59 protein-coding genes (1 of these 59 only partly in view) are annotated in these 55,482 nt (G+C 71.9%); 29 read left to right on the plus strand and 30 right to left on the minus strand.

The genetic code is table 11. From position 1 onward, the window contains the following. Positions 1-134: 134 nt before the first annotated feature. From ACIGW4_RS35835 to ACIGW4_RS35850, 4 genes are read right to left on the minus strand one after another with little or no spacing between them, the layout of a single operon-like run. Positions 135-803, minus strand: a complete 669-nt coding sequence (locus ACIGW4_RS35835) for a response regulator (RefSeq protein WP_399585736.1) — start codon at positions 801-803, stop codon at positions 135-137. Continuing rightward, entirely contained in the window at positions 800-2,050 is a 1,251-nt protein-coding gene (locus ACIGW4_RS35840) for a sensor histidine kinase (RefSeq protein ID WP_399585739.1), read from the minus strand. Before ACIGW4_RS35840 ends, ACIGW4_RS35835 begins: the two co-directional genes overlap by 4 nt. 13 nt (positions 2,051-2,063) lie before the next feature. Beyond that, positions 2,064-2,855 (minus strand): ABC transporter permease, encoded by a 792-nt coding sequence (locus ACIGW4_RS35845; RefSeq protein ID WP_398713122.1) that lies wholly within the window; start codon positions 2,853-2,855, stop codon positions 2,064-2,066. Continuing rightward, positions 2,852-3,754: an ATP-binding cassette domain-containing protein gene (locus tag ACIGW4_RS35850; RefSeq protein WP_123453919.1), complete on the minus strand. Its 903-nt coding sequence runs from the start codon at positions 3,752-3,754 to the stop codon at positions 2,852-2,854. The genes ACIGW4_RS35845 and ACIGW4_RS35850 overlap by 4 nt, the downstream gene beginning before the upstream one ends. Positions 3,755-3,906: 152 nt before the next feature. Here ACIGW4_RS35850 and ACIGW4_RS35855 point away from each other — a divergent pair, with 152 nt between their 5' ends. Beyond that, positions 3,907-4,494 carry a GNAT family N-acetyltransferase gene (locus ACIGW4_RS35855; RefSeq protein ID WP_123457401.1) on the plus strand — a complete coding sequence of 196 codons (588 nt, stop codon included), beginning with the start codon at positions 3,907-3,909 and terminating at the stop codon, positions 4,492-4,494. Between the two features lie 178 nt (positions 4,495-4,672). Here the strand turns inward: ACIGW4_RS35855 and ACIGW4_RS35860 are convergent, their stop codons facing one another. From ACIGW4_RS35860 to ACIGW4_RS35885, 6 genes are all read right to left on the minus strand, one after another. Continuing rightward, positions 4,673-6,202, minus strand: a complete 1,530-nt coding sequence (locus ACIGW4_RS35860) for a type VI secretion protein (RefSeq protein ID WP_399585742.1) — start codon at positions 6,200-6,202, stop codon at positions 4,673-4,675. Continuing rightward, positions 6,203-7,597, minus strand: a complete 1,395-nt coding sequence (locus ACIGW4_RS35865; protein WP_093874932.1) for an ATP-binding protein — start codon at positions 7,595-7,597, stop codon at positions 6,203-6,205. A 20-nt stretch (positions 7,598-7,617) separates the two neighbouring features. Continuing rightward, positions 7,618-9,171, minus strand: a complete 1,554-nt coding sequence (locus ACIGW4_RS35870; protein WP_123453921.1) for an SCO6880 family protein — start codon at positions 9,169-9,171, stop codon at positions 7,618-7,620. Continuing rightward, positions 9,168-10,508: a hypothetical protein gene (locus tag ACIGW4_RS35875; RefSeq protein WP_399585746.1), complete on the minus strand. Its 1,341-nt coding sequence runs from the start codon at positions 10,506-10,508 to the stop codon at positions 9,168-9,170. The genes ACIGW4_RS35870 and ACIGW4_RS35875 overlap by 4 nt, the downstream gene beginning before the upstream one ends. Further along, complete coding sequence (locus ACIGW4_RS35880; protein WP_359591765.1) at positions 10,498-11,334, minus strand: hypothetical protein; 837 nt, start codon at positions 11,332-11,334, stop codon at positions 10,498-10,500. The genes ACIGW4_RS35875 and ACIGW4_RS35880 overlap by 11 nt, the downstream gene beginning before the upstream one ends. Positions 11,335-11,432: 98 nt before the next feature. Then, on the minus strand, positions 11,433-11,741 hold the full coding sequence (locus ACIGW4_RS35885; protein WP_093874928.1) for a hypothetical protein: 309 nt from the start codon (positions 11,739-11,741) through the stop codon (positions 11,433-11,435). A gap of 339 nt (positions 11,742-12,080) precedes the next feature. Here ACIGW4_RS35885 and ACIGW4_RS35890 point away from each other — a divergent pair, with 339 nt between their 5' ends. Both ACIGW4_RS35890 and ACIGW4_RS35895 read left to right on the plus strand, forming a co-directional pair. Beyond that, positions 12,081-13,106: a bifunctional lytic transglycosylase/C40 family peptidase gene (locus tag ACIGW4_RS35890; protein WP_185094585.1), complete on the plus strand. Its 1,026-nt coding sequence runs from the start codon at positions 12,081-12,083 to the stop codon at positions 13,104-13,106. Between the two features lie 222 nt (positions 13,107-13,328). Further along, positions 13,329-14,051: a phosphatase PAP2 family protein gene (locus ACIGW4_RS35895; protein WP_123453929.1), complete on the plus strand. Its 723-nt coding sequence runs from the start codon at positions 13,329-13,331 to the stop codon at positions 14,049-14,051. An 8-nt stretch (positions 14,052-14,059) separates the two neighbouring features. Here the strand turns inward: ACIGW4_RS35895 and ACIGW4_RS35900 are convergent, their stop codons facing one another. Beyond that, on the minus strand, positions 14,060-14,215 hold the full coding sequence (locus tag ACIGW4_RS35900; protein ID WP_185094586.1) for a hypothetical protein: 156 nt from the start codon (positions 14,213-14,215) through the stop codon (positions 14,060-14,062). A gap of 129 nt (positions 14,216-14,344) precedes the next feature. Here ACIGW4_RS35900 and ACIGW4_RS35905 point away from each other — a divergent pair, with 129 nt between their 5' ends. After that, positions 14,345-15,187, plus strand: coding sequence for a hypothetical protein (locus ACIGW4_RS35905; RefSeq protein ID WP_123453931.1), 843 nt, complete (start codon positions 14,345-14,347; stop codon positions 15,185-15,187). 150 nt (positions 15,188-15,337) lie between these two features. Further along, positions 15,338-15,508, plus strand: coding sequence for a hypothetical protein (locus ACIGW4_RS35910; protein WP_359591769.1), 171 nt, complete (start codon positions 15,338-15,340; stop codon positions 15,506-15,508). A 53-nt stretch (positions 15,509-15,561) separates the two neighbouring features. On the opposite strand, the gene ACIGW4_RS35915 is transcribed toward ACIGW4_RS35910, so the two are convergent. Continuing rightward, the gene (locus ACIGW4_RS35915; protein ID WP_123453933.1) at positions 15,562-15,927 is read right to left on the minus strand and encodes a metal-sensitive transcriptional regulator; all 366 of its coding nucleotides are present in this window, start codon (positions 15,925-15,927) and stop codon (positions 15,562-15,564) included. 194 nt (positions 15,928-16,121) lie between these two features. Here ACIGW4_RS35915 and ACIGW4_RS35920 point away from each other — a divergent pair, with 194 nt between their 5' ends. Then, entirely contained in the window at positions 16,122-16,742 is a 621-nt protein-coding gene (locus tag ACIGW4_RS35920) for a DUF47 domain-containing protein (protein WP_041130381.1), read from the plus strand. A 5-nt stretch (positions 16,743-16,747) separates the two neighbouring features. Beyond that, positions 16,748-17,746 carry an inorganic phosphate transporter gene (locus tag ACIGW4_RS35925; protein ID WP_123453935.1) on the plus strand — a complete coding sequence of 333 codons (999 nt, stop codon included), beginning with the start codon at positions 16,748-16,750 and terminating at the stop codon, positions 17,744-17,746. Between the two features lie 92 nt (positions 17,747-17,838). Here the strand turns inward: ACIGW4_RS35925 and pstB are convergent, their stop codons facing one another. From pstB to mshD, 11 genes are all read right to left on the minus strand, one after another. Beyond that, on the minus strand, positions 17,839-18,615 hold the full coding sequence (gene pstB, locus ACIGW4_RS35930; protein WP_123453937.1) for a phosphate ABC transporter ATP-binding protein PstB: 777 nt from the start codon (positions 18,613-18,615) through the stop codon (positions 17,839-17,841). Between the two features lie 26 nt (positions 18,616-18,641). Then, complete coding sequence (gene pstA, locus ACIGW4_RS35935) at positions 18,642-19,718, minus strand: phosphate ABC transporter permease PstA (RefSeq protein WP_123453939.1); 1,077 nt, start codon at positions 19,716-19,718, stop codon at positions 18,642-18,644. Next, positions 19,715-20,689, minus strand: coding sequence for a phosphate ABC transporter permease subunit PstC (gene pstC / locus ACIGW4_RS35940; RefSeq protein WP_398713134.1), 975 nt, complete (start codon positions 20,687-20,689; stop codon positions 19,715-19,717). Before pstC ends, pstA begins: the two co-directional genes overlap by 4 nt. Positions 20,690-20,811: 122 nt before the next feature. Further along, positions 20,812-21,954: a phosphate ABC transporter substrate-binding protein PstS gene (pstS, locus tag ACIGW4_RS35945; RefSeq protein WP_398713136.1), complete on the minus strand. Its 1,143-nt coding sequence runs from the start codon at positions 21,952-21,954 to the stop codon at positions 20,812-20,814. A gap of 875 nt (positions 21,955-22,829) precedes the next feature. Then, positions 22,830-23,246: an NUDIX hydrolase gene (locus tag ACIGW4_RS35950; protein WP_123453945.1), complete on the minus strand. Its 417-nt coding sequence runs from the start codon at positions 23,244-23,246 to the stop codon at positions 22,830-22,832. Beyond that, positions 23,243-24,229 (minus strand): CHAD domain-containing protein, encoded by a 987-nt coding sequence (locus ACIGW4_RS35955; protein ID WP_123453947.1) that lies wholly within the window; start codon positions 24,227-24,229, stop codon positions 23,243-23,245. The genes ACIGW4_RS35950 and ACIGW4_RS35955 overlap by 4 nt, the downstream gene beginning before the upstream one ends. After that, positions 24,216-26,483 carry an RNA degradosome polyphosphate kinase gene (locus tag ACIGW4_RS35960; RefSeq protein ID WP_123453949.1) on the minus strand — a complete coding sequence of 756 codons (2,268 nt, stop codon included), beginning with the start codon at positions 26,481-26,483 and terminating at the stop codon, positions 24,216-24,218. The genes ACIGW4_RS35955 and ACIGW4_RS35960 overlap by 14 nt, the downstream gene beginning before the upstream one ends. A gap of 248 nt (positions 26,484-26,731) precedes the next feature. After that, a complete protein-coding gene (locus tag ACIGW4_RS35965) occupies positions 26,732-27,712 on the minus strand; it encodes an ABC transporter permease (RefSeq protein ID WP_399585753.1) in 981 nt (326 codons plus the stop codon). Beyond that, the gene (locus ACIGW4_RS35970; RefSeq protein WP_123453953.1) at positions 27,709-28,563 is read right to left on the minus strand and encodes an ABC transporter ATP-binding protein; all 855 of its coding nucleotides are present in this window, start codon (positions 28,561-28,563) and stop codon (positions 27,709-27,711) included. The genes ACIGW4_RS35965 and ACIGW4_RS35970 overlap by 4 nt, the downstream gene beginning before the upstream one ends. Next, positions 28,560-28,949, minus strand: coding sequence for a GntR family transcriptional regulator (locus ACIGW4_RS35975; protein WP_123453955.1), 390 nt, complete (start codon positions 28,947-28,949; stop codon positions 28,560-28,562). Before ACIGW4_RS35975 ends, ACIGW4_RS35970 begins: the two co-directional genes overlap by 4 nt. Before the next feature lie 115 nt (positions 28,950-29,064). After that, complete coding sequence (gene mshD / locus ACIGW4_RS35980) at positions 29,065-29,991, minus strand: mycothiol synthase (protein WP_123453957.1); 927 nt, start codon at positions 29,989-29,991, stop codon at positions 29,065-29,067. Between the two features lie 153 nt (positions 29,992-30,144). Between mshD and ACIGW4_RS35985 the strand changes: the two genes are divergently transcribed. From ACIGW4_RS35985 to ACIGW4_RS36000, 4 genes are all read left to right on the plus strand, one after another. Beyond that, positions 30,145-31,989 (plus strand): bifunctional metallophosphatase/5'-nucleotidase, encoded by a 1,845-nt coding sequence (locus ACIGW4_RS35985; protein WP_359591774.1) that lies wholly within the window; start codon positions 30,145-30,147, stop codon positions 31,987-31,989. A 211-nt stretch (positions 31,990-32,200) separates the two neighbouring features. Further along, the gene (locus ACIGW4_RS35990) at positions 32,201-33,826 is read left to right on the plus strand and encodes a vanadium-dependent haloperoxidase (RefSeq protein WP_399585758.1); all 1,626 of its coding nucleotides are present in this window, start codon (positions 32,201-32,203) and stop codon (positions 33,824-33,826) included. A gap of 22 nt (positions 33,827-33,848) precedes the next feature. Beyond that, complete coding sequence (locus tag ACIGW4_RS35995; protein ID WP_399585761.1) at positions 33,849-34,328, plus strand: hypothetical protein; 480 nt, start codon at positions 33,849-33,851, stop codon at positions 34,326-34,328. A gap of 103 nt (positions 34,329-34,431) precedes the next feature. Continuing rightward, positions 34,432-35,286: a phosphatidylinositol-specific phospholipase C gene (locus ACIGW4_RS36000; RefSeq protein ID WP_359591777.1), complete on the plus strand. Its 855-nt coding sequence runs from the start codon at positions 34,432-34,434 to the stop codon at positions 35,284-35,286. 8 nt (positions 35,287-35,294) lie between these two features. On the opposite strand, the gene ACIGW4_RS36005 is transcribed toward ACIGW4_RS36000, so the two are convergent. The 5 genes from ACIGW4_RS36005 to ACIGW4_RS36025 all read right to left on the minus strand — a co-directional run bounded on the left by ACIGW4_RS36005 (position 35,295) and on the right by ACIGW4_RS36025 (position 40,529). Then, positions 35,295-36,710: a sensor histidine kinase gene (locus tag ACIGW4_RS36005; RefSeq protein ID WP_399585763.1), complete on the minus strand. Its 1,416-nt coding sequence runs from the start codon at positions 36,708-36,710 to the stop codon at positions 35,295-35,297. Further along, positions 36,707-37,450, minus strand: coding sequence for a response regulator transcription factor (locus ACIGW4_RS36010; RefSeq protein WP_123453967.1), 744 nt, complete (start codon positions 37,448-37,450; stop codon positions 36,707-36,709). The genes ACIGW4_RS36005 and ACIGW4_RS36010 overlap by 4 nt, the downstream gene beginning before the upstream one ends. 20 nt (positions 37,451-37,470) lie before the next feature. Continuing rightward, a complete protein-coding gene (locus ACIGW4_RS36015) occupies positions 37,471-38,571 on the minus strand; it encodes a S1C family serine protease (RefSeq protein WP_399585766.1) in 1,101 nt (366 codons plus the stop codon). A gap of 98 nt (positions 38,572-38,669) precedes the next feature. After that, the gene (locus ACIGW4_RS36020; RefSeq protein WP_123453969.1) at positions 38,670-39,695 is read right to left on the minus strand and encodes a LacI family DNA-binding transcriptional regulator; all 1,026 of its coding nucleotides are present in this window, start codon (positions 39,693-39,695) and stop codon (positions 38,670-38,672) included. Positions 39,696-39,719: 24 nt separating this feature from the next. Next, complete coding sequence (locus tag ACIGW4_RS36025) at positions 39,720-40,529, minus strand: response regulator transcription factor (protein ID WP_123453970.1); 810 nt, start codon at positions 40,527-40,529, stop codon at positions 39,720-39,722. Positions 40,530-40,747: 218 nt separating this feature from the next. Between ACIGW4_RS36025 and ACIGW4_RS36030 the strand changes: the two genes are divergently transcribed. From ACIGW4_RS36030 to ACIGW4_RS36065, 8 genes are all read left to right on the plus strand, one after another. Beyond that, positions 40,748-41,566, plus strand: a complete 819-nt coding sequence (locus tag ACIGW4_RS36030; protein WP_123453971.1) for an alpha/beta hydrolase — start codon at positions 40,748-40,750, stop codon at positions 41,564-41,566. 80 nt (positions 41,567-41,646) lie between these two features. Next, positions 41,647-41,901 (plus strand): MoaD/ThiS family protein, encoded by a 255-nt coding sequence (locus ACIGW4_RS36035; protein ID WP_398713157.1) that lies wholly within the window; start codon positions 41,647-41,649, stop codon positions 41,899-41,901. 11 nt (positions 41,902-41,912) lie between these two features. Continuing rightward, positions 41,913-43,172, plus strand: coding sequence for a hypothetical protein (locus ACIGW4_RS36040; protein WP_399585770.1), 1,260 nt, complete (start codon positions 41,913-41,915; stop codon positions 43,170-43,172). Between the two features lie 106 nt (positions 43,173-43,278). Beyond that, the gene (locus tag ACIGW4_RS36045) at positions 43,279-43,965 is read left to right on the plus strand and encodes a DUF2993 domain-containing protein (protein WP_123453977.1); all 687 of its coding nucleotides are present in this window, start codon (positions 43,279-43,281) and stop codon (positions 43,963-43,965) included. Between the two features lie 196 nt (positions 43,966-44,161). Beyond that, a complete protein-coding gene (locus ACIGW4_RS36050; protein ID WP_352021666.1) occupies positions 44,162-44,242 on the plus strand; it encodes an Ms5788A family Cys-rich leader peptide in 81 nt (26 codons plus the stop codon). Positions 44,243-44,425: 183 nt separating this feature from the next. Beyond that, entirely contained in the window at positions 44,426-45,265 is an 840-nt protein-coding gene (locus tag ACIGW4_RS36055) for a sulfurtransferase (protein WP_123453978.1), read from the plus strand. 29 nt (positions 45,266-45,294) lie between these two features. After that, positions 45,295-45,585: a DUF1416 domain-containing protein gene (locus tag ACIGW4_RS36060; RefSeq protein ID WP_030693674.1), complete on the plus strand. Its 291-nt coding sequence runs from the start codon at positions 45,295-45,297 to the stop codon at positions 45,583-45,585. Between the two features lie 239 nt (positions 45,586-45,824). Then, entirely contained in the window at positions 45,825-46,088 is a 264-nt protein-coding gene (locus ACIGW4_RS36065; RefSeq protein ID WP_359591782.1) for a DUF3099 domain-containing protein, read from the plus strand. 97 nt (positions 46,089-46,185) lie between these two features. Here the strand turns inward: ACIGW4_RS36065 and ACIGW4_RS36070 are convergent, their stop codons facing one another. Next, positions 46,186-46,548 carry a DsrE family protein gene (locus ACIGW4_RS36070; protein ID WP_123453982.1) on the minus strand — a complete coding sequence of 121 codons (363 nt, stop codon included), beginning with the start codon at positions 46,546-46,548 and terminating at the stop codon, positions 46,186-46,188. 103 nt (positions 46,549-46,651) lie between these two features. On the opposite strand from ACIGW4_RS36070, the gene ACIGW4_RS36075 reads away from it, so the two are divergent. The 6 genes from ACIGW4_RS36075 to ACIGW4_RS36100 all read left to right on the plus strand — a co-directional run bounded on the left by ACIGW4_RS36075 (position 46,652) and on the right by ACIGW4_RS36100 (position 51,477). Then, on the plus strand, positions 46,652-47,473 hold the full coding sequence (locus ACIGW4_RS36075; protein WP_399585773.1) for a hypothetical protein: 822 nt from the start codon (positions 46,652-46,654) through the stop codon (positions 47,471-47,473). A 17-nt stretch (positions 47,474-47,490) separates the two neighbouring features. Further along, positions 47,491-48,291 (plus strand): hypothetical protein, encoded by an 801-nt coding sequence (locus ACIGW4_RS36080; protein WP_399585774.1) that lies wholly within the window; start codon positions 47,491-47,493, stop codon positions 48,289-48,291. Further along, complete coding sequence (locus tag ACIGW4_RS36085) at positions 48,288-49,199, plus strand: hypothetical protein (RefSeq protein ID WP_399585776.1); 912 nt, start codon at positions 48,288-48,290, stop codon at positions 49,197-49,199. The genes ACIGW4_RS36080 and ACIGW4_RS36085 overlap by 4 nt, the downstream gene beginning before the upstream one ends. Positions 49,200-49,424: 225 nt before the next feature. Then, positions 49,425-49,997, plus strand: coding sequence for an FABP family protein (locus ACIGW4_RS36090; protein ID WP_123453986.1), 573 nt, complete (start codon positions 49,425-49,427; stop codon positions 49,995-49,997). A gap of 42 nt (positions 49,998-50,039) precedes the next feature. After that, the gene (locus tag ACIGW4_RS36095; protein WP_398713169.1) at positions 50,040-50,501 is read left to right on the plus strand and encodes a Fur family transcriptional regulator; all 462 of its coding nucleotides are present in this window, start codon (positions 50,040-50,042) and stop codon (positions 50,499-50,501) included. Positions 50,502-50,511: 10 nt separating this feature from the next. After that, entirely contained in the window at positions 50,512-51,477 is a 966-nt protein-coding gene (locus ACIGW4_RS36100) for a folate-binding protein (RefSeq protein WP_359591789.1), read from the plus strand. On the opposite strand, the gene dtd is transcribed toward ACIGW4_RS36100, so the two are convergent. Then, complete coding sequence (gene dtd / locus ACIGW4_RS36105) at positions 51,478-51,903, minus strand: D-aminoacyl-tRNA deacylase (protein WP_123453990.1); 426 nt, start codon at positions 51,901-51,903, stop codon at positions 51,478-51,480. Positions 51,904-52,043: 140 nt separating this feature from the next. Between dtd and ACIGW4_RS36110 the strand changes: the two genes are divergently transcribed. The 4 genes from ACIGW4_RS36110 to ACIGW4_RS36125 all read left to right on the plus strand — a co-directional run. Beyond that, complete coding sequence (locus ACIGW4_RS36110; protein WP_399585780.1) at positions 52,044-52,658, plus strand: ABC transporter substrate-binding protein; 615 nt, start codon at positions 52,044-52,046, stop codon at positions 52,656-52,658. 145 nt (positions 52,659-52,803) lie between these two features. Then, entirely contained in the window at positions 52,804-54,051 is a 1,248-nt protein-coding gene (locus ACIGW4_RS36115; protein WP_399585784.1) for a GNAT family N-acetyltransferase, read from the plus strand. Positions 54,052-54,130: 79 nt separating this feature from the next. Beyond that, positions 54,131-54,763, plus strand: a complete 633-nt coding sequence (locus ACIGW4_RS36120; protein ID WP_398713174.1) for a TetR/AcrR family transcriptional regulator — start codon at positions 54,131-54,133, stop codon at positions 54,761-54,763. A 60-nt stretch (positions 54,764-54,823) separates the two neighbouring features. Continuing rightward, positions 54,824-55,482 carry the start of a HelD family protein gene (locus ACIGW4_RS36125; RefSeq protein WP_399585785.1) on the plus strand. 1,321 nt of this gene lie beyond the right edge of the window, so 659 of the gene's 1,980 nt are visible here — the first part of the coding sequence; its start codon is at positions 54,824-54,826; its stop codon lies beyond the right edge, outside the window.

Below are 55,482 nucleotides of genomic sequence, written 5' to 3' on the forward strand. Positions count from 1 at the left end.
GGAAGCTAAGCCTTTCAGCGCCGATGGTACTGCAGGGGGGACCCTGTGGGAGAGTAGGACGCCGCCGAACAATTTTTAGCCTCAACCCCCGGACCATGTCCGGGGGTTGAGGCATTTTTGCGTTCGGATCCTTTTCAGGCCGACGTGACGAGGTGGGTGTCGTAGGCCAGGATGACCGCCTGGACGCGGTCCCGGGCGCCGGTCTTGGCGAGGATGCGGCCCACGTGGGTTTTCACCGTCGACTCGGCCAGGTGGAGGCGTTCGGCGATTTCCGTGTTGCTCCAGCCCTTTCCGATGACCGTGAGGATTTCTCGTTCCCGGTCCGTGAGGGAGGAGAGGCGGGGGTCTTCGGGCTGCGGGGGCGCCGTGGGGGACGTCGGCAGGTGGTGGATGTAGGCGTCCAGGAGGCGGCGGGTGAGGCTCGGGGCGACGACCGCGTCGCCGGCGGCCACCGCGCGGATGCCCGCGAGGAGTTCCTCCGGCTGGGCGTCCTTCACCAGGAAGCCGCTCGCGCCGGCGCGGAGGCCGTCGTACGCGTACTCGTCGAGGTCGAAGGTCGTGACGATCAGGACGCGGCTCCGGGCGCCCGTGGCGATGACGCGGCGCGTGGCCTCGATGCCGTCCAGGCCGGGCATCCGGATGTCCATCAGGACGACGTCGGGGTGGTGCCGGTCGACCAGACGGATCGCCTCGGTGCCGTTCGAGGCTTCGCCGACGACTGTCATGTCGTCCTGGCTCTCCAGCAGCATGCGGAAGCCGAAGCGCTGCATCGGCTGGTCGTCCGCGATGAGAACGGTCGTCACGAGGGGGAGTCCTCCCGGGGGAGTCGGAGTCGGACGGTCCAGCCGCCGGTCGGCAGCGGGCCGCATTCGAGTGTGCCGTCGTAGAGGGCCGCGCGCTCGCGCATTCCGGTGAGTCCCTGGCCCTGGCCCGGCGTGGGGGGCGGGGCCGTCTCGCCGGTGTTCGTGATGTCCGCCCGTACGTCGTCCGGCGTGTAGGTGAGGGTCACCCGTGCCTCCGCTCCCGGGCCCGCGTGCTTCAGGGTGTTCGTCAGGGCTTCCTGGACGACGCGGTAGACCGTCAGTTGGGCGCCCGGGGGGAGGGGGCGGGCGGGCGGTTCGTCGCGGGTTTCGAAACGTACGGGCAGGCCTGCCTTCCGTACGCCGGTGATCAGGGTGTCGAGGTCGGCCAGGGTGGGCTGGGGGTCGCGGGCCGCGTCCTCCTCGTCGTCGCGCAGGACGCCGAGGAGGCGGCGGAGCTCGGCGAGGGCCTGACGGCTCGTCGTGCCGATGGCTTCGAGGGCCTGGGCGGCGCGCTCCGGGTTCCGGGCCGCCGCGTAGCGGCCGCCGTCCGCCAGGCCGGTGATGACGGACAGGTTGTGGCCGATGATGTCGTGCATCTCCCGGGCGATGCGGGTGCGTTCGGCGGCGGCCGCGAGCCGGACCTCCTGGTCGCGTTCGATCTCCAGGCGGCGGGCCCGGTCGACGAGGCCGGCGGTGTGGTCCTTGCGGGAGCGGACCGCGATGCCGAGGAGGGCGACCAGGGCGTACGCCCACAGGGTGGGGACGACGCGCTGGTCCCAGGACTCCGAGGGGAAGCGGACCGCGCCCGTGACCAGGGGTGGTGCGATCAGGGCCAGGGACCACAGGAGTGCGCGGGGCGGGCGGCTGAGCGCGATGTGGAAGAGCGGGAGCATCTGGAGGTACGCGGCCTGGAGGAAGGCTCCCGAGCCGTCGCTGACCAGGGTCGCGCCGGCCATCACCGCCAGGACGGCCGTGGGATGGCGCCGGCGCCAGTACAGCGGTACGGCGAGGGCCAGGGACAGGGTGACCACGAGCCAGGCCGGGACGGACGGGTCGCGGGCGGTGTTCCGCCAACCGCCTGCCGCGTCCACGAGGGCGGCGACCGTCCAGAGGAGGGTCACCGCGGTGTCCCACACCCAGGGGCGGCGCGTGTCGAAGGCCCGTGTGTGGTCGAGGAGGCGTTGGACGTGTCTGCTCGGGCCCGTCGTCCCGGGCGGCCGCGGTGTCTCCTCGGTGTCCGTGGTCACCCCGTCATCTTCCTCATACGTCCCGGCGCCCCAGCAAGAGGGCGGGGACGGCGAGTGCCGCGGCCGCCCACAGGAGCAGGGCCAGGAGGGCCGCGCCGGGCGAGGCCGCGTCCGGGAGGGGGGTCGCGGAGCCGAGGACGCCGGCCGCCTGCGTGGGGAAGTACCGGACGACGGTGTCCATCACCTCGTACGGGAGCATCCTGATGATCTCCGGGACGATCAGGACCCCGCCGACGAAGGCGCCGATCGCGCCGGGCACCGAGCGGAGGGCGGCGCCGAGGCCGAGGGCGATCAGGCCGAGGAGGGTGACGCCGGCGGCGTTGCCGGTGATGGCGGCGAGGACGCCGTCGTCGGTGAGGGAGGCGGCTTGGTCGGTGTCGGAGAGGAAGACCTGGGCGGTGAGGAAGGTCAGCAGGGCGGTGAGGAGGGAGACCGTGAAGACCGTGGCCGTGTAGACCGTGGCCTTCGCCCACAGGACCGGGGTTCGGCTCGGGACGGCGGTGAGGGTCGCGCGGATCATGCCCGTCGCGTACTCGCCGGCGGTGACGAGGATGCCGAGGACGGCGAGGGCGATGCCGCCGAGCTGGGAGCCGTACAGGGTGAGGACGACGGTGTCGACGTCGGAGTCGCCGCCGTCGGAGGTGTAGGTGGCGCCCATGAGGATGCCGACGCCGAGGACGAGCGCGGCGGCGGTGAGGAGGGTGATCCAGGTGGAGCGGACCGTCCGGAGTTTGTGCCACTCCGAGTGGAGGACCCGGGTGGGGGTGATCCGGTAGGGGGCGGTCGTGGTGGTCGTGGTGGTCATGCGGGGGCTCCCTGGTACTCGACGGAGTCGCGGGTGAGGTCCATGAACGCCTGCTCCAGCGAGGGGGCCTGCGGGGTGAGTTCATGGAGGGGGACGGCGTGGGCGGCGGCCGCGTGGCCGATCTCCGGTGCCTCCAGGCCGGTGACGAGGAGGGTGTCCGGTCCCTCAGCGGTGATCCGGGCGGCCGGGAGGAGCGCGCGCAGCCGGTCCGCCTCCGGGGTGACGACCTTGACGCTCGTGCCGCCCGAGGCGCGGACGAGCTCGTCGACGGTGGTGTCGGCGAGGAGACGGCCCTTGCCGATGACGATCAGGTGGTCGGCGGTGAGCGCCATCTCGCTCATGAGGTGGGAGGAGACGAGGACGGTACGGCCCTCGGCCGCCAGGTTCTTGAGGAGCGTACGGATCCAGAGGACGCCCTCCGGGTCGAGGCCGTTGACCGGTTCGTCGAGGACGACGGTGGCCGGGTCGCCGAGGAGCGCGGCGGCGATGCCGAGGCGCTGGCCCATGCCGAGCGAGAAGCCCTTGACGCGTTTGTGGGCGACGTGGGTGAGGCCGGCGAGGGCGAGGACCCGCTCCACGCGGGCGCGTGGGATGCCGTGCGTGTGGGCGAGTGCCATGAGGTGGTGGTGGGCGGAGCGGCCGGGGTGCACGGAGCGGGCTTCCAGGAGGGCACCGACGTGGGTGAGCGGGGCGCGGTGGGCGGCGTAGGGGCGGCCGTCGACGGTGGCGTGGCCGCGGGTGGGGGCGTCGAGGCCGAGGATCATGCGGAGGGTGGTGGACTTGCCGGCGCCGTTGGGGCCGAGGAAGCCGGTGACGGAGCCCGGGCGGACGGTGAAGCCGAGGTCCTGGACGACGGTGGTGTCCCCGTACCGCTTGGTGAGGTTCTCTGCTCGGATCATGCCTTCGACGCTAGGGAGCGGGTGGCGGTCGGGCGTCGGACCCGGGGCGGGTGTGGTGGGGAGGGCGTAGTACCGGGGTACGACGGGCGGTGTGCGTGCTTCCGAGGAAAAGGCCTTGTCAGGGGGGTGTGGGGCTCGTCAGGATCGACGGCATGGACTATTCGATACGCACCATCCGCGCCGACGAGTGGGAGAAGACCCGCGAGATCCGGCTGGCGGCCCTTCAGGACCCGATCGCCCACCTGGCGTTCCTCGACACGTACGAGGACGCCGTGGAGCGGTCCGACGACTTCTGGAAGGAGCGGGCGGAGGGCGCGTCCGAGAGCGGCGACGGGAAGGTGCGGCAGTTCGTGGCCGAGGCGCCGGACGGCAGCTGGGCGGGCACGATCGCGCTGCTCGTGGAGCGGCCTTCGGACGAGGTGCGGTTCGGTGAGGCGGCGAAGGTCGACCAGACGCACATCGTGGGTGTGTACGTGCGTCCCGAGGCGCGGGGGACCGGGGTGATCGACGCGCTGTTCCAGGCGGGGGTGGAGTGGTCCTGGGGGCTGCCGGAGCCGGCGATCGAGCGGGTGCGGCTGTACGTGCACGAGGAGAACGCGCGGGCCGCGGCGTTCTACCGGCGGTTCGGGTTCGTGGCGACGGGGGACACGGTGGCGGTGCCGGGGTCCGAGTCGGCGCTGGAGCTGGAGTACGAGTTGGTGCGGCCTTCGGCGGGTGTGGGGGCAGGCGCGGGGGCCTAGGCCGTCTTTTCCGGATCTTGCCTCGCCCGCGCCGCCCGGCACCGCACCTCGCTGCGTTGTCGGAAAGCCCAAGGACGTCCAGTAATCGGGCATTCCTCCGCCTTGCGATGCACGGCACCGGACGACGCGGGCTTAACCGGCAAGATCCGAAAGAGACGGCCTAGGCGTGCCTTGTCGATCAGGCCCGGCCCGGGGCGCCGTCCGTTGTGCCCACTCGTTCCGTCCCGGCGGGACGACTGCCCACAACGGAGTTCGGCCAGCGGCTCTTCGCCTGTTCCTCGGAGCGCATCAGGGCCAGGGCCGGGAGGCCCTGGGTGGGGCCCGTGGCCAGGAGGTCCGGGAGCTGGGGGAGGGGGGCCACCGCGGCCACGTCGTCGAGGACGAGGGTCAGTGGTGGGTCGAGCCGACCGTCGGATGACCGTGCGGCCATGCGGCGGCCGTGCTCGACCACGCTTGCGGCGAGGGCCGTGAGGAGCGGCATCGCGCCGGGGTGGGTGCGGGGATCCTCGATCGCCTCGCCCACCACATAGAGGGTGCCCCCTTCGGCGAGGAAAGATGCCAGGGCCAGCGAATCAGTTCGATTCGGTACGCACGCCTCCCTGATGTGGATCGAGGAGAGGGCTCCCAGCGCACGTGCCGTCAGTTCCTGGGCCAGGCGGCGGCTTTCCGGGTGTGCCGTCAGCGCCGACTCCAGGAGGCCCGCCAGGCCCGAGGCGGCCTTCGGGTGGCTGCGGAGGATGCGTACGGGCTCGTGGGCGCCCGCGCCCTGTGCCCAGCGGTGGACCTGCCGGAAGGGGCGGCCGTCGACGGCGGCGGCGTGCAGCCAGCAGCGCAGGAGCGTCTCCGCGGTGTCGGCGGTGGCCGCGTCGAGGCGGGAGTGCGGGCGTACGGGGGCGAGCAGGGCGGTCGCGCGTTCCTGCGCCACCGCCGGGTCCTCGCAGCCCTCGGACGGTGACCAGTGGAGCCGGGCGGGGGTGTCGCAGAGGTGGCCGGGGTCGTGCACCAGGACCGGGCCGAGCTTGCCGCGCGCGTCCTTGGTGGAGGACCAGACGGCGGGGTCGGAGGTGACGGCCAGGACCGGGCCCTCGGCGTCCAGGATCGCCTGCACGGCGGCCGGGCGGCGGGTCTCCGGGGGGCCGTAGAGGGTGCGGGGGGTGGCTATGGGGGCGGGTGGGGCGGGGGTGGGGGCGAGCACTGGTGCCGGTGCCGGTGCCGGTGCTGGTGTCGGTCTTGACGGCGGGACCGTGGTCGGGGTCGGTTCCGGGGGGAGTTCCTCCGTCGGGCGGCGCGGGGCCGGGGGTGCCGTGGGCTCCTTCCGTACCCGTGCGGGAGTCGTCTCGTACGCCCCCGTCTTCCGGTGCGCGCGGACCGCGCGCCAGCGGGTCAGGGTGCCGAGGACGAAGACGGCGAGGACCATCAGGATCATCGCCTCGCCGATCACCAGGCCCCAGAAGAGGCCGTAGCCCGACAGCTGCTCCGGCGGGGTCGCCGGCCAGGCGGCCGGGAGGTCCGTCGGGGCCGTCGCCAGGGCGCGCAGGGCCGTCGGGGTGCCCGTGAAGGCGACTCCCCGCGGCCAGGCGCCGTGGGTGAAGAGGCCGGCGAGGCCGGTGGCCGTCCACACCAGGACCGTGAGGCCGAGGAGGAGGCCGATCAGGCTGAGGAGCAGCCCGTCGGAGATCCCTCCGCCTCCCTTCCGTGCCTGTTCCATCTACGCCACCGTCGACTGCGAAGTGCCGTTCATCTGCTGCTCGATGAGGATCGCCCGCTGCTCCGTCTCCCACTCCAGTTCCGGGTCCGTGACGGAGGACTCGGTCATGGCGCGGTCGGTGTAGACGAGGGGGCGTTCCTTCTCGGTGATGAGGTGTTTGACCACCTGGACGTTGCCGTTGACGTCCCAGACCGCGATGCCGGGGGTGAGGGTCGGGATGATCTCGACCGCCCAGCGGGGCAGGCCGAGGACGCGGCCCGTGTTGCGTGCCTCGTCGGCCTTCTGGGCGTAGATGGTCCGGGTGGAGGCCATCTTGAGGATGGCCGCCGCTTCCTTGGCCGCCGCGCCGTCGACGACGTCGGAGAGGTGGTGGACGACGGCGACGAAGGACAGGCCGAGGCGGCGGCCGAACTTCAGGAGCCGCTGGAACAGCTGGGCCACGAAGGGGCTGTTGATGATGTGCCAGGCCTCCTCGACCAGGAAGATGCGCTTCTTCCGGTCGGGGCGGATCCAGGTGTGTTCCAGCCAGACGCCGACGATCGCCATGAGGATCGGCATGGCGATGGAGTTGCGGTCGATGTGGGACAGGTCGAAGACGATGAGCGGGGCGTCGAGGTCGATGCCGACCGTGGTGGGGCCGTCGAACATGCCGCGCAGGTCGCCGTCGACGAGGCGGTCGAGGACGAGGGCGACGTCCAGGCCCCAGGCCCGTACGTCGTCTATGTCGACGTTCATCGCCTCGGCCGATTCGGCCTCCGGGTGGCGGAGGCGTTCGACGATGTCGGTGAGGATCGGCTGGCGGTCGGTGGTGTGCTCGGTGACGTAGGCGTGGGCGACCTTGAGCGCGAAGCCGGAGCGCTCGTCGAGGCCGTGGCCCATCGCCACCTCGATGATGGTGCGCAGGAGGGCCAGCTGGCCCGTCGTGGTGATCGACGGGTCGAGGGGGTTGAGGCGGATCCCGGAGTCGTTGGCGACCATCGGGTCCAGGCGGATGGGGGTTATCCCCAGCTCCTGGGCGATGAGGTTCCATTCGCCGACGCCGTCCTCGCCCTGGGCGTCGAGGACGACGACCTGCCGGTCGCGGAAGCGGAGCTGGCGGAGCACGTACGTCTTCTCGAGCGCCGACTTGCCGTTGCCGGATTCGCCCAGGACCAGCCAGTGCGGGGCGGGGAGCTGCTGACCGTACAGCTGGAAGGGGTCGTAGATGTAGCCCTTTCCGCTGTAGACCTCGCGGCCGATGATGACGCCGGAGTCGCCGAGGCCGGGTGCGGCGGTCGGCAGGTAGACGGCCTGGGCCTGCCCGGTGGAGGTGCGGACGGGCAGGCGGGTCGTCTCCACCTTCCCGAAGAGGAAGGAGGTGAAGGCTTCGGTGAGGACGGACAGCGGATCTCGCATGGGTCTGTGCCCCTTCGGCCCTAGCGGCGGATGCCGGTCGCGAACGGCAAGGTGTTCACAAAGGCCCGGTGGTGCTCGCGGTCGCACCACTCCAGCTTCAGGTACGACTTGCCGGCGGAGGCCCTGATCGTGCGCTTGTCCCGGGCGAGGGCCTCGGGCGAACGCGACGACACCGTGATGTACCCGACGAGGTTCACCCCTGCCGCGCCGCTGGCGAGATCTTCACCCCGCTGGTCGAGTCGGCCGTGGGCGGCGATGTCGCGCGGGTCGACCGTGCGGTTCATCTTGGCGGCGCGGCTGGCGTCGGCCTCGTCGTTGGTCTTCTCGGTGAGCATGCGCTCGATGGCGACCTCGGTGGGCTCCAGGTCCATGGTGACGGCGACCGTGCGGATGACGTCGGGGGTGTGGACGAGGAGGGGGGCGAGGAAGTTGACGCCGACGGGGGTCATCGGCCACTCCTTGATCCAGGCCGTGGCGTGGCACCAGGGGGCGCGGGTGGAGGACTCGCGGGTCTTGGCCTGGAGGTACGTGGGTTCCATCGCGTCGAGTTCGGCGGGCCAAGCGTTTCGTTTCGTCATGGCCTGGATGTGGTCGATGGGGTGGTCCGGGTCGTACATGGAGTGCACGAGGGACGCGAGGCGGGACTGGCCGAGGGGCTGGCGGACGCGGATGTCGGCCTCGGCGAGGCGGGCGCAGATGTCGGTGAGCTCGCGGGCCATGACGACGGCGAGGCCGGCGTCGCGGTCGAGCTTGCGGGCGCCGGAGGTGTGGCGGGCGGCGCGGGCCATGGCGTTGGCCTCGGCGGCGAGCTCGCGGGTGTAGTGCATGCAGGCGACGAGGTAGGCGCGGTGCTGCTCGCTGGAGGTGGAGACCATCGACTGGAGCTGGTCGTACGACTCCTGGAGCCACGCGGGCGCGTGCGGGTCGCCGCGCTGGCCGACGTCCTTGGCGTGGGCGTCGGGGTCGGCGGGGAGGGTGCGGGCGAGCATCTGGAGGCGGGTGACGAAGCCGTCGCCGTTGGCCACGTGCTTGAGGAGGGTGCCGAAGCGGTCGACCAGGGCCTCCTGGTCCTCGCTGTCGCGCAGGCCGACGCCGGGGCCCTCGATCTCGATGGCGGCGGTGACGGTGCGGCGGTCGGCGTGGAGGAGGACGGCGATCTCGTCGGGGCCGAAGGGGGCGGCGAGCCAGCCGACGTTGCCGATGCCGGGGGGCGGGCCGATCTCGACCTCGCGGCCGTCGAGGCGGGTGCCGGCCTCGTGGGCGACGGAGCGGTAGGTCGTGCCGCGCTTGAGCATCCGCTTGTAGCTGCGGTTGATCTCGAACCACTTGTAGAACGTGCGGTGCTTGTACGGGAGGTACACGGCGGCGATCGCGAGCATGGGCAGGCCCGCGAGGAGCGCGATGCGCAGGGGGAGGGCGGGGACGAGGAGTCCGCTCATCATGCCGAGGAAGGCGCCGACGATGATCAGGGCGATCTCGCCGGTCTCACGGTTCTTGCCGACGATCGCGTTCGGCCGGGCGCGGCCGATGAGATACGTGCGGCGGGGCGCGACCGGCTGGGACTGGGTCGTCAACGCCCTGCACCTCCAGAGTTCTTGCGGTTGCTGTGCGGGGTACCCGCGGTGGGACTGCTGCTACGGGGCGGGGGCGTCGAGCCGCCGCCTCCGGTGGCTCCGCCTCCGCCGCCTGCGCCGCGGCTGCTGTGCGCGGCCATGCCGCCGGAGAGGGGGTTGGCGGGGCGGGGCGCGGAGCCCTGGGACTGGCCTCCGCCGCCGTCGCGGGTGCTGTGGGTCTTGATGCCCTGGGAGACGAGGGACGCGGGGGAGGAGATGACGGCCGCGGCCGTGTTCTCGCCGGCGCGGTGGAGGCGGCTGTTGCGGGAGGCGGCGATCTCGTCGCCGAAGCCGGGGACGAAGCGGTAGATCATCGCGGAGGCGAAGATGGCGAGCAGGATGATCGCGAGGCCGGAGACGACGGCGGAGAAGGAGTTCGGTCCGGTGCCGGAGGAGAGGGCGCCGGCGAGGCCGAGGACGATGACGATGATCGGCTTGACCAGGATGATCGCGATCATGATGCCGGCCCAGCGGCGGACGTGGCCCCACATGTTCTTGTCGACGAGACCGGAGTAGACGACGACGCCGAGGAGTGCGCCGACGTACAGCATGACGGCGCGGAGGAACAGCTCCAGGTAGAGCACGCCGGCGGCGAGGACGGTCACCAGGGACACGATGATCAGCATGATGGGGCCGCCACCGATGCTGTCGCCCTTCTGGAGGGCCTCCTTGAAGCTGCCGAAGAAGATGTCGGTCTGTTTGCCGGTGCCGGAGGCGATGACCTCGGTGATGGCGTCGGTGGCGTTGACGACGGTGTAGAGGATCAGGGGGGTGAACGCGGAGGCGAGGACCGTCAGCCAGAGGAAGCCGATGGCTTCCGAGAGGGCCGTGGTGAGGGGGACGCCGCGGACGGCCCGCTTGGCGACGGCGAGGAGCCAGAGGAGGAGGGTGAGGACGGTCGAGGCGGCGAAGACGATCGCGTAGCGGCCGAGGAAGGCGGTGTTGGTGAAGTCGACGTCGGCGGTCGCCTTGACGGCCTTGGAGAGGTAGTCGATGGTCGCGACGGCGGCGTCGGCGAAGCCGCGGGAGAGGGAGGTGAGGGGGTCGAGGGCGGTGGTGGGGTCGGTGACGGCGGTCTTGTCGGCGCCGCCTCCCGTCTGGCCCTTCTCGCAGAGGTCCCGTGCCTGCCCCACGATGAGGCGGCAGGGGTTGTCGCCGGTGCTCGGGGTCGGCGTCGGGCCCGGCGGGGTGGGCGTGGGCGCCGCCTGGGCGTCGGAGGCGAGCAGGAGCGGTGCGCTGAGGAAGGCGACGGCGAGTGCGGCCGTCGCACGACCCGCCAGGCTTCGGCTAGCGGGCATAGGTGAACCCTCCGTATCCCTGGACGGCCTCGGCGATCTCGTCGGCCGTGGAGGCGCGGTTGTCGCCGTTGACCGGCGTGGGGCCCTCGCTCTGGGTGGAGGACTCCACGCGCCAGTCGCCCCCGACCCACGTGAGCTTCTCCGTGAGGGTGAACCAGGTGGACGTGACGGGCTTGGTCGAGCCCGTGCCGGCGAGGCCGACCAGGCCGGTGCACCAGACCTCGACGGTGGCGGAGGTGTCGGTGTAGGCACGGACCTTGGCGCCGACCGGGATGGTGCGGGACACGAAGGTCAGTCCGGCGGGGGCGGCGCCGTTCGCGTCGAGTCCGATGCCTGCCAGGAAGTCGGCCGTGTAGGCGGCGTTCAGCTGCCGCACGAGGTCGTCCGCGATCTTGGGGTCGTGGATGGCGCGTACGAGGTCCTCGCGGGGACCGGCCTGGAACATGTCCGCCGACCCCAGCGCCACCGCGTAGTTCGTCGCCGCGCTCTGGGCGCCCTGGTCGTCGTGGCTGTAGCCCGTGGGGATCGCGCCGTTCTTGCCGGTGACCGGGCGGACGCCCGTCGCGGCGGTGGGGGCGGTCCTGCCCGGTGTGCCGGAGCGGGCGCCGGCCGCGTCCGCCGGTTCGTCGCCGCCGCGGTTGGCGAAGGCGATCGCGGCGACGAGGAGGACCACCACGCCCACGACCGTGATGAGGGATCGGGAGCTGCGGACGGGGCGGCGGGCGCCGCCGTAGACGTCGCCGCCGTTGCCCTCGGGCAGGCGGGTCCGGGTCTGGCCCGAGCCGCCCACGCCGCCGAAGCTGTCGTGCTCGTCGCCGGGACTCATGCCGGGTACGCCCCCTCACTCGTTCGCGGGTACGGCCGTGCTTCAACATGACTGGGCATCAGGGAACGCATTCTCAGGAGGGTCGGTCCGACGGGAGATCAGACGGCCATCCCGTACACGATGGTGAACAGCGTCCCCAGCGATCCGATGATGAAGACGCCGGTCAGACCGGCGACGATCAGGCCCTTGCCCTGTTCCGCGCTGAACGTGTCCCGGAGGGCGGTCGCGCCGATGCGCTGCTTGGCCGCTCCCCAGATGGCGATGCCGAGGCAGAGCAGGATGGCCACGGCCATCACGACCTCGATCATCACCTTGGCTTCGGCGCCCAGGCTCCCGAAAGGTCCCCAGTTGGGGGCGATTCCACCGATGATGGTGTTGATGTCGCCCTTTTCGGCCGCCAGGTACATATAACTCACCGCCCCTGTTGGGTACTTGTGCGCCCCTGCCGAACGGCATGGGTCATCGCCCTATCTTCGCTGATGAAACCGCCCACGTGTGACGGCTTGGCGGCTCTCTTTACCCGATCCCCGCACACTTGACCGGTCTGACCGTCTTGACCTGCGGTGGTGTGGCCGGTTTCCATGCGAAGAAGCGTATGGTCACTCTGTGTATCACGGAGGGTGACTCCGGGCAATGATTGTCGTTGTTGCACTCTTGGGGCCGCGTCAGACGCCATCCCCTCGCGGTGCCCCGGCGCCTAGACTGACCCTCCGGACGTACTGCCATGAACCGAGGGGTGGTTGACGGTGCGTAGGGCTGGCAAGGCGTGGTGGTGGGCCGGTGGGGGACTGGGGGTCTGTCTCGGCTTCGTCGCGCTGCTCGTCGTCGGCACGTACTCCGCGGCAGCCGGGATCGCCGGTGGCGCGGGGGTCAAGGGCGGGGCCGTCGCCCTCGCCAAGGGGGCCGTTCCCGCTCTCTACCAGGGCCTCGTGCAGCGGTGGGGGAACCTGTGCCCCGCCATCAACCCGGCGCTGCTCGCCGCGCAGCTGTACCAGGAGAGCGGCTGGAACCCGCGGGCCGTCTCCCCGGCCGACGCGCGGGGCATCGCCCAATTCATCCCCGGCACCTGGGCCGGGCACGGCATCGACGGGGACGGGGACGGGGACCGGGACATCTGGGACCCGCAGGACGCCATTCCGTCCGCCGCCTCGTACGACTGCGAAATCGCCGGCTACGTGAAGGACGTCCCCGGGGACCCGGCGGACAACATGCTGGCCGCGTACAACGCGGGCGCGTACCGGGTCATCCGGCACGGCGGGGTGCCGCCCATCAGCGAGACGCAGAACTACGTCCGCATCATCCGGTCCCTGGAGAAGAGCTTCGCCCGGCCGGTGGGCCGGGTCGCGCCCTCGCAGCAGGCCGCGGCCGCCATCCACTACGCGCAGCAGAAGCTGGGCACCCCGTACCTCTGGGGCGGTACGGGCACGGCCGCGGAGGGTGGGCGGTTCGACTGCTCCGGGCTCACCCAGGCCGCGTACGACAGCGTCGGCGTGCGGCTGCCGCGCGTCGCCAACGACCAGTACAACGCCGGTCCGCACCCGAGCCGGGAGGAGCTGCTCCCGGGCGACCTCGTGTTCTTCTCGGACGACCTGACGAACTCCCGGGCCATCCGCCACGTCGGCATCTACGTCGGCGGCGGCTACATGATCGACGCCCCGCGCACGGGGGCCGTGATCCGCTTCGACCGGATCGACACGCCGGACTACTTCGGCGCCACCCGGGTCACCCAGGAGGGCGCGGCGGCGCTGCCCACCCATCTTCCGCGGACCTGAGGGAGGCAGACGGCCCGTCGGGCGGTCTCGGGGCGTATCGGGCATGGCTGGAACTCTCCGTCATGCGCAGGCCCTGGGCTGCGGCGGGCCGTCACTCTTCGATAACGTCGGCATGATCCACCGGAGAGAGCGGAACGTACGCCTCAGGCGGTTCGTTCCCTGATCCGACCGCTCTGACCACGGGGGTTGGAAACCAGACACGAGAGCAAGGGGCCGCAGCAGATGGCTGGACTCGCATCGGACGGCTCGAACCCCGATGTCGGCCTGCTCTACGACATCAACGGACTGGCCAAGGCCGCTCCGCCGTGGTTCGACCGCGTCATGGAGTTCGTCGGCGAGTACGGGATCCTGCTCGCGATGGTCCTCGTCGTGCTCTGGTGCTGGTGGAGCGTCCGCCGGCGCGGCACCCCCGCCGACTCCGTCTCGGCCGTCGCCGGGCTCGTGTGGGCCCCGCTGGCGGCCGGCATCGCCCTGCTGGTCAACATCCCCATCCGCGGTTTCGTCGAGCGTCCCAGACCCTTCAAGGACCATCAGGGGCTCGAGGTCCTCGTCGACGGGAAGACCGACTTCTCGTTCGTGAGTGACCACGCCACCCTCGCCATGGCCCTCGGCGTCGGCCTCTTCGTCGCCCACCGCCGCTTCGGCCTCGCCGCCATCGGCCTCGCCCTCGCCGAGGGCTTCGCCCGCGTCTACATGGGCGTCCACTACCCGACCGACGTCATCGGCGGCTTCGCCCTCGGCACCGCCGTGGCGCTGCTCCTCGCCCCGGTCGCGCTCGCCTTGCTGACGCCCGTCGTCTCCGCCGTCGCCCGCTCCGGCCGCGGCGCCCGGCTCGTCCGCTCCCGCCGGAGCGACGCGGCGCGCCGCCCCGAGGCCGTCGGCATCCCCGAGCCCCGGCTCGGCGGCCCCGCCGGCGGTACGGGGCAGAAGGACCTCGCCGCGTAAGGGCGGTCCTAGGAGTTGTTCGCGCGCAGGTGTTCCGCCGCGTCCGTGCGGGCCTTGTCGCGGGATCTGCGGGCCGGGCCCGTCCAGCCGCAGCTGCACCGTGCCAGCGCGAACGAACCGCGCTCCGTCGTGGTGGTCGTGTGGGAGGAAGCCTGCGCGTGCACCCCACCACCGTACTGCGCGTGACGGCTCGCCCCGACCGTCGTTATGCGGATCGGGTGTCCCCGGGCCCGCGGGCCCCGGGGAAGGGCGGTGCCGGGCAAACAGCGGTGAGGCGTTGGGGGTTGGCGGCGATGGTGGTGCAGCGGTACGGGCGTCCGCAGGGCTTCGGGAGCGGGGCGTTCGCCGCCGCCCTCCTGGTCGGCTCCCTCGTCGGGACCGCGGCGGTCACGGGCTGCGCCGCCCCCGAGGACCCGAAGGCGGCGGCCGCCGACCCCGCCCTCGCCGTGCGGAACGCCGCCGACGCCCTGGCGAGGGCCGGCACCTCCAAGGCGAGCACCTCCATGGAGATGGCCGCCGGCGGTACCCGGGTCACCATCCGGGGCGAGGGCGGCTACGACTTCCGGCGCCGCACCGGGCGGCTCCAGGTGCTGCTGCCGAAGGACCCCGCGGGGGCGAGCGAGCACCGGCCGATCACCGAGCTCCTCACCCCCGGCGCGCTCTACATGAAGAACCGGGGCGCCGGAGTGCCCGCCGACAAGTGGGTCCGCGTCGACACCGCTTCCCTCGACGACGGGAACCTCGTCACCAACGGCGCCACCGACCCGGCCGCCGCGGCGGAGCTGCTGCGGGGCGCCCGTGAGGTCACGTACCTCGGCGAGGTCGATCTGGCAGGGGTGAAAGTCGGCCACTACCGGGGCGTCGCCGACATCGCGCACGCCGCCCGGGTCGCCTCGCCGCAGCTGCGCGGGGCGCTCGCCGCGGCGGCGAAAGGGTTCGCCAAGGACACGGTGCCCTTCGACGCGTACCTCGACGGCGAGGGGCGGCTGCGGAAGGTGCGCCACCAGTTCAGCTTCAGCAACCAGGGCCGGACGGTCGCGGTCGCCTCGACGACCCTGCTGTACGGCTTCGGGGTTCCCGTCGAGGTGACGCTGCCGGACCGCCGGGACATCTACGCCGGGAAGATCGAGGCCTGAGCCGGTGCCCGGCCCGGCGCGGTGGTGGCGCGGGCCGGCCGGGGGCGGTACGGACCATCGGCAAATGGTCCAGACGTGTCATGCGCCGTACGCGTCGCCGTACCTACGCTGGGGGACCGCTGGGAGACCGACGCCGGCAGGAAGAGGTGGATGCGCGTGGCCCCGCCCGGTACAGCAGCCGTGCCCGCAGACCCGGACTGTGTCGCCCTCGCGGAGATCGAGCTCTGCGGCGAGCTGATCATCGCGGCGTCGGCCGCGGACGGGGAGCGGCTCAGCGCCGACCGGATCGACGAGGTGCTGCGGGTGGCGGCGGACCTCTGAGGACGGGCCCCCGGCAGGGGACCCCGGAGGGTGAGGTCCGGGCCGCTTCCCCCTCAGGTGCGCATCATGCGGGCGATGGCCTTCGTGGCCTCCTCGACCTTCTCGTCGATGCCCGTGCCGGTGGCCGCCGCGTCCGCGACGCAGTGCCGGAGGTGCTCCTCCAGGAGCTGGAGTGCGAAGGACTGGAGCGCCTTCGTCGAGGCCGAGACCTGCGTGAGTATGTCGATGCAGTAGACGTCCTCGTCGACCATCCGCTGGAGACCGCGGATCTGGCCCTCGATCCGGCGCAGCCGCTTGAGGTGCTCGTCCTTCTGCTTGTGGTAGCCGTGCACGCCGTGGTCGTGCCCGTGCGCGTGGTCGGCCGGCTCGACGGCCCCGACGGCCTCGGGGGTGACCTGGTCCGCCTCGGTGGTCGTCATCGCGTCCTCCCGTTGTCCAGAAAAGGGGGTGTATACCCCTCGTGGGTATATGGTACCGATCCCCGCCGATCCGGGCGGGGGCCCGTGCAGTTCACTGTGCCTGATGGGCGACACTGAGAGACGCCGGTTAGCCGTGGCCGGATGATGCGCCTAGCATCAGCCTGACCGAAACCCAGCACACCCGAGGACCTCACGTGCGATTTCGTCTGACCCCCAGGGAGACGAGCTTCTACGACATGTTCGCCGCGTCCGCGGACAACATCGTCACGGGCTCCAAGCTCCTGATGGAACTGCTCGGAGCGGAGCCTTCCGCCCGGGCCGAGATCGCGGAGCGGATGCGGGCAGCGGAGCACGCCGGTGACGACGCCACCCACGCGATCTTCCACCAGCTGAACTCCTCCTTCATCACGCCGTTCGACCGCGAGGACATCTACTCCCTCGCGTCGTCCCTCGACGACATCATGGACTTCATGGAAGAGGCCGTCGACCTGGTCGTCCTCTACAACATCGAAGAGCTTCCCAAGGGTGTCGAGCAGCAGATCGAGGTCCTGGCCCGGGCGGCGGAGCTGACCGCCGAGGCCATGCCGAACCTGCGGACGATGTCCAACCTCACCGAGTACTGGATCGAGGTCAACCGCCTCGAGAACCAGGCGGACCAGATCCACCGCAAGCTGCTCGCCCACCTCTTCAACGGCAAGTACGACGCCATCGAGGTGCTGAAGCTCAAGCAGGTCGTGGATGTGCTGGAGGAGGCGGCCGACGCCTTCGAGCACGTGGCCAACACGGTGGAGACCATCGCGGTCAAGGAGTCCTGAGCTTCGTGGACACCTTCGCTCTGATCGTGACCATCGGGGTCGCGCTCGGCTTCACGTATACGAACGGCTTCCACGATTCCGCCAACGCCATCGCCACCTCGGTGTCGACCCGGGCGCTGACCCCCCGGGCGGCGCTGGCGATGGCGGCGGTCATGAACCTCGCGGGTGCCTTCCTCGGCAGTGGCGTCGCGCACACCGTCAGCAAGGGTCTGATCGAGACCCCGACGGGCAATTCGGGGATGGGGATCCTCTTCGCCGCGCTGCTCGGGGCGATCGTCTGGAACCTGGTCACCTGGTACTTCGGTCTTCCCTCGTCCTCCTCGCACGCGCTGTTCGGCGGCATGGTGGGCGCGGCGCTCGCCGGCGGCACGCAGGTCATCTGGTCGGGCGTCCTGGAGAAGGTCGTCATCCCGATGTTCCTCTCGCCGGTCGTCGGCCTGATCGCCGGTTACCTGGTGATGACCGCGATCCTGTGGATGTTCCGCAAGGCCAATCCGCACAAGGCCAAGCGGGGCTTCCGCATCGCGCAGACCGTCTCGGCGGCCGGCATGGCGCTGGGCCACGGCCTCCAGGACGCGCAGAAGACCATGGGCATCGTGGTGATGGCCCTGGTCATCGGCGACGTGCAGAGCGCGGACGCGCCGATCCCGGTGTGGGTGAAGTTCGCCTGCGCGCTGATGCTCTCGCTCGGTACGTACGCGGGCGGCTGGCGCATCATGCGGACCCTCGGCCGCAAGATCATCGAGCTGGACCCGCCGCAGGGCTTCGCGGCGGAGACGACCGGCGCGTCGATCATGTTCCTGACGGCGTTCGTCTTCAAGGCGCCGATCTCGACGACGCACGTCATCACCTCCGCGATCATGGGCGTCGGCGCGACGAAGCGGGTCAACGCGGTCCGCTGGGGCGTCGCCAAGAACATCGTCCTGGGCTGGTTCATCACGATGCCGGCGGCGGGACTGGTCGCCGCGGCGAGCTACTACGTCGTGCAGCTGGTCTTCGGGTAGAACCCCGGAAAGTGGTCGGGCCCGGCTCCCCGTGGGGGAGCCGGGCCCTTCGTCTTGCGGTGGCACCGCCATGCAGCACCACAAGACGGGTCTTAACCGAAGCGGCCGGAGATGTAGTCCTCGGTCGCCTGGACGCTCGGGTTGGAGAAGATGCGCTCGGTGTCGTCCAGCTCGATCAGCTTGCCGGGCTGGCCGACGGCCGCCAGGTTGAAGAAGGCGGTGCGGTCCGAGACGCGGGCGGCCTGCTGCATGTTGTGCGTCACGATGACGATCGTGAAGCGCTCCTTCAGCTCGCCGATCAGGTCCTCGATGGCGAGGGTGGAGATCGGGTCGAGGGCCGAGCAGGGCTCGTCCATCAGCAGGACGTCCGGCTCGACCGCGATCGCGCGGGCGATGCACAGGCGCTGCTGCTGGCCGCCGGAGAGGCCGGAGCCCGGCTTGTTGAGGCGGTCCTTGACCTCGTTCCAGAGGTTGGCGCCCTTGAGGGACCGCTCGACGATGTCGCCCAGCTGGGACTTCTTGTAGTTGCCGTTGAGGCGCAGGCCCGCCGCCACGTTGTCGAAGATCGACATGGTGGGGAAGGGGTTCGGGCGCTGGAAGACCATGCCGACCGTGCGGCGCACGGCGACGGGGTCGACGTTCGTCCCGTACAGGTTCTCGTCGTCCAGCATCACCTTGCCCTCGACGCGACCGCCGGGGGTGACCTCGTGCATGCGGTTCAGGGTGCGCAGGAAGGTGGACTTGCCGCAGCCGGAGGGGCCGATGAAGGCCGTCACGGAGCGGGGCTCGACGGTCATCGAGATGTCGTCGATCGCCTTGTGGGCACCGTAGTAGGCGGAGAGGCCGCTGACGTCGATTCGCTTGGCCATATCAATTCACTTCCAGTGTGCCGCGGTCAGCGGCCGGTCTTGGGGGCCTTCCAGCGGGCGATGCCGCGGGCCACCAGGTTGAGGATCATGACGAAGGCGATCAGGACGAGCGCGGCGGCCCAGGCGCGGGCCACGGCGGCGTCGGTGCCGACCGCGTACTGCTCGTACACGTAGAGCGGCAGGGAGGACTGGGCGCCTTCGAAGGGGTTCGGGTTGATGAGCTTCGTACCGAACACGAGGAGCAGGACCGGGGCCGTCTCACCGGTGATGCGGGCGACCGCGAGCATGACGCCCGTGGTGATGCCGCCGATCGCGGTGGGCAGGACCACCTTCAGGATGGTGCGCCACTTGGGGATGCCGAGGGCGAGGGAGGCCTCGCGGAGCTCGTTCGGGACGAGCTTGAGCATCTCCTCGGTGGAGCGGACCACGACCGGCATCATCAGGATGGCGAGGGCCATCGCGCCGGCGAAACCGGAGGGGCCGAAGCCCAGGATCAGGTTCCAGGTGGCGAGGACGAAGAGGCCGGCGACGATCGACGGGATGCCCGTCATGACGTCGACGAAGAAGGTGACGGCCTTGGCGAGCCTGCTGCCGCCGCCGTACTCGACGAGGTAGACGGCGGTGAGGAGGCCGATGGGCGCGGCGATCAGGGTCGCGATGCCGACCTGCTCGATGGTGCCGAGCAGCGCGTGGTAGACGCCGCCGCCCTCCTCGGCGTCGAGGACGCCGTTCATCGAGTGGGTCAGGAAGTACGGGCTGAGGGCCTCCAGGCCCTTGCTGATCGTGACCCAGGCGAGGGAGAGCAGCGGGACGACGGCGAGGACGAAGCAGACCCAGACGAGGCTGGTGGCGACGCGGTCCTTGGCCTGGCGGCGGCCCTCGACCTTGGTGGTCACGGCGAAGGTGACGAGGACGAAGAGCAGCGCGGCGATCAGGCCCCACTGGACCTTGCTGTGCCAGCCGGCGGCCAGGCCGATGCCGATGCCTCCGGCGATCGAGCCGGCGGCGACGGCGGCCGGGGTCCAGCGGGGGAGGCGGGCGTGGGAGAGGGACCCGCGGCGCGGGGCCACCGAGACCGGACGTTCCTGTATGGCGTGGCTCATGCCGCGGCCCCCGAGTACTCCTTGCGGCGGCCGATGATCCAGCGGGCGGCGCCGTTGACCAGCAGGGTGATGACGAAGAGGACGAGGCCGGAGGCGATCAGCGCGTCCCGGCCGAACTCGTTGGCCTCGTTGAACTTCGCGGCGATGTTCTGGGCGAAGGTGCCGCCGCCCGGGTCGAGGAGGTGGCCCGAGAGGACGAAGCTGGGGGAGAGGACGACGGCGACGGCCATCGTCTCGCCGAGTGCGCGGCCGAGGCCCAGCATGGAGGCGGAGATGATGCCGGAGCGGCCGAAGGGCAGCACCGACATGCGGATGACCTCCCAGCGCGTGGCGCCGAGGGCGAGGGCGGCCTCCTCGTGCATCCTCGGGACCTGGAGGAAGACCTCGCGGGTCACGTTGGTGATGATCGGGAGGATCATGATCGCCAGCAGGATGCCCACGGTGAAGAGGTTGCGGGCGACGCCGTCGCTGGACTTGTCGAAGACGTACGTCCAGCCCAGGTACTGGTCGAGCCACTTGTTGAGGCCGTCCAGGTACGGGACGAGGAAGATCGCGCCCCAGAGGCCGTAGATGATGCTGGGCACGGCGGCGAGCAGGTCGACGACGTACGCGAGCGGCTTGGCCAGCTTGCGCGGGGCGTAGTGCGAGATGAAGAGGGCGATCCCGATCGCGACGGGCACGGCGATGAGCATCGCGATGACCGAGGAGACGAGGGTGCCGAAGGCGAGGACGGCGATGCCGAAGACCGGCGGGCTGCCCGCCGGGTTCCACTCGAAGGTGGTGAAGAAGTTCGTGCTGTCGTCCGAGATGGCGAGGACGGCACGGTAGGTCAGGAAGACCGCGATCGCGGCCATGATCACGAGGAGGGTGATGCCGGAGCCTCGGGACAGGCCGCTGAAGATGCGGTCCCCGGGGCGGGTCGCGCCCTGGGCGCCCCGGCTCCTGTGTATGTCGGGTGTGCTGGTAGCCATCGGTTTTCTCCGGTCTGCGGGTCCCGTACGTTCCTTGCGGGGGTACGGGGGCCCTGGCGGCGGTGCACCGGATGCCGGGGCCGGCCCCTCCACGGGAGGTGGGGGCCGGCCCCGGCCGGGGGTCAGGACAGGGTCGGGACGATCGCGCGGACCTTGGCCGCGATCTCGGCCGGGAGCGGGGCGTAGCCGGCGTCGGAGAGGACCTTCTGGCCCTCCTCGCCGGCGGTGTAGGTGAGGAACGCCTTCAGGGTCGGCAGGGTCTCCGCCTTGTTGCCCTTGTCGCAGGCGATCTCGTACGTGACGAGGGTCAGCGGGTAGGCGCCCTCGGCCTTGGTCGTGTAGTCGAGGGAGAGGGCCAGGTCGCTGCCGGTGCCCTTGACCTTGGCGGCGGCGATGGCCTTGGAGGCGTTCTCCGTGGAGGCGGCGACCGGGGCGGAGGCACCGGTGTTGATGCTGACCGTGGAGATCTTGTTGGCCGTGGCGTAGGAGAGCTCGAAGTAGCCGATGGAGCCCTCGGCGTCCTTGACCGCGGTGGCGACGCCGGAGGAGCCGTTGGCGGCCTGGCCGCCCGGGGCGGGCCACGACTTCGTCTTCGGGTCGTACTTCCAGTCGGCCTTCGCGGTGGCCGAGAGGTACTTGCCCAGGTTCTGGGTGGTGCCCGACTCGTCCGAGCGGTGGAAGGCCTGGATGGTGGTGTCGGGGAGCTTCGCGCCCGGGTTCAGCTTGGCGATCGCCGGGTCGTTCCACTTGGTGATCTTCGTGTCGAAGATCTTGGCCAGGGTGGGGGCGTCCAGGACCAGGTTGTCCACGCCCTCCAGCTTGTAGCCGATGGCGATGGGGCCGCCGACCATCGGCAGGTTGACGCCCTTGCCGCCCTTGCAGATCTTCTGCGACTCGGCGACCTCTTCGTCCTTGAGGGCGGAGTCGGAGCCGGCGAAGGTGACCTGGCCCTGGTTGAACTTGGTGATGCCGCCGCCGGAGCCGATGGCCTGGTAGTTGACCTCGACGCCGGAGCACGCGGCCTGGAAGTTCTTGACCCACAGGTCCATCGCGTTCTTCTGCGCGCTGGAGCCGGCGGCGAGGAGCTGGCCCTTGGCGCCGTCGCACGCGATGTTCGACGCGGCGGCGGAGGACTTGGTGCCGCCGTCCTTCGTCGGGGTCTCCGTGTTGTTGTCCGAGCCACACGCCGAGAGGACGAGCGCACCGGAGACGACGAGGGCACCGATCGCGGAGGCGCGAAGCCCGTTCTTGCGCGAAAGCTTCACTTTCGGGTGTTCCTTCCAGAAGCCGCCCGGGGCGGAGTCGCGGACCGTGTGTCCCGACCGTTTCTACGGCGGCGTGTGTCGGTTGGTCGGTGCGTCGTTGTGCTCCTTGCACCGTGTACGGCCGAAATTAGGCAGAACAGGTGAAGCGGTCGGCGGGGGAGGGTGAACGGGAAGTGAACCGTGCCGGAAGGGCGGGTGCGGGGCCCTGGGGCGGGCGGCGGCGGCTCGGGGTTCCGGGGCGGGCGGGTTTTGCCGGGGCCCGGGGTGGGCGGGCGCCCGCCGGGGCCCGTTGCGGGCTGCGCCTGCCGGGGCGGTGCCCGCCGTGGTGGGCTGCGCCCGCGGGGCGGTGCCTGCCCCTCGCGCCCCCCGTTGTGGGCAGTCGTTCCGCTGGGGCGGAACGGGTGGGCACAACGGACCCGCGCCCTGCCGGCGCCCGAGGCTCATGTGCCTGGACCCGCACTGGGTTGTGCACCCGGCTCGTGGTGCGGGTCAGGGCGCGGGACGCGGAGGCGCCGCTGAGGGCGCCGTCCCGTGTGCCCACCCGTCCCGCCCCAGCGGGACGATTGCCCACACGGCGGGTGGGCGGGGGCACCGCCCCGCAGGGCGCGGGTCCCACACGCGGGGGCACCGCCCCGCCGGGCGCGGGCCCCACACGCGGGGGCGCCGCCCCGGCGGGCGCGGGTCCCACATGGCGGGAGGGAGTCGCCCAGCCGGGCGCGGCCCGCACAGGCAGGGGGAGCCCGCCCAGCCGGGCGCGGGCCCCGTGTGGGTGGAGGGGCGCCGCCCGGCAGGGGTGCGCCCCGGGCGGGTGGGGGCGCCGGCCTGGCGGGTGTGGGGCGCGTGGGGAGGGCGGCGGGTTCGGGTGCGCGGGGCGGTCAGGGGTGGGGGGTGGGGAGGGCCGTGTCCAGGAGGGTGCGGTCTCTGGGGTGGGTGAGGCGGTGGCGGGCCGCCGCCGGGGGGAGCCAGACCAGCGCGTCGATCTCCTTCGTCGGGACGAAGCCGCCGTCCAGGGCCCGGGCCCACCAGTACGCGACCTCCTTGGGCCGCCCGTCCACCGTGTAGCGGGCCGTCGGCAGGCGCGGGCCGAGCTCGCAGCGCCGCCCCGTCTCCTCCAGGACCTCGCGCACCGCGCACGCCTCCGCCGTCTCGCCGCGTTTCCGCTTGCCCTTCGGGTGCGACCAGTCGTCCCACTTGGGCCGGTGGACGAGGGCGATCTCGATGCCGTGGCCGGAAACCGCCGGTCGCCACAGGACGCAGCCCGCCGCCAGGATCGGGCTCCGGTCCTCGCTCACGGGACCGGGGCCGTCGTCGTGCGCCAGGCCTGCTGGAAGGCGAAGCGCGCGGCCTCGACCTCGTGGCGCTGGTCCGCGTGGAGGACGCCCAGGGCGTAGGCCGTCGCCGGGGCGATGCGGGGCGTGCGGGCCGCCGCGGCCGCCGCCGATGCGGCCTCCGCCGCGTCGCGGTGCCGGTCCAGGGCCCTGGCCGCCTCGTACAGGTGGGCGTCGGGTTCGCCGCCGGTGTGCAGGGCTTCCGTGGCGTACCGGTGCAGGCGCAGCAGCAGCCGGGTCTGGTGCCAGGGCGCGTCCTGGCTCTCGCCGGCGGCCAGCGCGAGGGCGTCCGCGTTGTACGGGTGGGCCGCCCGGGCGAGGGGGAGCGCGGCGACCGCGTCCAGGAGGCGCCGTTCGGCGAGTTCGGCGGGGGCGTCGATGACCTCGATGGCCGGGGCCGAGCCCGCCGGCCCGAGCGGCACCTCGGAGGCGAGGAGGGCGACGGCGTCGGCGACCGCGTGGAAGCGGGCGGAGCCGAGCGCCTGGAGGGAGGCGGAGTGGGCGCGCGTCCGGGCCAGGGTCAGCTGGCGTTCGAGCAGGGCGCCGGCGCGGGCGGCGCCGACGGTGAGGCCCGTGCCGCCCTCCGTACCCCTGGCCGCCGGCACCGGCCCCCCGCCGTTCGACAGCCGGGACAGCGCGTCCACCAGGCGGACCAGCCGGGAGGTGCAGGCCTGCTCCAGGGCCAGTGTCCCGGAGAGCCAGGCCAGCTCCGTGCGCAGCCGGTCGGCCCAGGCCGTGTCGAGCAGCGACCGGAAGGTGTGGAGGGTGCCGCCGATCCGGCGGGCCGCACCCCGCAGCGTACGGGCGGCCTCCTCCGCTCCGGCCGTGTCGGAGCCGCTCTCGGTGTGCAGGCGCAGGCCGCGGAGGAAGTCCGCGGCCCGTGCGTGCAGGTAGGGGGCCAGGACCTCGCCCGCCGTGACGTCCTGCGAGTGGTCAGGGTTGTGCACGCCGGCGCCTCCGCGCGTCGATGAGCATCTCCTGGACGTGCCGCAGGGGCCGGCCCTCGGGGTCGGTCGCGTGCCGCGTCCAGTTCCCGTCGGGGCCGAGGTGCCAGGAGGAGGTGGTGTCGGACATCCCGGTCTCCAGGAGCCGGGTGAGCGCTGCCCGGTGCGCCGGGTCGGAGACCCGTACGAGGGCCTCGATCCGGCGGTCCAGGTTGCGGTGCATCATGTCGGCGCTGCCGAACCAGACCTCGGGTTCGCCGCCGTTGCCGAAGGCGAAGACCCGGGAGTGCTCCAGGAAGCGGCCGAGGATCGAGCGGACCCGGATGTTCTCCGAGAGGCCGGTGACGCCGGGGCGGACGGCGCAGATGCCGCGGACCCAGATGTCGACGGGGACGCCGGCCCGCGAGGCCTGGTAGCAGGCGTCGATGACCGCTTCGTCGACCATCGAGTTGACCTTGATGCGGACGTACGCCGGGCGGCCCGCGCGGTGGTGCGCGATCTCCTTGGTGATCCGGGAGACCAGCCCGTCGCGGAGCGACTTGGGGGCTGTGAGCAGGCGGCGGTACGTCTCGCGGCGGGAGTAGCCGGAGAGCCGGTTGAACAGGTCGGAGAGGTCGGCGCCGACCTGCGGGTCGGCGGTGAGCAGGCCCAGGTCCTCGTAGAGCCGGGCCGTCTTCGGGTGGTAGTTGCCGGTGCCGACGTGCGAGTAGCGGCGGAGCAGCTCGCCTTCCTGACGTACCACCAGGGAGAGCTTGCAGTGGGTCTTGAGGCCCACCAGGCCGTAGACGACGTGGCAGCCGGCCTCCTCCAGCTTCCGCGCCCACTTGATGTTGGCCTGCTCGTCGAAGCGGGCCTTGATCTCGACGAGGACGAGGACCTGCTTGCCGGACTCGGCGGCGTCGATGAGGGCGTCGACTATCGGGGAGTCGCCGGAGGTCCGGTACAGCGTCTGCTTGATCGCGAGGACGTCCGGGTCGGCGGCGGCCTGCTCCAGGAAGGCCTGTACGGACGTGGAGAAGGAGTCGTACGGGTGGTGCAGGAGCACGTCCCGCTCGCGCAGCGCGGCGAATATGTCGGGCGCGGACGCCGACTCGACCTCGGCGAGGTCCCGGTGGGTGCCGGCGACGAACTTCGGGTACTTCAGCTCGGGCCGGTCCTGCCCGGCGATCCCGAAGAGGCCGGTGAGGTCGAGCGGGCCGGGCAGCGGGTAGACCTCGGCGTCGGAGATCTTCAGTTCGCGCACCAGCAGGTCGAGGACGTACGGGTCGATGGACTCCTCGACCTCCAGGCGCACCGGGGGCCCGAAGCGGCGCCGCATGAGCTCCTTCTCCAGGGCCATGAGCAGGTTCTCGGTGTCGTCCTCCTCGACCTCCAGGTCCTCGTTCCTGGTCACCCGGAACATGTGGTGCGCCAGCACCTCCATGCCGGGGAACAGCTCCTCCAGGTGCGCGGCGATGACGTCCTCCAGGGGCACGTACCGCTGCGGGGAGGCCTCCAGGAAGCGGGTGAGCAGCGGCGGCACCTTCACGCGCGCGAAGTGCCGGTGGCCGCTGACCGGATTGCGCACGACCACGGCGAGGTTGAGGCTGAGGCCGGAGATGTACGGGAAGGGGTGGGCCGGGTCCACGGCCAGCGGGGTGAGGACCGGGAAGATCTGCTGCCGGAAGAGGGTGAAGAGCCGCGCCTGCTCCTTCTCCGTGAGCTCGGGCCAGCGGATCAGGTGGATGCCCTCGTCGGCGAGGGCCGGGGCGACGTCCTGCTGGTAGCAGGCGGCGTGCCGGGCCATGAGCTCGCGCGAGCGGGTCCAGATGAGGTCGAGGACCTCGCGGGGCTGGAGGCCGGAGGCGGAGCGGGTGGCGACGCCGGTGGCGATGCGACGCTTCAGGCCGGCGACGCGGACCATGAAGAACTCGTCGAGGTTCGAGGCGAAGATCGCGAGGAAGTTCGCCCGTTCGAGGAGGGGGGTCGTGGGGTCCTCGGCGAGTTCGAGGACGCGCTCGTTGAACGCGAGCCAGCTGCGCTCCCGGTCGAGGAAACGACCCTGCGGCAGTTCGCCGCCGGGGGCGTCGCCGCCCTCGTACGTGTCGGGATCGGAGTCCAGGTCGGGGGCGATGTCGGTCACGACGGTCCCGTTCACCACGTGCGCGCGGTGCGCGGTGAGGGAACCGAGGGACGGCGCGGTGGACGCCGTTCCGGACGACGGGGCGGACGGCGTGGCGGAGGACTGGACCGGGACCTCGGCGGGCTGCTGGCTCATGACCCCATTCTTCCGCGCGAAGGGGTGGTCGGGCGCGTCGGAGCGGGCCGTGGGGGAGGGAAGTCTCCCCTTGGGGAGAACGGGCACGGAGCGCTTCATTGCGTGAGCGTCGCAAGCGCGTCTGAATGGCCGGTAACGACGACATGTCGTACGGGAATCGGGGGCGGGGCCCTTGGCGGGGGCCCGCCCCCGGTATGTCTACGCGTGTCCGCTACGGGTGTTCCCCGCGGGTGTCGTCCGGGACGGTGCTACGGGAGCCGGGCGCGCAGCACGCGGAAGGCGGCGTAGGCCGCGAGGGCGGCGAGGGCGAGGAGGATGCCGGACTCGATGAGCTGGGTGGGCCAGAAATGGGAGGAGGGGTGGTAGTCGACGTATTGGCCGGTGACGTGGTGCCGTGCCTGGCACTGCGTCTCCACCTTGGCCCACAGGCCTTCGACGCGGTCCACCCCGGGGGTCTCCGCCGCCTCCTTCCAGCAGGTGTACTCGTCGAAACGGGCGCCGGAGGAGGTGATCAGGCCCTTCTCCATGACCAGGCCTTCCGCCGTCTCCGGGAACGTGGCGTCGGTCGCGCCGGTGACCGTCCTGACCGCCAGGAACGACCAGCGGTACGAGCCCAGGGCGGCCAGCACCACACCCATGAACACGCCCGTGGCCGCCATGGCGACGAGGGTGCGGCGGATCAGCAGGCCGATGAGGGCGCCGACGGCGACGGCCGCGAGGACGTACGCGAGGAGGACGACGCCGGTGGCCGCGTACGGTCCGGGGCTCCACTTCTGGTACCAGGCGCCCGCCATCCGGCTCCACCCGATCCGGAAGACGCCCATGAGGGCGATCGTCGTCAGGAGGGCGACGACGGTCGCGGTGAGGATCTTGGCGCGGAGCCAGGCCGCCGGGCTCACCGACTGGGTGAGGGAGAGCCGGTACGTCCCCGACTCGAACTCGCGGGCGACGAGCGGGCCCGCGACCAGGGCGCCGACGAGCAGCGGCAGCAGGGCCAGGTAGAAGCCGCCGTACTCGAGGGCCAGCCGCAGCAGCTCGTAGCCCTTGTTCTCGTCGGCGGCGAACCGCTGTCCGTCCGCCAGGACGCGGTCCGGCGTCTGCGCGTCCCAGATCCGCAGCCCTCCGATCACCGTCAGGGACGCGGCCACCGCCGCCACCGCCAGCCACAGGGTCCGCCGGTACTGGCGGACCGTCACCCAGTAGGGGCCCTTCAGGGCGAGGGTGCTCATGCCGGGGCTCCTTCGGTGGCGGCTTCGGTGGTGCGGAGGTGGGCGAGGAGGAGGTCCTCCAGGGAGGGTTCCGTCGTCTCCCAGGGGCCTTCGACGGGGCCTTCGCGGCGGACCAGGGCGGTGAGCTGGCGGCCCGTGGTGCGGGATTCGACGACCGTGTGCGGGGCGAGGTCGGCGATGGGGCCGGTGAGCAGGGTGTGGGCGGCGAGGAGTTCGTCGACGGGGCCGTCGAGGCGGACCCGGCCGCCGTGGAGCAGGAGGAGGTGGTCGCAGGCGCCCTCCAGCTCGGTGAGGATGTGCGAGGACATGACGACGGTGGTGCCGTGTTCGGCGGCGTCGGCCATGAGCAGGCCCATCAGCTGGTGGCGGGCGAGCGGGTCGAGGTCGGCCATCGGCTCGTCGAGGAGGAGCAGTTCGGGGCGCTTGCCGAGGGCGAGCGCGAGGGCGACGCGGGTGCGCTGGCCGCCGGAGAGGTGCCGTACGAGCGTGTCGGAGGAGAAGCCGCCGCCGTCGACGATCCGCCGGGCGACGGCGTCGTCCCAGCGGCCGGGGTTGAGTTCGCGGCCCATGCGCAGGGTGTCGGCGACGCTGAGGCGGGGGTGGAGCGGCTTGTCCTGGGCGACGTACGCGAGGTGTTCGCGGGCCGGGGCCAGGACGGTGCCCTCGGTGGGGCGGAGCAGGCCGGCGGCGAGGGCGAGGAGGGTGGACTTGCCGGCGCCGTTGGGGCCGACGAGGGCGCAGATCCGGCCGGCGGGGAGGGAGAAGTCGCACTCCCGCAGGGCCCAGCCGCGCCCCCTTCCCCCGTATCGCTTGCCCAGGAGGCGGGCCTCCAGGGCGGTGTCCTTCGTCATCGGTCGTCGTCCCCCTCGAAGTGTTCCTTCAGTACGGATGTGAAGAGTGCGGCCACGTCCTCCCGCTCCAGTCCGGCGGCGCGTGCCCGGCGGGCCCAGTCGGCGAGTTCGCCGCGGAGGGGCGAGTCGGCGGGGCCGGTGCCGAGGGTGGCGCGGACGAAGGTGCCGAGGCCGCGGCGGGCCTCGACGAGGCCTTCGCGTTCGAGCTCGCGGTAGGCCTTGAGGACCGTGTTGGGGTTGATGGCCGTCGCTTCGACGACTTCTCGTGCGGTGGGCAGTCGGTCGCCGGGTTCCAGGAGGCCCATCCGGAGGGCCTGCTTCGTCTGCTGGACGATCTGGAGGTAGGTGGCGACGCCGCTGCGCCGGTCGATGCGGTATTCGACCACGATCCCTTCCACCACCCTTTCACTAATCAAGTAGTGAAAGGGTGGTGGAAAGCAGGGGGCGGTGTCAACCGCCCCCTGCCCGAGAGGAGTTACGACTCCGTGCGGTACGGGCCGGTCACGACTCCGTGCGGTACATCAGGTCCACCTCGTGCGTCGTGAAGCCGATCCCCTCGTAGACCCGCACCGCCGCCTTGTTGTCCGCGTCCACGTACAGCATCGCCGTCGGCAGCCCCTGCGCCGCCAGGTGCCGCAGGCCGATCGCGGTCAGCGCCTTGCCGAGGCCGCCGCCCTGGGCGTCCGGCAGGATGCCCACCACGTACACCTCGCCGAGCTGCTCCTCGGCGTGCGTCTTGGTCCAGTGGAAGCCGATGAGCCGCCCGTCCTTCTCCGCGAGGAAGAAGCCCTTCGGGTCGAACCACGGCTCGGCCATCCGGTCGTCCAGGTCCCGCTGCGTGAGCGAGCCCTGCTCCGGGTGGTGGGCGAAGGCGGCGGCGTTGACGGCGAGCCAGGCCGTGTCGTCCTGGCCGGGGACGAAGGTGCGGACGGTGACGCCCTCGGGCAGCACCGGCTCCGGGATGTCGAGCGGCGTCAGGGGCCGGCGGAGCTGGCGCAGCTCGCGGAAGAGCGTCAGGCCGAGGACCTGGGCGAGGTGGCGGGCCGCCGACTTGCCGCCGTGCGCCCAGACGCGCAGCCGCTTGCCGGAGGCGTTGAGCAGGGCGGTGCCGAGGGCCCTGCCGTGGCCGCGCCCCCGGTGGGAGGGGTGGACGACCAGCTCGGCGGCCGGGGCCTCGATCGGGTCGGTCTCCTCCAGCTGGGCGTAGCCGTAGAGGCGGGGGCCGACGGTGAGGAGGAAGTGGCGCACGCCCTCGCGCCTGCCGTTGCGGAGATAGAGCCGCCCCTGCTCGGACACGGCGTGCATGCCGTCGGCCTGGTCGGCGGCCGCGAGCAGCTCCAGTACGTCCTGGACCTGCTCGGGGGTGAGCTCGTCATACGTGTGGATCTGCCGTCCCGGTTCGAGGGCCGGCACCGTGTCGGAAGTCATGGCTATGAGCCTACGGCGACACCTCGTCAGCAAGAGGCAACTGTCTTGTAACCGGCTCCCCCCTGTTGCGCTACGCGCGTTGACTCTAGGCTGCACGCGCAACGGGGGAGCAGATCAAGGCCCGCGAAACGGGGCAAGGGGACTAGGGGAGAGATGGCAGCGACACCGAGGAAGAACAAGACGGCACGGCGAATTCTCGCCGTCGGCGCGGGGATCGCGACCGTCGGGGCGCTCGTCGCCACGATGCCGTCGGCCGGGGCGGCCGGGGATCAGTTCGCCGCCGGGCAGGGGACGAACGGCAAGGGATGGGGCCGGATGGTCGACGTCCAGCTGCTCTCCTTCAACGACCTGCACGGCAACCTGGAGCCGCCGGCCGGCAGCTCCGGCCAGGTCATCCGGGTCAAGGAGGACGGCACCACCGAGAAGATCGACGCGGGCGGCGTCGAGTACCTGGCCACGCACCTGCGCCAGGCCCGTCAGGGGAATCGTTACTCCATCACCGCCGCCGCCGGTGACATGGTCGGCGCCTCGCCGCTGCTGTCCGGGCTCTTCCACGACGAGCCGACCATCGAGGCGCTCAACAAGCTGGACCTGGACGTCACCTCCGTGGGCAACCACGAGTTCGACGAGGGCGCGATGGAACTGGCCCGCATGCAGAACGGCGGCTGTCACCCGACCGACGGCTGCTACGTCGAGGGCAAGACCTTCCAGGGCGCGGACTTCCCGTACCTCGCGGCCAACGTGACGGACGAGAAGACGGGCAAGCCGATCCTCGACCCCACCTTCATCTGGGAGAAGGACGGCGTCCGGATCGGCTTCATCGGCGTGACCCTGGAGGGCACCCCGAACGTCGTCACCGCCGCGGGCGTCAAGGGCCTCAAGTTCGGCGACGAGGTCGAGACGATCAACAAGTACACGAAGATCCTGGAGCGCAAGGGCGTCAAGTCCATCGTCGCCCTGATCCACGAGGGCGGCATGCCGGCCTCGGACGCGTACAACTACAACTGCGACGGGGACGGCGACGGGGACGGCGACGGCGTGTCCGGCGCGATCGTCGACATCGCCAGGAACGTCTCGCCGCAGGTCGACGCGCTGGTTACCGGCCACACCCACCAGGCGTACGTGTGCTCCATCCCCGACCCGGCGGGCAACCCGCGCCTGGTCACCTCGGCGGCCTCGATCGGCAAGCTGTACACGGACACGACGCTGACGTACGACCGCGCCACCAAGGACATCGTGCGCACGGCCGTCGCCTCCGCCAACCACGTCGTCTCGCGCGACGTGCCGAAGGCCGAGGACATGACCAAGCTCATCGGGGACTGGAACACGCTGGCGGCCCCGATCGCCAACCGCCCGCAGGGCTTCGTCGCCGCCGACATCAACGGCCGCGGCTCCACGGCGTACGAGAAGCCGCTCGGCGACGTGATCGCCGACGCGCAGCTGGAGGCCCTCGCCCCGGCGGACAAGGGCGGCGCGCAGCTGGCCCTGATGAACCCGGGCGGCATCCGCTCCGACCTCGTCTACAAGGCGTCCGGCAGCGAGGGCGACGGCGTGGTGACCTACCGCGAGACCTTCACCGTGCAGCCCTTCACCAACATGATGAACGTGGTCGACCTGACCGGCGCGAACCTGATCACCGCGCTGAAGCAGCAGGTCAGCGGCTCGAACCTGAAGTCGGTGAAGATCCTCCAGGTCTCGAAGGGCCTGACCTACACGCTCGACATGACCAAGACGGGCGCGGACCGCGTCGTCGACGGCACGATCAAGCTGAACGGTGAGGCGATCGACCCGGCGAAGACCTACCGCGTCGCGATGAACGAGTTCCTCGCGGGCGGCGGCGACGGCTTCGGCGCCCTGGCCACCGGCACGAACAAGCTGGTCGGCGCCTCGGACCTGGACGTCTTCAACGCCTACCTGGCGGCCCACTCCTCGGCGGCCGCTCCGCTGCAGGTGCCCGCGGCCGACCGCATCACCGTGGTGAACCCCCCGAAGCCGTAACCGGCCTCCGGAACGCAGCACCGGGACCCCGCCGGACCGTCACGGCCCGGCGGGGTCCCGTGCTTCCTGCGCGAAGGCCGGTTACGGCGCAGGTCGCACGGTTCACCCGCCTTTCACTCCGAAGCCGGGACCCGGGCGGAAGGGTGACCCTATGCTGCTTGTGATCTTGTCGGTGCACGATCAACTTCCATGATTCTTGGAGGGCAAGACCGTGAAACACCCCGTCAGACGCTCCCTCACCCTCGCCCTGGTGCTGTTACTCGCCTCCCTGGGCGTGTCCGCGCCCGCACACGCCGCCTCGACCGTGGGCGACCGGGTCCTCTACTGGAACGACGCGCTGCTCGACGCCTACGTCGCCACGGGCGGCTCCCCCGGCCCCCTGGCGCGGTCCGGGGCCATGATGCACCTGGCCATGTACGACGCCGCGAACGCCAGCCGCTGTCACAGCAGCGGCGGATTCAAGCCGGAGAACTGCATCGGGGCGCTCTACACCCCCGGCATCGGCGTGAAGGCCGGCGTCGCCCCCGACGTCGACGCGGCGATCGACCACGCCGCCTACAACGTCCTCAAGTCCACCTTCCCCGCGCTCGACTTCGCCCCCTACCTCACGGCGGCCCGCACGGGCGAGCCGGTCGACGCGACCACCGCGGAGGGCAAGAGCGTCGGCGAGAAGGCCGCCGCGGCGATGATCACCCGTCGTACCGGCGACGGATCCCAGGACACCACCCCGTACACCCCGGGCACCGAACCCGGCCAGTGGCGGCCGACGGGCTCCGGTCCGGCGGCGGATCCGAACTGGGGCAAGGTCAAGAAGTTCGTCGACTACGGCGACTACCCGTGGACGCACATCAAGACCACGGCGGCCGACCTGCGTCCGCAGCCGCCCGCCGGGATCGCGACGATGCCCGAGCTGCTGAAGAGCCCCGCCTACACGGCGCAGTTCAAGGAGGTCGCCGAGCTCGGCGCGGCCGACAGCGCGACACGCACCCCCGAGCAGACCCAGATCGCCTGGTTCTGGGCCAACGACCTGAACGGCACCTACAAGCCGCCGGGCCAGCTCTTCACCCACACCCGGATCGTCTCCACGCAGCGCGGACTCGACGAGCTCGCCAACGTCCAGCTGTTCGCGCTGGTCGCGGCCTCGATGGCGGACGCGGGCATCTCCGCCTGGGACCAGAAGTACCAGACCCCCATCGATCTGTGGCGGCCCGAGAGCGCCATCAGGCTGGCCGATACGGACGGCAACCCGGACACCGCGCAGAACAGCTCCTGGCAGCCGCTCTCGGCCGACGCGGCCGGGAACCACTTCAGCCCGCCGTTCCCCGCGTACGTCTCCGGGCACGCGACCTTCGCCGGAGCCTGGGCCGAGTCGATGAAGCAGTTCTTCGGCACGGACGCCATCTCCTTCACCGGCACCACCCAGGACCCGCACGCGGTCGGGGTCACCCGCACCTTCACCAGCTTCAGCGCGGCGGCCACCGAGGACGCCCGGAGCCGGGTCTACCTCGGGGTGCACTACCAGTGGGACGGCGACCTCGGCGTCGCGACCGGTCGGAAGGCCGCCGGCCAGATCATCAACAACTCGTACGGCCCGACGAGCTACAGCGACAAGACGCCCGTGTACAGCAGCCCCCGTCTCGCCACCGTGGGCAAGGAATGGCTGATCAAGCCCATGGGCGCCACGACCGTCGGGCACTACTACGACGGCGCCAGCGCTTCCTGGTACTACTGCGACGACTACGGCGCGGACAACGTCTACAACCAGCTCATCTGGAGCTCCTACGGCTGTGCGAACGGCTACGACGGCCGCACGCACCTCTACTACGTCCCGCGCTAGTCCCGGAAAGGATGGTCCTCCCGTGAACAGGAAGCATCTCCGACGCATCGGTGCGACCGCCGGCGTGGCCGCCGCGCTCGCCACCGTCGCGGTCGTCAGCGCGACGAACGCGACGGGATCGCAGGTCGAGCCCACCGTGCCGGGCACTCTCCGGGTCTTCGCCGGACCGTACGAGCAGGCGCAGTTCTGCGAGAACGGCCCGACCCCGGTGATCTCCGGCGCGAACGGCGGCGCACTCGCCGCCTCGCCCGTGAAGTTCGGCAAGGACGCGGGCAAGAACAGGAGCTACCACGCCCTGAAGGCCACCTTCGAGGTCGCCGGGCCGGGCGGGGCCGCGTTCCTCACCAGGACGGAGAAGATCTGGCCGAACGGCATGGTCTTCAACCTCGCTCTCGGCGCGGGCGAACTGAAGCCGGGCGGATACCGGTTCCGCCTGCGCACGGTGGGCGGCAACGAGGCCTCGGCCTGGACGCCCTGGTGCGCGTTCACCGTCACCGAGTGACCCCGTAGGGCCGAGGGGGGCGGCGGACCGTTCCGACGGTGCGCCGCCCCTTTTCCGTACGCCTTCTGGTGAAGTTGACGTGTGCCTGCCATAGTCCGGGGCCATGGACCGACGACGATTCCTCGCGACGGCCGCGGCCGCCGGAGCCGCACTGCTCGTGGGAGCCCCCGAGGCCTCCGCCCTGGACACGCGCGCGTGGATGGGGGCGCACGGGGACGGGACCGATCTGCGGCGCCTCACCATCCCCGGCACGCACGACTCGGGGGCCCGGTACGGCGGGCCCTGGAGCGAGTGCCAGAACACCACCATCGCCCAGCAGCTGGACAGCGGCGTCCGGTTCCTGGACGTGCGGTGCCGGGTGACCGGCGGGTCCCTCGCCATCCACCACGGCGCCTCCTACCAGAACATGATGTTCGGCGACGTCCTCGTCGCCTGCCGGGACTTCCTCGCCGCACACCCCTCCGAGACCGTCCTCATGCGGGTCAAGCAGGAGTACTCCGAGGAGTCCGACGCCACCTTCCGCGCCGTCTTCGACGACTACCTCGACCGGCGCGGCTGGCGCCCCCTCTTCCGGATCGGGGACGCCCTGCCCCTGCTCGGCGAGGCCCGCGGGCGGGTCGTGCTGCTCGCCGACAACGGCGGCCTCCCCGGGCTGCGGTGGGCCGACCCGGCGGTCTTCTCCGTCCAGGACGACTGGAACGCCCTGCCCGACGCCAAGTACCCCAAGATCCAGGCCCAGTTCCGCACCGCCGTCGCCCAGCCCGGCCGGCTCTACGTGAACTTCGTCAGCACCTCCGCCTACCTCCCGCCCCGCTGGAACTCCGACCGGCTGAACCCGTGGGTGCACGGCTTCCTGGACGGCGCCGAACTCGCCGGACGCGTCGGCCTCGGGATCGTGCCCCTGGACTTCCCCGACACGAGGGCGGGGCTGGTGGAGGCGCTGCTCCGGCACAACTGAGGCGCTTCTCAGAGCTCCGGCGGCGGTGTCGGTGCCCCCGGCAGGCGCAGTCTCGCCGCCGTGCCGCCGCCCTCCGCCGGTTCCAGCGACACCGTGCCGCCCGCCTGCTGGACCGTGCGCGCCACGATCGACAGGCCCAGGCCCGAGCCCGGCAGGCTGCGGGCCGACGGGGAGCGCCAGAAGCGGTCGAAGACGTGCGGGAGCTCGTCCGGGGCGATGCCGGGGCCGTGGTCGCGGACGGTCAGCTCGCCCCGCATCAGGCTCACCTCGACCGTGCCCCGGGGCGGCGAGAACTTCACCGCGTTGTCCAGGACGTTCACCAGGGCCCGTTCGAGGGCCGGCGCCTCGGCCCGTACGTACCAGGGCGCGAGGTCCGTGACGAAGGTCAGCTCCGGGCCGCGCAGTCGCGCCCGGTCCAGGGCCGTCCGCAGGATCGTGTGCAGGGGGACCACCTCCAGGGGGCCCGGCTGCACCGCGTCCGGACGGGCCAGCTCCTGGAGGTCGCCGATCAGCGCGGCCAGCTCCGTCATCTGCGCCTTCACCGAGGCCATCAGGGCCCGCCGGTCGTCCGGCGGGATCTCCCGGCCGGTCTCCTCGCTGCGCGCGAGCAGTTCGACGTTCGTGCGCAGCGAGGTGAGGGGCGTGCGGAGTTCGTGGCCGGCGTCCGCGATCAGCTGCGCCTGCCGGTCCCGGGAGCTCGCGAGCGCCGCCGTCATCGCGTTGAACGACCGCGACAGACGGGCGATCTCGTCCTCGCCCTCCACCGGGATGCGGACCGTCAGGTCCTCGGTCGCGGCGACGTGCTCGACCGCGCCGGTCAGCCGGTTGACCGGTTCGAGCCCGGTCCGCGCCACCCACAGGCCGGCCGCGCCCGCGCCGACGACGCCGATCCCGGAGACCAGGAGCAGCACCCAGCGGAGCGTGGACATCGAGTTGTCGATCTCGGAGAGGGGGCGGGCGAGGGAGACCGCGAGCCCGACGGGCCCGTCCTGCTGGTAGGTGTAGACCCGCATCTCGCGCCCGGCGTCGTCCTTCACCGTGTGCAGGACGTCCTTCAGCTGCTTCCGGGCCACCGCGAGGTCGGCGGCGCCGACCGGGATCGTGGCCTCGCCCGAGGTGCACACGCTGCCGTCGGCGAGGACGACCTGCACCGTGTACGAGCCCGCCGCCGGCGGTGGCGTCGTGCCCTGGCGGCACATCGTGAGCAGTTGCTGCACGCCGTCCGCGTCCAGGCGGGTGCTGCTCAGCGAGGAGTCCAGTTCGGCCTCCAGCTGCGCCCGCGTCACGAACCAGCAGGCCAGCGAGACGGCCGCCACCGCGAACGCCACCGCGGCCGCGGTCAGCAGCGCGAGCCGCGAGCGCAGCGGCCGTGAGCGGAACCAGGCCGTCGGGTTCCGCAGGGCACTCGCCAGGGGGCCCGTCACTCCCCGCCTCCTCCGCGCAGCGCGTAGCCCACGCCCCGTACGGTGTGGACGAGGCGCGGCTCGCCGCCCGCCTCGGTCTTGCGCCGCAGATACATCACGTACACGTCCAGCGAGTTGGAACTGGGCTCGAAGTCGAAGCCCCACACGGCCTTCAGGATCTGCTCCCGGGTCAGGACCTGGCGCGGGTGCGCCAGGAACATCTCCAGGAGCGTGAACTCGGTCCGCGTCAGCTCCACGGTCCGTCCGCCCCGGGTCACCTCGCGCGTGGCCAGGTTCATCCGCAGGTCCTCGAAGGCCAGGACGTCGTCCTCGGCGGGGGAGGCGGCGGCCGCCGAGGCGTAGGAGCTGCGGCGGAGCAGGGCCCGGATGCGGGCGAACAGCTCGTCCAGCTCGAAGGGCTTCACCAGGTAGTCGTCCGCGCCGGCGTCCAGACCGGTGACCCGGTCGCCGACCGTGTCCCGGGCCGTGAGCATCAGGATCGGCACGGTCGAGCCGGCGGCCCGGATCCGGCGGGCCGCCGTCAGCCCGTCCATGCGGGGCATCTGGACGTCGAGGACGACGAGATCGGGGGCGTACGACTCCATCGCGGCGAGCGCGTCGAGGCCGTCGACGGCGTCCCGCGTCGCGTACCCCTCGAAGGCGAGGCTGCGGCGCAGGGCCTCCCGCACGGCGGGCTCGTCGTCGACGATGAGGATGCGCTCGGCTTCGTTCTGCTGTCCCGGCAAGGGCTGTCCCGTCATGGAATCAGCGTCCCACGCGCTCAGTTGCCACCGCCCGAGCGGAGACCGTCCAGGTCGGCCTTCACCGTGTCGATCGGGATCGCGAATCCGAGGCCGACGCTTCCGGCGGTGGAGCCGTTCGAAGAACTGGGCGAATACATGGCCGAATTGATTCCGATGATCTCGCCGTTCATATTGATCAACGCGCCGCCGGAATTCCCCGGATTGAGCGAGGCGTCGGTCTGGATCGCCTTGTACGTGGTCTTCGACGAGCCGGTGTCGCCGTTGAACTGCTGCCCGCCGAACTCGAACGGCCAGCCCTGCCGCGGGTCCCACTGCTGACCCTGCTGCTGGTCCTGGCCGCCGTCGTCCTTGGCGACGGTCACGTCCCGGTCGAGCGCGGAGACGATGCCGCTGGTGACGGTGCCGGTCAGGCCCTCGGGGGAGCCGATCGCCACGACCTCGTCGCCGACCCTGATCTTCGAGGAGTCGCCGAGCGTGGCGGCCTTGAGCCCGGAGGCGCCCTTGAGCTTGATCAGGGCGAGGTCCTTGTCGGGGTCCGTGCCGACGACCTCGGCCTGGTACGTCTTGCCGTCGCTGAGCTGCACGGCGACCTGGGAGGCGCCGGAGACCACGTGGTTGTTGGTGACGATCTCGCCGTCGGAGGTGATGATCACGCCCGAACCGGTGGACCTGCCGGAGTTCGAGGTCGCGGAGATCTCCACGATGGAGGGGGAGACGGCCTCGGCGACCCCGGCGACCGTGCCCTTGGTGCCGGTGGAGACGTTGGTGCCGCTCACGACGGGGGCGGAGGCGCTCACCGGGGTGTCGGAGGTGAGGTGCTGCACCAGCGTCGCCGTGCCGCCGCCGACCGCCGCGGCCGCGATGGCCACGGCCGCCATGAGCCCGACCCCGCGCCTGGCACGGCGGCGCGGCGCGGGGACCGGAGCGGGGACGGCGGCGACGAGGGGCGGGTCCACCGGCGGCGGCACGTGACCGCCCGAGGGCCAGACGGTCGTGCCCGGCTCGGTGGTGATCGGCTGCGTCGCCTCGTACGGCCCCGGCATCTGCTGCGTCGGCTCGTACGGCGGCCTCGGCGGGTGGTACGGCTGCTGCGGCTGCTGCTCCTGGAAGTCCGTCATGGCTATGACTCTCGGAGCCGTACATGAGAACGGTCTGAGGAGCGGCTGAGAAGCCCGACAGAACCCTGTATGTCCCGTATAAGGACGGGCCCGCGCGGCTACTCGTGGCAGCCGCAGGAGCGGCGGACGACCAGGGCCGACGGGAAGAGCTTCACGCGCTCCCGGCGCGAGCCGGCCACCCGGACCGAGTCGTCGAGGACCAGGTCCACGGCCGCCCGGGCCATCGCGGGCCGGTCCGAGGCGACGGTGGTCAGCGGCGGATCGGTGAGCGCCGCCTCCTTCACGTCGTCGAAGCCCGCGACCGCCAGCTCCGTCGGCACCTCGATGCGCAGCTCGCGGGCGGCCCGCAGGACGCCGAAGGCCTGGTCGTCGGTGGAGCAGAAGATGGCCGGCGGCCTCTCGGGGCCCGCGAGCAGCTTGAGCGCGACCTGGTAGGCGTCGTACCGGTTGTACGGGGCCTCGAAGAGCCGGCCCTCCGTCGACAGGCGGGCCTCCTGCATGGCGCGCCGCCAGCCCTCGACGTGGTCGGCGACCGGGTCGCCGACGGCCGGGGTGTTCGGGACGCCGCCGAGGCACGCCACGTACGGGTGGCCGTGCTCCAGGAGGTGCCGGGTGGCGAGCTGGGCGCCCTCGATGTCGTTCGTCACGACGGCGACGTCGTCGATCGCCTCGGGCCGCTCGTGCAGCAGCACCACGCGCGCGTCCCAGGCCTCGATCTCGCTCGCGGCCTGCTCGCTCATGCCCTGGCTGACCAGGATCAGTCCGGAGACCCGCATCCCGAGGAAGGCGCGCAGGTAGTGGATCTCGCGCTCGGTGCGGTAGTCGGAATTGCCGACGAGGACCATCTTCCCGCGCTCGGCGGCGGCCTGCTCGACCGCGTGCGCCAGCTCGGCGAAGAACGGCTGCCGGGCGTCGGGGACGATCATGCCTATGAGGTCGGTGCGCCGCGAGGCCATCGCCTGGGCCACCCGGTCGGGCCGGTAGCCCAGCTCCTTGATGGCGGCGAGGACACGCTCGCGCGTGGCCGGGGCGACCGGCCGGGGTCCGTTGTTGATGACGTAGCTCACGACCGCGGTAGAAGTACCTGCCAGTCGAGCTACGTCATCCCGCGTCACCTTGGCCACGCGCGGAAGTCTACGCGGGGCGACCTACCTACCGGCAGGTCGCACTGTGGCATCCGCCACGTCCCTGTCCTCCGCGAGGGTGACGCCCTCCGTGGCGCCCTTGACGCGGCCGCCCGCGCGGGCCCCCTCCTTGGCGCGGGCCTCCTCCGCGGCCCGCTCCACCTTCTCGGGCGCGACGAAGCGGTAGCCGACGTTCCGGACGGTGCCGATGAGCGACTCGTGCTCGGGACCGAGCTTGGCCCGCAGCCGCCGCACGTGGACGTCGACCGTACGGGTGCCGCCGAAGTAGTCGTACCCCCACACCTCCTGGAGGAGCTGGGCGCGCGTGAAGACCCGGCCCGGATGCTGGGCCAGGTACTTGAGCAGCTCGAACTCCTTGAAGGTCAGGTCCAGGACCCGGCCCTTGAGCTTCGCGCTGTACGTCGCCTCGTCGACCGACAGGTCGCCGTTGCGGATCTCCATCGGGGAGTCGTCGGAGACGATCTGCTGGCGGCCCATCGCGAGCCGGAGGCGCGCCTCGACCTCGGCGGGGCCCGCCGTGTCGAGGAGGACGTCGTCGATGCCCCAGTCGGCGGTGACGGCCGCGAGACCGCCCTCCGTGACGACCAGGACCAGCGGACAGCCGGGCCCGGTGGAGCGCAGCAGCTGGCAGAGCGAGCGCACCTGCGGGAGGTCGCGCCGGCCGTCGACGAGGATCACGTCCGCGCCGGGGGTGTCCACGAGGGCGGGGCCCTCGGCCGGGGCGACCCGGACGTTGTGCAGCAGCAGGCCGAGGGCGGGGAGCACCTCGGTCGACGGCTGGAGGGCGTTGGTCAGGAGCAGCAGTGAACTCATCGCCTACCACCTGTCCGGGTCGTCTTCGGTCCGTGGTGCGTCGTTCGCTCGTCCATGACGTCGGTTCCTCCTCGGTCCCTGCGAGGACGTCTACGTGTGCTCACGTGCGGCTCTCGCGCCCCGAGAGCTTTTGTTCATCCATCCGTAACAACGGTCGGAAAACACAAAAGGACCCGGGGGCTGCGTTGCCCGGATCCTCTGGCAGCAGAATAGCCGACATGAGTTCCGAGGGAGAGGGCCGATTTCACATGGTGGATGTTTCCTCGCTCACTTCCGTCCATCCCCGGGCGCCCCGGCGCGCGATGCTGCGTACCGATGACGGTGTCCGGATCGAGGCGGTTTACGAACCCTCACGGGCAAGTGTCACCGATACGGCCGTCGTCCTCGCCCACGGCTTCACCGGCTCGGCCGACCGGCCCGCCGTCCGGCGCGCCGCCGGCGTCCTGGCGGAGCGCGGCACGGCCGTCGTCACCTTCTCCTTCCGCGGGCACGGCCGCTCCGGCGGCCGCTCCACCGTCGGCGACCGGGAGGTCCTCGACCTGTCCGCCGCCGTCCGCTGGGCCCGTGACCTCGGCCACGCGCGCGTGGCGACGCTCGGCTTCTCCATGGGCGGCTCCGTGGTCCTGCGCCACGCGGCCCTGGAGCGCGGGCCGGAGAGCCGCGCCGACGCGGTGGCCGCCGTGTCCGCGCCCGCCCGCTGGTACTACCGGGGCACGGCCCCGATGCGCCGCCTCCACTGGGTGGTCACCCGGCCGGCGGGCCGCCTCGTCGGGCGGTACGGCTTCGGCACCCGGATCGACAGCAGGGCCTGGGACCCCGTGCCCCTGTCTCCCGTGGAGGCGGTTCCGCTGATCGCGCCGACACCCCTGCTGATCGTGCACGGCGACCGCGATCCGTACTTCCCGCTCGACCACCCGCGCATGCTGGCCGCCGCGGGCGACGCGGAGCTCTGGCTGGAGCGGGGCATGGGCCACGCCGAGAACGCGGCCGACGAGAAGCTGCTCGCCCGGCTGGGGGACTGGCTCACGCGCGCGTAGGGCCTGTCCTTCGGACCGGGTCCACGCGCGCATGGCCCATCATGGGGGGCGGCGCGCACACGAACGAAGGGAGCGCCGCTATGGCAGCGGGAACCATCCGCTACTGGGCCGCGGCCAAGGCCGCCGCCGGTGTCGCCGAGGAGCCGTACACCGCCGACACCCTGGCCGAGGCACTCGACGCGGCCCGCGCGCAGCACCCGGGCGAGCTCGTCCAGGTCCTCAAGCGGTGCTCGTTCCTGGTCGACGGAGACCCCGTCGGGACCCGGAGCCATGAGACGGTACGGCTTGCCGAGGGCGGCACGGTCGAGGTGCTCCCCCCGTTCGCAGGAGGGTGAACCCCAGAGCAATGAGCAACGACCAGCACTACGGCGGGCAGCAGTACGACCCGTACGCGAACGCCGACGCGAACGGGCAGGCCCCCGCCGACGTCACGCAGACGTGGGAGGGCCAGACCTGGGACACCACGTACCAGCCGGCCGTCTCGTACGACCAGATCCAGGCCGCCCGGGCCCAGGGCCAGGCACAGGCCGCCGAGACCCCTGTCCGGTCGCAGGCCGCACCGCTGCCGCAGCACCAGGCCCCCGCGGGCCACGGGACGCCGGAGCCGTACGAGCGGCAGCCGTACCCGCAGCAGCCGCAGCAGCCGTACCCGCAGCAGCCGTACGAGCCGTACCCGCCGCAGGGGAGCCCCGCCGCGTACTACGCGGAGCCCGTGGCCGAGCCCGCGCCCGCACCGGCGGCCTTCGCCGAGCCCGCGCCCGCACCGGCGGCAGACCCCGGGGCGCCTGCCGCCCCCGCGGCCGACGCCGGGCCCGCCTACTCCTCGCCCACCACCTCCGGGCACACCCGCCTCACCGACGCCCAGCGCGCCCGCGCCGAGGGCCGCTCGCCGATCATCGAGCCCGGGATGCGGCCCGCCGCCCTCACCGCCGTCCTCGGCCTGCTGCTCGCGGGCGGCGCCGCCCTCGGCTCGTACGGGCTCCTCGTCCCGCTCGTCCTGCTCCAGGGCCTCACCGCCGCCGGCTGGTTCCGGCTCAACGGCATGTGGCCCGCCCGGCAGGGCATCGCCCTCGCCTTCCTCGGCGGCCTCGTCGCCGACGCCGCCCTGCTCGCCACCGGCCGGGAGCACGCGGCCGCCGCGATCCTGGGCACCCTCGGCGTCTGGGTGCTGCTCTGCCTCGTCCTCCAGCTGCGCAGCCACGCCGACCCCGACGAGCGCATGTACGGCCTGATGGCCACCATCGCCTCCGCCGCCCTGACCGTCGTCGCCGCCGGGCACCTCGGCGCCGCCCCGGACGCCGTGGTCGTCGGCGGGGTCGCGGTCGCCGCCGCCGTCCTCGCCCGGGCGCTCCCGCTGCCCGGACCCGTCTCCCTGATCGCCGCCCTGCTCGCCTCGGCGGGCGCCGGGATCGCGGCCGGCGGCCTCACCGACCTGGGCACCTCCGGGGCGCTGCTCGGCCTCGGGGCCGGGGTCTGCGCCCTGGTCGGCCTGCGGGCGGCCAGCTACGACTACCCGTCGCGGTTCGTCCACATGACCGCGGGCGTCGCGCTGCCGCTCACCGCCGCCGCGCCCGCCGTCTACCTGCTGGGCCGCGCCCTGGTCTGACCTCGGCCCGTCCCGCACACGGGAACCAACCGGCCTCCCGACACGTCGATCTTGTGTCGGGGGGCCGGAAGTTTTACGAGAACCATCACGGGGGGACGCGAAGCCCATGCGAGCACTGCGGATTCTGTTGATCGTGGCCGTCGTGCTGGGCGGGATCCTCGTCGGGATCGACCGGCTGGCCGTGGCGTACGCCGAGTCGGAGGCGTCGAGCCGGGTCAAGCTCTCGGCCGCGACCAGCGACTCGATCGAGGTCGACATCAAGGGCTTCCCCTTCCTCACCCAGGTCGCGGACAAGCGGTTCGACGAGGTCGACGTCAGGGCGACCGGCGTGCGGGCGAAGGCCGGCGACAAGGACGTCCGGGTCGGCGAGCTCACCGTGGCCCTGCGGGACGTGACCGTGACCGGCGACTGGGCGGGCGCGAAGGCGGGCTCGGCGAGCGGCACGGCCCTCATCTCGTACGCGGACCTCACCGCCGCCTCCGACCGCGAGGCCACCGTCGCCTACGGCGGGAACGGCAAGGTGAAGGTCACCGGCAGCGTGGAGATCCTGGGCCGCTCCCTGACCCGTTCGGTCCTGTCCACGGTGACCGTCGTGCACGGCGACACCATCCGGGTCCGCGCCGACGAGGTGCCGGGCGCCGGCATCCCGGGCGTGGAGGACCTGGTCCGCGCGCGCACCGACTTCGAGCGCCCGATCGGTCTGATCGCCGGCATGAAGGTGGAGAAGGTCGAGCCGCGCCCGGACGGTCTGGCGGTCACCGTGACCGGCAAGGACGTCGCCCTGGCGGGCTGACGGGAGCCCGGACGGCCCCTTCTGGCCACATGCTGAGACGGGTCCGTCCGATCCGCAGAAGGCGAAGCGGACACCTCGGCGCGGAGGCGTCCGGAGCCGACTCGTACCGTGATCACGTCTCGCATCTCGGACGATCGCGTCTCAAAATACGACACACCGGTGACACGGCCGCCTGTCCGTCCCTACGATCGAGGGCATGAAGCGACAGGCGGAACTCACGAAGCGGCGGGCAGTAGACCTGTGCCGCGTCGCCGCCATGCTCTGTCGCTCGGTCTGAGCGGGACGCCAACTCCCGTATCCCCCAGGCCCGTCGACCGAAGTCCTCGCCGACCGACGTCGGGGCCGCCCTGTGCAGAGCCGTACGCGCGTCCGCTGTCCGTACGCACGCGACGACGCGTACCGCACCACACACCCGCACCACCGCAGCACACCCCCGCACACTGCCCCGGAGGAGAACAGCATGGCTCGCAGCGACGTCCTGGTCGACGCGGACTGGGTCGAGGCCAACCTCGACAACCCGCAGGTCGCCATCGTCGAGGTCGACGAGGACACCTCGGCCTACGAGAAGAACCACATCCGCAACGCCATCCGCATCGACTGGACGAAGGACCTGCAGGACCCGGTCCGCCGCGACTTCATCGACCAGGAGGGCTTCGAGAAGCTCCTCTCGGCCAAGGGCATCGCGAACGACACCACGGTCGTCCTCTACGGCGGAAACAACAACTGGTTCGCCTCCTACGCCTACTGGTACTTCAAGCTCTACGGCCACCAGGACGTCAAGCTCCTCGACGGCGGCCGCAAGAAGTGGGAGCTCGACTCCCGCGACCTCGTCGCCGAGGTCCCGACCCGCCCGGCCACCGAGTACAAGGCCAAGCCCCAGGACGCCTCGATCCGCGCCTTCCGCGACGACGTCGTGGCCGCGATCGGCGCCCAGAACCTGGTCGACGTCCGCTCGCCCGACGAGTTCTCCGGCAAGCTGCTCGCCCCGGCGCACCTCCCGCAGGAGCAGTCGCAGCGCCCCGGCCACGTGCCCAGCGCCCGCAACATCCCGTGGTCGAAGAACGCCAACGACGACGGCACCTTCAAGTCGGACGACGAGCTCAAGGCCCTCTACGAGGCCGAGCAGGTCGACCTGGCGAAGGACACCATCGCCTACTGCCGCATCGGCGAGCGCTCCGCGCTCACCTGGTTCGTCCTGCACGAGCTGCTCGAGGTCCCGAACGTCAAGAACTACGACGGCTCCTGGACCGAGTACGGCTCCCTCGTCGGCGTGCCGATCGAGCTCGGCGCCAACAAGTAACCCCACTTCTTCAGGACAGGACAGAGAACATGTGTGGAGCTCAGGTCGGCGGCCCCGACGTCAGCACGCTCAAGCCCGGTGAGACGGCCATCCAGGGCCAGGTGACCAAGGACGGCGAGCCCGTCACCGGTTACGTGCGCCTCCTCGACGGCTCCGGCGAGTTCACCGCCGAGGTCCCGACCTCGGCCACCGGCCAGTTCCGCTTCTACGCGGCGACCGGCGAGTGGACCCTCCGCGCCCTGGTCCCCGGCGCCCAGGCCGACCGCAAGGTCGTCGTCACCGAGGCCGGCAGCCTGACGGACGTGGCCATCGCGGTCTGATTCCCTGACGCGCCCCTCGCGCCGCTCGGCGCCGGGGCGCCTCACGGGCTTCGAGACGCCGCGCCGGACCCCGCCCGTCGGGGTGGACGCGGCGCGAAGTCCCATCGAACGGCCGGAGGGCCGTGCCTCCTGGGGGGTTGGACGCCTATTCCAGGACCTGAGGCACGGCCCTCCGGTCTGTTCCTCTCCGCGCTCCGGTCGTCGGTGACGCGGGGCCCGTCCGGTCGTACGCTGAAGTGGTGATCGCACGACGTCGGCGCGTCTACTTCTGGATGATGGGCGTCTGCCTGGTGCTTTTCGTGGGCGCCTGGGCCGTCGTGCGCCTGTTCTCCATGCCGGTCGCCATCGGCATGTGCGTCGTCGCCATGGTCATCCCCCCGATCGCCGCGATGGTCGCGAACCGCCGGGGCCCGGAGGACCGCTGGTGGGACGATCCTTCGGGCGATCCGAAGTCGGACGAGTGGTGGGACGAGCTGGACGGCAAGAAGCGCCGGGAGCCCTGAGCGGGCGGCGCTCCGGAGTCGGCGGCCGGAGGCCGACGCAGCGCCTCGAAGCCCGGGAGGCCCCTTGGGGCCGAGCGGTGCGAGAGGCGCGCCGGAATCAGTAGACGAGGGCCTGGGTCTCGTCGGACGTCGCCTCCTGGACGAAGACCTGCGCGCCGGCGATGCGGACGCCGTCCAGGACGTCCTTCTCCGTGATCTCGCGGCGGGCCGCGCACTGCGTGCAGAGCGTGATGCGCCCGGCCGCCAGGATCGAGTCGATCAGGTCCGGCAGGGGCGCCGCGTGCGGGAGTTCGAACTCCGCCGCGCGGCCCGGGAGGGCGAACCAGGAGGACTCGCCGGTCAGCCAGAGCGAGACCTCGACGCCGCTGGCGACGGCGACGGCGGCCACCGTGAAGGCCTGGGAGCAGCGTTCGGGGGCGTCGGCCCCTGCGGTCACCTTGATCACGAGCTTCTTCGCCATATGCCGAACTGTAATGCGCGGCACTGCAACCTCATGCGTCCCTCACGTGTCAGCTGGGTGCGCGGGTGACGGAATCCGCGCTTCAGGTCTCGTGGGGGGCTCCTTGAGCATCGAAGAAACCGTCCGGAACACGGACACGACGGCACCACCCGACCCGGAGGCGGTCGCGGAACCCGCACCTCCGGTCCACCGCCCGCGCCGCCGTGGCCTCCGCACCCTCGGGCTGATCGCCGTCGCCGCCGTCGTCGGCCTCGTCGGCGGCACCGCCGTCGGCTACCGCGTCCAGGCCGACCGCGAGCCGACCGCGCTCCCCCCGCTGAACCAGCCGGGCCTCGCCTACCCGGCGAAGCCGCTGCCGAAGGGGCAGGAACCGGCGCCGCTGCCGGCGAAGGAGGACCGCCAGGCGAAGGCGCAGGGCGACCTGCGGAAGCTGCTGCTGCCCAAGCCGGCCGGCGCGAGGAAGGACGAGTTCGACCACGGCACCAGCAACGGCTGGATGCCGGTGGGCGCGTTCGCCTCGACGTTCACCAGGCCCGGCCGCGCCCTCGACCACCAGCTGGAGCTGGGCCTGCGCCGGGTCGCGGCCGAGTCCTGGATGACCGGCGGCCACCGGCGGGTCGAGATCCGGCTGGTCCAGTACCGCGCGAACGACGTGCGCGGCGCGCAGGAGTACATCGAGGGCCAGCAGGACTACATGCCGCACGAGAAGTACGCCGGCAACGAGGGCGAAGAGCTCAAGGGCTCGTCCGATGGCCGCTACTACCTCTTCCCCGTCGAGCGGAAGGCGGGCTACCTGGACTTCTACGAGGCCAGGGCCTACTTCCACCGCGGTGACGTCGCCGTCGAGATCTTCGTCGGCGACACCGAGAAGATCTCCGAGAAGGAGATCCGTTCGCTGGCCGAGCGACAGCTGGGGCGCCTGTGAGTGAGGACCGGAACGACGTGACCGAGCCCGTGGTGGACCAGAGGTCCGGGAAGCGGGGTGTGCGGCGGGTCCTGCTCGGGGTCGTCCTGCCGTCCGCGGTCGCCCTCGGCCTGATCGGCGGCGGCGTCGCGTACACCGCCGTCACCGTCTCCTCCGCCGACCGCACCGCGCCGACGCGGCTGTGGGGCGAGACGGAGAAGACCGCGCGGAGCGACGAGGACCCGGCCGCGGCCCTCGCGCGCGGCAAGGCCGGCACGCCGCTGAGCAAGCTCCTGCTGCCGCTGCCGGAGGGGTACGAGTTCGGCCCCGACGAGGAGCTGTACGGGAACGACGGCGAGCTCGGCGCCGCCGAGGCCACCGCGCTGATGAAGCAGGCGGGCAAGGGGCTGTCCGGGAGGAAGCGCCGCGCGTTCGAGAAGGACGTCGACAAGCTCGGCATCGAGGGCATCGGGGTCCGCTCCTTCGCCGACCAGGAGAGCGACGTCGTCGTCACGTTCGAACTCGCGCGGATGAAGGACGAGAAGCAGATCAAGGCGAGCTACCGGATCCGCAAGGAGGTCATGGACATCCTGGAGTTCCCGAAGGGCCCCCGGGTGAAGGGCCACCGGAACGCCGTCTGCTACATGGAGCCCACGGTCGACTCGTCGGACAAGGAGGAGCGGGCCGCGGCGCTGGAGCAGATGGTCTGCCTCGCGTACGACTCCGAGGTCCTCGTCACGATGAGGGCGGCGGGCGCCAAGCCGTTCGACAAGGCCGGCGTGGCGAAGCTGCTGACGCAGCAGCTCGACCACATTGCATCCCCGGGGGAGTACGTATGACCGAGCAGACGCAGACCGAGACGGCCGTCCCCGCGCGGGAGGCGGCCGAGCCCGCTTCCGAGCCGGGGGCCGGGGCCGTGCCGCAGGCCGCTCCCGAGTCGCAGGCCGCTCCCGAGGCCGCGTCGGCCGAGCCGAAGAAGTCCCGGAAGCCCCTGCTCCGGGGCATCGCCCGCTGGACCGCCGCCGTGCTCGTCTGCGGCGCCGTCGGAACCGGTACGGCCCTGGGGATCACGGCCATGGAGCGCACCGACGTCCCGGGGCTCGCGACCGAGTCCGACGGCCGCTGGGAGTATCCGAAGCTCGCCCTCCCGGCGCTGCCCGAGGGGGCCCTCCGGCCGTTCACCGACGGCAACGAGGGCGAGATCCACCACGCCGACCTGCGCAAGCTCCTGCTGCCCGCTCCGGCGGGCGCCACGGTCGACCCGAAGCTCGACGGCGGCTGGGTCGGGCTCGACTCCCCTCTGGCGCTGATGAAGGAGAAGGACCGGGGCGAGCTGAAGCAGGAGCTGGCCGACTCCGCGCTCCGGCACGTCGCCGCCCGCGGCTGGACCATGCCGGACGGCACGACCACCCGGATCCACCTGCTGCGGTTCGCTTCGGTGGCGTTCTCGGAGGACTTCAGGGACGGGGACTTCAAGAACGAGCTCACGGGCGAGGTCATCAAGGAAAGCCGGCTGCCCGACGGGGTCGAGTCGGCGGAGATCGACTTGGAGGCCCAGGGCGCCGACGTGCCGTACGTCTCCGTCTACGCCTATCAGGAGCAGCCGCCGTACGGCGCCGAGCAGACCCGCTGGGCCTACGTCCAGGCCGGGGACACCCTCGCGGTGGTCACCCAGACCCGGAAGGGCGGGGCGCTCGCGGTGCCGTTCCGGCAGACGGTCACCCTCCAGGCGCAGCTCCTCGGCTGACCGTCCGCGAGACCCACCTCACCGAGTGGCCCGGACCCCAGCCCACTAAGCTGGGGTCCGGCCCGTTCCGCCTTCCCCGCTCAGACGAGGAGCACCCCGTGATCGCTTTCTTCGAAACCCTCCTGGTCCTGGTCGCCGTCGGCGTGATCGCCTTCGCCGGTCTGACCGTGAAGAAGCTGTACCAGGGCCAGCGGTAACCACTTCTAGAGAACGCCAGAGCTGCTCATGATCGAGATCCCGTCCGACCTCAACCCGGACCTCGTCCCCCTCGCGTTCCTGCTCGGTACGTGGGAGGGCGCGGGCGTGTCCGACTTCCCCGGCGCCGAGAAGTGCAACTTCGGCCAGTCCGTGACGTTCAGCCACGACGGCCGGGACTTCATCGAGTACCACTCGTACTCGTGGGTCCTGGACAACGACGGCAACAAGGTCCGTCCGCTGGAGAGCGAGAGCGGTTACTGGCGGATCGACAAGGACCGCAAGGTCGAGGTCGTCATGGTCCGTGACCAGGGCATCGTCGAGATCTGGTACGGCGAGCTCGCCGACCAGAAGCCGCAGATCGACCTGGCGACGGACGCGGTCGCCCGGACCGCGGCCTCGGGCGAGTACAGCGGCGGCAAGCGGCTCTACGGCTACGTGAAGAGCGACCTGATGTGGGTCGGCGAGAAGGCGACCCCCGAGGTCCCGCTCCGCCCGTACATGTCGGCGCACCTGAAGAAGGTCGTCACGCCGGAGGAGGTCGCGGAGATGGCCCGCAACCTGCCCGACATGCCGGACGACGGCATCGCCTTCTTCCGTTAGACACACCGGGTGGCGCGCCGCGCCCTCCGTACACTGGGGGGCGTGGTGAGCACCGACTGGAAGAGCGATCTGCGGCAGCGCGGCTATCGGCTGACGCCGCAGCGTCAGCTTGTCCTGGAAGCCGTGGACAGGCTGGAGCACGCCACCCCGGACGACATCCTCGGCGAGGTCCGCAGGACGGCCTCCGGGGTGAACATCTCCACCGTGTACCGGACCCTGGAGCTCCTGGAGGAGCTGGGTCTGGTCAGTCACGCGCATCTGGGGCACGGGGCCCCGACCTATCACCTCGCCGACCGGCACCACCATCTGCACCTGGTCTGCCGGGACTGCTCCGAGGTGATCGAGGCGGACGTCGAGGTGGCCGCCGAGTTCACGGGGAAGCTCCGCGAGACCTTCGGGTTCGAGACGGACATGAAGCACTTCGCGATCTTCGGCCGGTGCCGGGACTGTTCGAGCAAGGGCTCGAACAAGGACTCCGGCGAGGACGCCGCCGTCGAGTCGTAGGCTCTACAGCATGAAGAGCCCCCTGTTGTCCCTGCCCGGCGCCGTCCCCGCCGAAGGCCGCGACGAAGGTGTCGCCGCGCACTACGGCGACCTGTTCCGCGAGCAGCGCGCCCTCGCCGAAGGCGACGGCTTCGTCGACCTCTCGCACCGAGGCGTCATCGCCGTCTCCGGCGACGACCGGCTGAGCTGGCTGCACCTGCTCGTCACCCAGCACATGACCGAGCTGCCGCCCGGGCGGGCGACCGAGGCGCTGATCCTCTCCGCCAACGGGCACATCGAGCACGCCCTGTACCTCGTCGACGACGGCGAGACGGTGTGGGCGCACGTCGAGCCGGGGACGCGGGCCGAGCTCGTCGCGTATCTGGAGTCGATGAAGTTCTTCTACCGGGTCGAGGTCGCCGACCGGACCGAGGACCTCGCCGTCGTCCACCTGCCGGCCGGTTCCATCGCCGAGGTGCCCCCGGGCGTCGTCGTACGGGAGACCCCGCACGGCCGCGACCTGTTCCTGCCCCGCGCCGACCTGGAGTCCTTCGCGGCCTCGCACGGGCCGGCCGCCGGCATCCTCGCGTACGAGGCGCTGCGGGTCGAGGCGCACCGGCCGCGGCTCGGCTTCGAGACCGACCACCGGACCATTCCGCACGAGGTCGGCCTCATCGGCAGCGCCGTCCACCTCCAGAAGGGCTGCTACCGGGGCCAGGAGACCGTCGCCCGGGTGCAGAACCTGGGGAAGCCGCCGCGCCGCCTGGTCTTCCTGCACCTGGACGGCAGCGAGGTGCTGCTGCCCGGGCACGGGACCCCGGTCCGGCTGGCGGCCGACGGGGAGGAGGGACGGCAGCTGGGCTTCGTGACGACCGCCGTCCGCCACCACGAGCTGGGCCCGATCGCCCTGGCCCTGGTCAAGCGGAACGTGCCGGTGGACGCTCCGCTGATCGCCGGGACGACGGCCGCCGCGCAGGAGACCGTCGTCGAGCCCTGATCACACCTCCAGCAGCACCGTGAACGGGCCGTCGTTCGTGAGGGAGACGCGCATCTTCGCTCCGAAGCGGCCCGTCTCCACGTGGGCGCCCAGCTCGCGGAGCCGGGCGACGACCTCGTCGACGAGGGGTTCGGCGACCGGGCCGGGGGCCGCGGCGTTCCAGGTGGGGCGGCGGCCCTTGCGGGCGTCTCCGTAGAGGGTGAACTGGGAGACGACGAGCAGCGGCGCGTTCACGTCGGAGCACGACTTCTCGTCGTTCAGCACCCGGACGGACCAGAGCTTTCTGGCCAATTGGGCGGCCTTCTCCGGGGTGTCGTCGTGGGTCACCCCGACCAGGACGCACAGCCCTTCGCCGGTGATCTCCCCGACGGTCTCCCCTGCGACGACGACGCTCGCGCCGTCGACCCTCTGCACCACTGCTCGCATGCGCACCAACCTACCGAGCGGGCCGCGGGCCGAAGGACGAGGGGCCGAACGGGTGCAGAGCGCCTGCACGCGTGCGTGCAGGGTGGCACCATGCGTGTGAGGCGGTGCGGCCGACCGCACCGGTCGAGGGGACGATTCTCATGAGTGCACCTGGCACCGGGCCGACGCCGTCCGGCCCCGTACCGCTGATCCGCTCCTGCGCCCGGAGCGGGGGACCGGGCGGAGGGCCCGCGACGCGCCCGCCCGTGCAGCGGAGCGCCGACCCGGCGGAGCGGACGCGGCCCGACCTCGGCGCCCTGCGGCTGCCCGAGCTGCGGGCGCTGCGCCGGGACGCGCAGAGCGACGAGGCCGACCTGAGCTATGTGCGCCGGATGCTCCAGGGCCGGATCGACATCCTGCGGGCCGAGCTGGCGCGGCGGACCGATCCGGAGGCCCCGGTCCTCGACCGGCTCTCCGAGATCCTCGCCGACGTGCCCTCGCGGCACCGCAGTTCGGCGCGGCACGTGACGCTGTCGACCCCGCGCGGCGAGGAGTACCGGCGGCTGGCGGCCGAGATGCTGTCGGAGGTCGAGCTGTCGGACCTGACGGCCCGGACGGACGACGAGCTGCACGCGGCGATGGGCAGGCTCGCGGGGTACGAACAGCAGGTCTCGCGGCGCCGCCAGCACCTCCAGCGGACCGCCGACGACTGCAGCGCGGAGATCGCCCGCCGCTACCGGGAGGGCGAGGCCCAGGTCGACGACCTGCTGGCCTGAGCGGTACGGGACGGGGGATCCGGCGGAGGGCCGCGGCCGGGGCGGGCGCTGTCGCTGGTACGGGCGCTGCCGCCGGGGCCGGGCGCTGCCGCCGGGCCGGGAAAACCCGGTGCGGGGCCCGTCGTGCCGTGCGTAGGGTCGGGGGATGACTGTCGACGTGCGTGCGGTGACGGAGTCCGAGTTCCCCGACTGGCAGCGGTCGCTGCGCACCGGGTTCCTGAAGGTCCCGGTCGTCTCCGACGAGGAGGCCGCGGACCGGCTGGCCCACGCGGACCTGGCGCGGACGCTCGGCGGCTTCGACCGGGACCGGATCGTCGCCACCTTCCGGTCCTTCCGGCAGGAGGTCAGCACGGTCGGCGGGGGCAGTCTGACCGCGGACGCGATCACCCAGGTCACGGTCGCGCCGACGCACCGCAGGCGCGGGCTGCTGAGCCGGATGATGGCCGCGGACCTCGCCGCCGCGAAGGAGCGGGGCGACGCGGTCGCGACGCTGATCGCCGCCGAGTACCCGATCTACGGGCGGTTCGGTTTCGGTCCGGCGAGCTGGACCGCCGAATGGAGCGTCGACGTGAACCGGGCCGGTCTCGACCCGCGCCGCTCGGGCCGGCCGGAGGACGGCGGCCGGATCGATCTGGCGGACGGCGACGAGATCCGCAAGGTGGGTCCCGAGGTGCACCGCCGGCTGGCCGGCGTCCGCGCCGGGGTCACGAACCGCAGCAGGCGCGACTGGGAGCGGGGCACCGGTCTCGTCCCCCAGAGCATCGCCCCGTGGCGGGAGCCGTACTACGCGGTGTACCGGTCGGAGTCCGGTGAGGTCGAGGGGTACGTGGCGTACACCGCCGACGACAAGTGGGACGACGCGAAGCTCCCGCTGAACACGGCGACCGTGCGGGACCTCATCGCCGTCACCCCGGCCGCCGAGCGCGCCCTGTGGCACTACCTCTGCTCGATCGACTGGATCGCCACGGTCCGCTCCGGCTACCGGGCGCCCGACGACCCGCTGCCGCTGCTGCTGCCCGACCCGCGCGCGGCCAGGATGCTGACGTACGCGGACATGCTGTGGGTCCGGGTCCTGGACGTGGTCCGGGTCCTGGAGGGCCGGACGTATCCGGTGGAGGAAAGCCTGGTCCTGGAGGTGCGGGACGCCGACGGGCTCGCGGGCGGGCGCTTCCGGCTGGACGCCTCCCCGGCGGGCGCGGCCTGTGTCCGTACGGCCGCGCCGGCCGATCTCGCCCTCGACGTCGCCGAGGTGGGCACGCTCGCGTTCGGTGACGAGTCGGCGGTGCGGCTGGCCCGGCTGGGGCGCGTGGAGGAGCTGACGTCCGGCGCGGCCGCCCGTGCCGACCTGCTGTTCCGCACCTCGCTGCGGCCCTTCTCGCCCGACCTCTTCTGAGGCCCGAGGCCCCGGGATTCTGAGGCCGGGGGCCGTCGGGAGGGCGTCCTAGGATGGCGTCCTACGAAGGAGGCGCCCGGTGGCGGAGGACGGTGTGACCGGCTCGGCCGGTCTTCGCGAGCGGAAGAAGGCGCGGACCCGGCAGGCGCTGTCGGACGCGGCCGTCGCGCTCTTCCTGGAGAAGGGCTTCGACGCGGTGTCCGTCGCGGAGGTGGCCGCCGCCGCCGAGGTCTCGAAGCCGACCCTCTTCCGGTACTTCCCCGCCAAGGAGGACCTGGTCCTGCACCGGTTCGCCGATCACGAGGACGAGTCCGCGCGCGTGGTGGAGGCCGGGCGGGCCCGTGGCACGGCGCCGCTCGACGCGCTGTACGAGCACCTGCTGGACGGGCTGGAGCGGCGCGATCCGGTGACCGGGCTCTGTGACGTGCCGGAGGTCCTGGCGTACCACCGGCTCCTGTACGGGACGCCGGCCCTGCTCGCCGGGATCCACGGCTACCAGCAGCGCTCGGAGGAGGTCCTCGCGCGGGCGCTGGGCGGCGATCCGCTGCCGGCGCGGCTGGCGGCCGGGCAGATCACGGCCGTGCTGCGGGTCCTGGCGAACGAGAACGTGGCGCGGCTGGCGGCCGGCGAGGCGGTGGACGCGGTGGCGGGGGACGCGGTGGCGGCGGCGGAGGCGGCGTTCCGGTCGCTGCGGGAGGGGCTGCCGTACTGACCCCGCCTGCAACTGAGTAAAAAATGTAACTCGGTAACGTTTTCCGTTAGGCTTGACGGAATGACGTCACTGGACCTTGAGCTCGCCCGCGAACGCTCCCACCACGACGCCTGCCGCGCCGCCCTGATCCGCATGACCGAGGACGTGGCCGAGCAGGTCGTCACCGGCGAGGACGTCGCCGCCTCCGGCGCCGACGCCGAAGCACTCGGCTACCATCTGCGCAGCCGCGCCAAGGAGATGGGCGAACAGCCCCCCGGCCCGCTGTTCTTCGGCCGCCTCGACCGCGAGGACGGCCAGATCCACCACATCGGCCGCCGCCGGATCGCCGAGCACCCCGCCGCCCCGCCGCTCGTCGTCGACTGGCGCGCGCCCGTCTCCCGCGCCTACTACCAGGCCGGCGCGCACGACCCGCAGGGCGTCCTGCGCCGCCGCCGCTTCGGCTGGGCCCCGAACAGCACGGGCGCGACCGAGGACCTGACCGCCCTGGAGGACGAGCGCCTCACGGACGGCGGGACGGGAACGGTCAGCGCCCTGCTCACCGGGGAGATCGAACGCCCCCGCGTCGGCCCCATGCGGGACATCGCCGCCACCATCCAGCCCGAGCAGGACGACCTCGTACGCTCCGAGCCGGCCGCCTCCCTGTGCGTGCAGGGCGCCCCCGGCACCGGCAAGACCGCCGTGGGCCTGCACCGGGCCGCGTACCTCCTCTACACGCACCC

The organism is Streptomyces sp. NPDC053513, from assembly GCF_044544765.1.
In the GTDB taxonomy this organism is placed as follows: domain Bacteria; phylum Actinomycetota; class Actinomycetes; order Streptomycetales; family Streptomycetaceae; genus Streptomyces; species Streptomyces litmocidini.

Coding starts and splice junctions, on each gene's coding strand:
- ACIGW4_RS35875 (WP_399585746.1), bottom strand. CDS start 10,508: ATGCCCGCTAGCCGAAGCCTGGCGGGTCGTGCGACGGCCGCACTCGCC.
- mshD (WP_123453957.1), bottom strand. CDS start 29,991: ATGACTTCCGACACGGTGCCGGCCCTCGAACCGGGACGGCAGATCCAC.
- ACIGW4_RS35850 (WP_123453919.1), bottom strand. CDS start 3,754: ATGATCCGAGCAGAGAACCTCACCAAGCGGTACGGGGACACCACCGTC.
- pstC (WP_398713134.1), bottom strand. CDS start 20,689: ATGGCTACCAGCACACCCGACATACACAGGAGCCGGGGCGCCCAGGGC.
- ACIGW4_RS36000 (WP_359591777.1), top strand. CDS start 34,432: ATGGACCGACGACGATTCCTCGCGACGGCCGCGGCCGCCGGAGCCGCA.
- ACIGW4_RS35970 (WP_123453953.1), bottom strand. CDS start 28,563: ATGACGAAGGACACCGCCCTGGAGGCCCGCCTCCTGGGCAAGCGATAC.
- ACIGW4_RS36115 (WP_399585784.1), top strand. CDS start 52,804: ATGACTGTCGACGTGCGTGCGGTGACGGAGTCCGAGTTCCCCGACTGG.
- ACIGW4_RS36025 (WP_123453970.1), bottom strand. CDS start 40,529: ATGAGTTCACTGCTGCTCCTGACCAACGCCCTCCAGCCGTCGACCGAG.
- ACIGW4_RS35855 (WP_123457401.1), top strand. CDS start 3,907: ATGGACTATTCGATACGCACCATCCGCGCCGACGAGTGGGAGAAGACC.
- ACIGW4_RS35880 (WP_359591765.1), bottom strand. CDS start 11,334: ATGAGTCCCGGCGACGAGCACGACAGCTTCGGCGGCGTGGGCGGCTCG.
- ACIGW4_RS36035 (WP_398713157.1), top strand. CDS start 41,647: ATGGCAGCGGGAACCATCCGCTACTGGGCCGCGGCCAAGGCCGCCGCC.
- ACIGW4_RS35985 (WP_359591774.1), top strand. CDS start 30,145: ATGGCAGCGACACCGAGGAAGAACAAGACGGCACGGCGAATTCTCGCC.
- ACIGW4_RS35910 (WP_359591769.1), top strand. CDS start 15,338: ATGCGCGTGGCCCCGCCCGGTACAGCAGCCGTGCCCGCAGACCCGGAC.
- ACIGW4_RS36030 (WP_123453971.1), top strand. CDS start 40,748: ATGAGTTCCGAGGGAGAGGGCCGATTTCACATGGTGGATGTTTCCTCG.
- dtd (WP_123453990.1), bottom strand. CDS start 51,903: ATGCGAGCAGTGGTGCAGAGGGTCGACGGCGCGAGCGTCGTCGTCGCA.
- ACIGW4_RS35960 (WP_123453949.1), bottom strand. CDS start 26,483: ATGAGCCAGCAGCCCGCCGAGGTCCCGGTCCAGTCCTCCGCCACGCCG.
- ACIGW4_RS36090 (WP_123453986.1), top strand. CDS start 49,425: ATGATCGAGATCCCGTCCGACCTCAACCCGGACCTCGTCCCCCTCGCG.
- ACIGW4_RS36110 (WP_399585780.1), top strand. CDS start 52,044: ATGAGTGCACCTGGCACCGGGCCGACGCCGTCCGGCCCCGTACCGCTG.
- ACIGW4_RS36070 (WP_123453982.1), bottom strand. CDS start 46,548: ATGGCGAAGAAGCTCGTGATCAAGGTGACCGCAGGGGCCGACGCCCCC.
- ACIGW4_RS36015 (WP_399585766.1), bottom strand. CDS start 38,571: ATGACGGACTTCCAGGAGCAGCAGCCGCAGCAGCCGTACCACCCGCCG.
- ACIGW4_RS36045 (WP_123453977.1), top strand. CDS start 43,279: ATGCGAGCACTGCGGATTCTGTTGATCGTGGCCGTCGTGCTGGGCGGG.
- ACIGW4_RS35915 (WP_123453933.1), bottom strand. CDS start 15,927: ATGACGACCACCGAGGCGGACCAGGTCACCCCCGAGGCCGTCGGGGCC.
- ACIGW4_RS35860 (WP_399585742.1), bottom strand. CDS start 6,202: ATGGAACAGGCACGGAAGGGAGGCGGAGGGATCTCCGACGGGCTGCTC.
- ACIGW4_RS35865 (WP_093874932.1), bottom strand. CDS start 7,597: ATGCGAGATCCGCTGTCCGTCCTCACCGAAGCCTTCACCTCCTTCCTC.
- ACIGW4_RS35895 (WP_123453929.1), top strand. CDS start 13,329: ATGGCTGGACTCGCATCGGACGGCTCGAACCCCGATGTCGGCCTGCTC.
- ACIGW4_RS36010 (WP_123453967.1), bottom strand. CDS start 37,450: ATGACGGGACAGCCCTTGCCGGGACAGCAGAACGAAGCCGAGCGCATC.
- pstB (WP_123453937.1), bottom strand. CDS start 18,615: ATGGCCAAGCGAATCGACGTCAGCGGCCTCTCCGCCTACTACGGTGCC.
- pstA (WP_123453939.1), bottom strand. CDS start 19,718: ATGAGCCACGCCATACAGGAACGTCCGGTCTCGGTGGCCCCGCGCCGC.
- ACIGW4_RS36055 (WP_123453978.1), top strand. CDS start 44,426: ATGGCTCGCAGCGACGTCCTGGTCGACGCGGACTGGGTCGAGGCCAAC.
- ACIGW4_RS35965 (WP_399585753.1), bottom strand. CDS start 27,712: ATGAGCACCCTCGCCCTGAAGGGCCCCTACTGGGTGACGGTCCGCCAG.
- ACIGW4_RS35845 (WP_398713122.1), bottom strand. CDS start 2,855: ATGACCACCACGACCACCACGACCGCCCCCTACCGGATCACCCCCACC.
- ACIGW4_RS36040 (WP_399585770.1), top strand. CDS start 41,913: ATGAGCAACGACCAGCACTACGGCGGGCAGCAGTACGACCCGTACGCG.
- ACIGW4_RS35905 (WP_123453931.1), top strand. CDS start 14,345: ATGGTGGTGCAGCGGTACGGGCGTCCGCAGGGCTTCGGGAGCGGGGCG.
- ACIGW4_RS36085 (WP_399585776.1), top strand. CDS start 48,288: ATGACCGAGCAGACGCAGACCGAGACGGCCGTCCCCGCGCGGGAGGCG.
- ACIGW4_RS36100 (WP_359591789.1), top strand. CDS start 50,512: ATGAAGAGCCCCCTGTTGTCCCTGCCCGGCGCCGTCCCCGCCGAAGGC.
- ACIGW4_RS36050 (WP_352021666.1), top strand. CDS start 44,162: ATGAAGCGACAGGCGGAACTCACGAAGCGGCGGGCAGTAGACCTGTGC.
- ACIGW4_RS36060 (WP_030693674.1), top strand. CDS start 45,295: ATGTGTGGAGCTCAGGTCGGCGGCCCCGACGTCAGCACGCTCAAGCCC.
- ACIGW4_RS35885 (WP_093874928.1), bottom strand. CDS start 11,741: ATGTACCTGGCGGCCGAAAAGGGCGACATCAACACCATCATCGGTGGA.